This window comes from Kurthia sp. FSL E2-0154 (genome assembly GCF_038003625.1).
Lineage (GTDB): Bacteria > Bacillota > Bacilli > Bacillales_A > Planococcaceae > Kurthia > Kurthia gibsonii.
In genome coordinates, this window is sequence record NZ_JBBOPO010000001.1 from 115343 (window position 1) to 173013 (window position 57671).

54 protein-coding genes (2 of these 54 running past the window's edge) are annotated in these 57671 nt (G+C 34.7%); 49 read left to right on the top strand and 5 right to left on the bottom strand.

The genetic code is table 11. The features are described from left to right. The 27 genes from MHB75_RS00455 to pseC all read left to right on the top strand — a co-directional run. Positions 1 to 268, top strand: partial view of a response regulator gene (locus MHB75_RS00455; protein ID WP_068455618.1) — the 3' portion only. 407 nt of this gene lie to the left of the window's left edge; only the last 268 of its 675 coding nucleotides appear in the window; its start codon lies off the left edge, out of view; its stop codon occupies positions 266 to 268. Positions 269 to 436: 168 nt separating this feature from the next. Then, positions 437 to 1204, top strand: coding sequence for a nuclear transport factor 2 family protein (locus MHB75_RS00460; protein WP_340995162.1), 768 nt, complete (start codon positions 437 to 439; stop codon positions 1202 to 1204). 101 nt (positions 1205 to 1305) lie between these two features. Continuing rightward, positions 1306 to 2148: a DegV family protein gene (locus MHB75_RS00465; protein ID WP_141274759.1), complete on the top strand. Its 843-nt coding sequence runs from the start codon at positions 1306 to 1308 to the stop codon at positions 2146 to 2148. A gap of 202 nt (positions 2149 to 2350) precedes the next feature. Further along, positions 2351 to 3739, top strand: a complete 1389-nt coding sequence (locus MHB75_RS00470) for a DEAD/DEAH box helicase (RefSeq protein WP_340995163.1) — start codon at positions 2351 to 2353, stop codon at positions 3737 to 3739. A gap of 89 nt (positions 3740 to 3828) precedes the next feature. Then, on the top strand, positions 3829 to 4461 hold the full coding sequence (locus MHB75_RS00475; RefSeq protein ID WP_340995165.1) for an IS607 family transposase: 633 nt from the start codon (positions 3829 to 3831) through the stop codon (positions 4459 to 4461). Continuing rightward, complete coding sequence (locus MHB75_RS00480; protein WP_340995167.1) at positions 4433 to 5554, top strand: RNA-guided endonuclease InsQ/TnpB family protein; 1122 nt, start codon at positions 4433 to 4435, stop codon at positions 5552 to 5554. The genes MHB75_RS00475 and MHB75_RS00480 overlap by 29 nt, the downstream gene beginning before the upstream one ends. A 317-nt stretch (positions 5555 to 5871) precedes the next feature. Continuing rightward, the gene (locus MHB75_RS00485) at positions 5872 to 6303 is read left to right on the top strand and encodes a ComF family protein (protein WP_340995169.1); all 432 of its coding nucleotides are present in this window, start codon (positions 5872 to 5874) and stop codon (positions 6301 to 6303) included. Between the two features lie 69 nt (positions 6304 to 6372). Next, positions 6373 to 6783 carry a TIGR03826 family flagellar region protein gene (locus tag MHB75_RS00490; RefSeq protein WP_340995170.1) on the top strand — a complete coding sequence of 137 codons (411 nt, stop codon included), beginning with the start codon at positions 6373 to 6375 and terminating at the stop codon, positions 6781 to 6783. Positions 6784 to 6962: 179 nt separating this feature from the next. Next, positions 6963 to 7226, top strand: coding sequence for a flagellar biosynthesis anti-sigma factor FlgM (gene flgM / locus MHB75_RS00495; RefSeq protein WP_340995172.1), 264 nt, complete (start codon positions 6963 to 6965; stop codon positions 7224 to 7226). A 17-nt stretch (positions 7227 to 7243) separates the two neighbouring features. After that, the gene (locus MHB75_RS00500; protein ID WP_068455595.1) at positions 7244 to 7732 is read left to right on the top strand and encodes a flagellar protein FlgN; all 489 of its coding nucleotides are present in this window, start codon (positions 7244 to 7246) and stop codon (positions 7730 to 7732) included. 157 nt (positions 7733 to 7889) lie between these two features. Beyond that, positions 7890 to 9470: a flagellar hook-associated protein FlgK gene (flgK, locus tag MHB75_RS00505; protein WP_340995174.1), complete on the top strand. Its 1581-nt coding sequence runs from the start codon at positions 7890 to 7892 to the stop codon at positions 9468 to 9470. A gap of 17 nt (positions 9471 to 9487) precedes the next feature. Further along, on the top strand, positions 9488 to 10378 hold the full coding sequence (gene flgL / locus MHB75_RS00510) for a flagellar hook-associated protein FlgL (protein WP_340995176.1): 891 nt from the start codon (positions 9488 to 9490) through the stop codon (positions 10376 to 10378). Positions 10379 to 10441: 63 nt separating this feature from the next. Continuing rightward, positions 10442 to 11008: a DUF6470 family protein gene (locus MHB75_RS00515; RefSeq protein WP_340995178.1), complete on the top strand. Its 567-nt coding sequence runs from the start codon at positions 10442 to 10444 to the stop codon at positions 11006 to 11008. A 3-nt stretch (positions 11009 to 11011) separates the two neighbouring features. Then, the gene (gene fliW / locus MHB75_RS00520) at positions 11012 to 11467 is read left to right on the top strand and encodes a flagellar assembly protein FliW (RefSeq protein WP_340995180.1); all 456 of its coding nucleotides are present in this window, start codon (positions 11012 to 11014) and stop codon (positions 11465 to 11467) included. Further along, positions 11455 to 11673, top strand: a complete 219-nt coding sequence (gene csrA, locus MHB75_RS00525) for a carbon storage regulator CsrA (protein WP_340995181.1) — start codon at positions 11455 to 11457, stop codon at positions 11671 to 11673. The genes fliW and csrA overlap by 13 nt, the downstream gene beginning before the upstream one ends. Before the next feature lie 113 nt (positions 11674 to 11786). Beyond that, a complete protein-coding gene (gene hag / locus MHB75_RS00530) occupies positions 11787 to 12599 on the top strand; it encodes a flagellin Hag (protein WP_340995183.1) in 813 nt (270 codons plus the stop codon). A gap of 94 nt (positions 12600 to 12693) precedes the next feature. After that, positions 12694 to 14367 carry a motility associated factor glycosyltransferase family protein gene (locus MHB75_RS00535; protein WP_340995185.1) on the top strand — a complete coding sequence of 558 codons (1674 nt, stop codon included), beginning with the start codon at positions 12694 to 12696 and terminating at the stop codon, positions 14365 to 14367. Continuing rightward, positions 14364 to 14693, top strand: a complete 330-nt coding sequence (locus tag MHB75_RS00540) for a hypothetical protein (protein WP_340995187.1) — start codon at positions 14364 to 14366, stop codon at positions 14691 to 14693. The genes MHB75_RS00535 and MHB75_RS00540 overlap by 4 nt, the downstream gene beginning before the upstream one ends. 10 nt (positions 14694 to 14703) lie before the next feature. Continuing rightward, the gene (gene pseB / locus MHB75_RS00545; RefSeq protein WP_340995188.1) at positions 14704 to 15669 is read left to right on the top strand and encodes a UDP-N-acetylglucosamine 4,6-dehydratase (inverting); all 966 of its coding nucleotides are present in this window, start codon (positions 14704 to 14706) and stop codon (positions 15667 to 15669) included. A 108-nt stretch (positions 15670 to 15777) separates the two neighbouring features. After that, complete coding sequence (locus MHB75_RS00550) at positions 15778 to 16500, top strand: glycosyltransferase family protein (RefSeq protein ID WP_340995189.1); 723 nt, start codon at positions 15778 to 15780, stop codon at positions 16498 to 16500. Positions 16501 to 16515: 15 nt separating this feature from the next. After that, on the top strand, positions 16516 to 17580 hold the full coding sequence (gene pseG, locus MHB75_RS00555; RefSeq protein WP_340995191.1) for a UDP-2,4-diacetamido-2,4,6-trideoxy-beta-L-altropyranose hydrolase: 1065 nt from the start codon (positions 16516 to 16518) through the stop codon (positions 17578 to 17580). 1 nt (position 17581) lies between these two features. Beyond that, the gene (locus MHB75_RS00560; RefSeq protein WP_340995194.1) at positions 17582 to 18079 is read left to right on the top strand and encodes a GNAT family N-acetyltransferase; all 498 of its coding nucleotides are present in this window, start codon (positions 17582 to 17584) and stop codon (positions 18077 to 18079) included. A 17-nt stretch (positions 18080 to 18096) separates the two neighbouring features. Continuing rightward, on the top strand, positions 18097 to 18786 hold the full coding sequence (locus MHB75_RS00565) for a WbqC family protein (protein WP_340995195.1): 690 nt from the start codon (positions 18097 to 18099) through the stop codon (positions 18784 to 18786). A 2-nt stretch (positions 18787 to 18788) separates the two neighbouring features. Then, the gene (locus tag MHB75_RS00570) at positions 18789 to 20129 is read left to right on the top strand and encodes an MBL fold metallo-hydrolase (RefSeq protein ID WP_340995198.1); all 1341 of its coding nucleotides are present in this window, start codon (positions 18789 to 18791) and stop codon (positions 20127 to 20129) included. 14 nt (positions 20130 to 20143) lie between these two features. Then, complete coding sequence (locus MHB75_RS00575; protein WP_340995200.1) at positions 20144 to 21049, top strand: class I SAM-dependent methyltransferase; 906 nt, start codon at positions 20144 to 20146, stop codon at positions 21047 to 21049. Next, positions 21049 to 22095 carry a pseudaminic acid synthase gene (pseI, locus tag MHB75_RS00580; protein WP_340995202.1) on the top strand — a complete coding sequence of 349 codons (1047 nt, stop codon included), beginning with the start codon at positions 21049 to 21051 and terminating at the stop codon, positions 22093 to 22095. The genes MHB75_RS00575 and pseI overlap by 1 nt, the downstream gene beginning before the upstream one ends. 13 nt (positions 22096 to 22108) lie before the next feature. Next, on the top strand, positions 22109 to 23242 hold the full coding sequence (gene pseC, locus MHB75_RS00585) for a UDP-4-amino-4,6-dideoxy-N-acetyl-beta-L-altrosamine transaminase (RefSeq protein WP_340995204.1): 1134 nt from the start codon (positions 22109 to 22111) through the stop codon (positions 23240 to 23242). 65 nt (positions 23243 to 23307) lie between these two features. Here pseC and MHB75_RS00590 read toward each other — a convergent pair whose 3' ends face one another. Together MHB75_RS00590 and MHB75_RS00595 are read right to left on the bottom strand one after the other, a co-directional pair. Further along, complete coding sequence (locus tag MHB75_RS00590; RefSeq protein ID WP_340995206.1) at positions 23308 to 24636, bottom strand: IS3 family transposase; 1329 nt, start codon at positions 24634 to 24636, stop codon at positions 23308 to 23310. Between the two features lie 215 nt (positions 24637 to 24851). Further along, positions 24852 to 26075 (bottom strand): ISL3 family transposase, encoded by a 1224-nt coding sequence (locus MHB75_RS00595; RefSeq protein WP_340998506.1) that lies wholly within the window; start codon positions 26073 to 26075, stop codon positions 24852 to 24854. A 313-nt stretch (positions 26076 to 26388) separates the two neighbouring features. On the opposite strand from MHB75_RS00595, the gene MHB75_RS00600 reads away from it, so the two are divergent. Genes MHB75_RS00600 through MHB75_RS00620 form a run of 5 tightly spaced genes read left to right on the top strand, consistent with a single transcriptional unit; the run spans position 26389 to position 30325 of the window. Beyond that, entirely contained in the window at positions 26389 to 26754 is a 366-nt protein-coding gene (locus MHB75_RS00600; RefSeq protein ID WP_141274863.1) for a flagellar protein FlaG, read from the top strand. Between the two features lie 16 nt (positions 26755 to 26770). Continuing rightward, positions 26771 to 27970 (top strand): motility associated factor glycosyltransferase family protein, encoded by a 1200-nt coding sequence (locus tag MHB75_RS00605; protein WP_340995209.1) that lies wholly within the window; start codon positions 26771 to 26773, stop codon positions 27968 to 27970. Beyond that, complete coding sequence (fliD, locus tag MHB75_RS00610; RefSeq protein WP_340995211.1) at positions 27960 to 29519, top strand: flagellar filament capping protein FliD; 1560 nt, start codon at positions 27960 to 27962, stop codon at positions 29517 to 29519. Before MHB75_RS00605 ends, fliD begins: the two co-directional genes overlap by 11 nt. 39 nt (positions 29520 to 29558) lie before the next feature. Then, the gene (gene fliS, locus MHB75_RS00615) at positions 29559 to 29960 is read left to right on the top strand and encodes a flagellar export chaperone FliS (RefSeq protein ID WP_340995214.1); all 402 of its coding nucleotides are present in this window, start codon (positions 29559 to 29561) and stop codon (positions 29958 to 29960) included. Then, positions 29960 to 30325, top strand: a complete 366-nt coding sequence (locus MHB75_RS00620) for a flagellar protein FliT (RefSeq protein WP_340995216.1) — start codon at positions 29960 to 29962, stop codon at positions 30323 to 30325. Before fliS ends, MHB75_RS00620 begins: the two co-directional genes overlap by 1 nt. 132 nt (positions 30326 to 30457) lie before the next feature. On the opposite strand, the gene MHB75_RS00625 is transcribed toward MHB75_RS00620, so the two are convergent. Beyond that, complete coding sequence (locus tag MHB75_RS00625) at positions 30458 to 31681, bottom strand: ISL3 family transposase (RefSeq protein ID WP_340998508.1); 1224 nt, start codon at positions 31679 to 31681, stop codon at positions 30458 to 30460. A 235-nt stretch (positions 31682 to 31916) separates the two neighbouring features. Then, positions 31917 to 33101 carry a flagellin lysine-N-methylase gene (fliB, locus tag MHB75_RS00630; protein WP_340995218.1) on the bottom strand — a complete coding sequence of 395 codons (1185 nt, stop codon included), beginning with the start codon at positions 33099 to 33101 and terminating at the stop codon, positions 31917 to 31919. Between the two features lie 192 nt (positions 33102 to 33293). Here fliB and MHB75_RS00635 point away from each other — a divergent pair, with 192 nt between their 5' ends. From MHB75_RS00635 to prfB, 5 genes are all read left to right on the top strand, one after another. After that, positions 33294 to 38075 (top strand): hypothetical protein, encoded by a 4782-nt coding sequence (locus MHB75_RS00635; RefSeq protein ID WP_340995221.1) that lies wholly within the window; start codon positions 33294 to 33296, stop codon positions 38073 to 38075. A gap of 228 nt (positions 38076 to 38303) precedes the next feature. Next, positions 38304 to 38681: a PilZ domain-containing protein gene (locus MHB75_RS00640; RefSeq protein ID WP_340995222.1), complete on the top strand. Its 378-nt coding sequence runs from the start codon at positions 38304 to 38306 to the stop codon at positions 38679 to 38681. A gap of 100 nt (positions 38682 to 38781) precedes the next feature. Further along, positions 38782 to 39342, top strand: a complete 561-nt coding sequence (hpf, locus tag MHB75_RS00645; RefSeq protein WP_141274246.1) for a ribosome hibernation-promoting factor, HPF/YfiA family — start codon at positions 38782 to 38784, stop codon at positions 39340 to 39342. A gap of 273 nt (positions 39343 to 39615) precedes the next feature. Beyond that, on the top strand, positions 39616 to 42129 hold the full coding sequence (secA, locus tag MHB75_RS00650) for a preprotein translocase subunit SecA (RefSeq protein ID WP_340995226.1): 2514 nt from the start codon (positions 39616 to 39618) through the stop codon (positions 42127 to 42129). 83 nt (positions 42130 to 42212) lie between these two features. Continuing rightward, a protein-coding gene (gene prfB, locus MHB75_RS00655) for a peptide chain release factor 2 (RefSeq protein ID WP_340998512.1) occupies positions 42213 to 43311 on the top strand; the annotation gives its coding sequence in 2 pieces (ribosomal slippage) (positions 42213 to 42275 and positions 42277 to 43311; 1098 coding nt in all). A 48-nt stretch (positions 43312 to 43359) separates the two neighbouring features. Here the strand turns inward: prfB and MHB75_RS00660 are convergent. Continuing rightward, complete coding sequence (locus MHB75_RS00660; protein ID WP_340995228.1) at positions 43360 to 43929, bottom strand: competence protein ComK; 570 nt, start codon at positions 43927 to 43929, stop codon at positions 43360 to 43362. Positions 43930 to 44158: 229 nt separating this feature from the next. On the opposite strand from MHB75_RS00660, the gene MHB75_RS00665 reads away from it, so the two are divergent. The 12 genes from MHB75_RS00665 to addB all read left to right on the top strand — a co-directional run. Continuing rightward, a complete protein-coding gene (locus tag MHB75_RS00665) occupies positions 44159 to 44407 on the top strand; it encodes an IDEAL domain-containing protein (RefSeq protein WP_068455520.1) in 249 nt (82 codons plus the stop codon). Positions 44408 to 44539: 132 nt separating this feature from the next. Continuing rightward, entirely contained in the window at positions 44540 to 46522 is a 1983-nt protein-coding gene (gene uvrB / locus MHB75_RS00670) for an excinuclease ABC subunit UvrB (RefSeq protein ID WP_338838627.1), read from the top strand. A 7-nt stretch (positions 46523 to 46529) separates the two neighbouring features. After that, positions 46530 to 49397: an excinuclease ABC subunit UvrA gene (gene uvrA, locus MHB75_RS00675; protein ID WP_340995230.1), complete on the top strand. Its 2868-nt coding sequence runs from the start codon at positions 46530 to 46532 to the stop codon at positions 49395 to 49397. 58 nt (positions 49398 to 49455) lie between these two features. After that, entirely contained in the window at positions 49456 to 50619 is a 1164-nt protein-coding gene (locus MHB75_RS00680; RefSeq protein ID WP_068455512.1) for a DUF4097 family beta strand repeat-containing protein, read from the top strand. A gap of 514 nt (positions 50620 to 51133) precedes the next feature. After that, positions 51134 to 51820, top strand: coding sequence for a cell division ATP-binding protein FtsE (ftsE, locus tag MHB75_RS00685; protein WP_068455508.1), 687 nt, complete (start codon positions 51134 to 51136; stop codon positions 51818 to 51820). Continuing rightward, positions 51810 to 52694, top strand: a complete 885-nt coding sequence (gene ftsX / locus MHB75_RS00690; RefSeq protein WP_141274242.1) for a permease-like cell division protein FtsX — start codon at positions 51810 to 51812, stop codon at positions 52692 to 52694. Before ftsE ends, ftsX begins: the two co-directional genes overlap by 11 nt. A 12-nt stretch (positions 52695 to 52706) precedes the next feature. Next, entirely contained in the window at positions 52707 to 54020 is a 1314-nt protein-coding gene (locus tag MHB75_RS00695; RefSeq protein ID WP_087682330.1) for a murein hydrolase activator EnvC family protein, read from the top strand. A 127-nt stretch (positions 54021 to 54147) separates the two neighbouring features. Next, positions 54148 to 54777 carry a hypothetical protein gene (locus tag MHB75_RS00700; protein ID WP_141274240.1) on the top strand — a complete coding sequence of 210 codons (630 nt, stop codon included), beginning with the start codon at positions 54148 to 54150 and terminating at the stop codon, positions 54775 to 54777. Beyond that, positions 54774 to 55343 carry a peroxiredoxin family protein gene (locus MHB75_RS00705; RefSeq protein ID WP_141274239.1) on the top strand — a complete coding sequence of 190 codons (570 nt, stop codon included), beginning with the start codon at positions 54774 to 54776 and terminating at the stop codon, positions 55341 to 55343. Before MHB75_RS00700 ends, MHB75_RS00705 begins: the two co-directional genes overlap by 4 nt. Before the next feature lie 207 nt (positions 55344 to 55550). After that, positions 55551 to 56720 carry a PDZ domain-containing protein gene (locus MHB75_RS00710; RefSeq protein ID WP_255314762.1) on the top strand — a complete coding sequence of 390 codons (1170 nt, stop codon included), beginning with the start codon at positions 55551 to 55553 and terminating at the stop codon, positions 56718 to 56720. Between the two features lie 128 nt (positions 56721 to 56848). Then, positions 56849 to 57475 carry a TVP38/TMEM64 family protein gene (locus MHB75_RS00715; protein ID WP_068455492.1) on the top strand — a complete coding sequence of 209 codons (627 nt, stop codon included), beginning with the start codon at positions 56849 to 56851 and terminating at the stop codon, positions 57473 to 57475. Positions 57476 to 57598: 123 nt separating this feature from the next. Next, positions 57599 to 57671, top strand: the 5' portion of a protein-coding gene (gene addB, locus MHB75_RS00720; RefSeq protein ID WP_340995239.1) for a helicase-exonuclease AddAB subunit AddB. 3443 nt of this gene lie beyond the right edge of the window; the window shows 73 of its 3516 coding nt (coding positions 1-73); it begins with the start codon at positions 57599 to 57601; the stop codon falls past the right edge of the window.

Below are 57671 nucleotides of genomic sequence, written 5' to 3' on the forward strand. Positions count from 1 at the left end.
ATACCGTCGTTTAAGTGAACGTGAAAATAAAGGTAACTTCCATCAAACAGAAATTCGTCGTCCATTCCACTTACTAACAAAACGTGAGTGTGAAGTACTACAATTATTAACAGATGGTCAAAGTAACCGTGCAATCGGAGAATCATTATACATCTCTGAAAAAACAGTTAAAAACCACGTATCAAGTATCTTACAAAAAATGAACGTTAATGACCGTACACAAGCTGTTGTAACAGCAATCAAAAATGGTTGGGTAGAAGTCCGTTAATTATTAGATGAAAACTCGAAGCAGTGATTTGCTGTTTCGAGTTTTTTTATTTGCAGTTTAAAGGGCAACTTTTTTGACAAGAAATCGTTCTATGAAGTACATTAATCGGAGTGAAAAATATAAGATTGTGTATAAGTTCCATGCTACAATAACCTGGGGGGTTAGGAAATGTCATTTAAGCATATTACATTAGCGATATTTTGTGTCTTATTGCTTTCTGCATGCAGTAGCGAATCTTCAAAGCAGACAGAGTCGTCTTCAACAGCAGTAGATACAACACAAGAAAATCGTAATGAAGATATGACAGTTTCACAAAATGATCCAATGTCTGAAGAACAACAATCATCTGTTGTTTCACATAAAGAACAAGCTAGTCAAAAACAAGAGTCCGTAAAAGAAAAAACAGAAACACCTGAAAATACATCACCAACACAAGAAGAAGTAAAGCAACCTGTTCAGCAAAAAGAACCTTCTAAAAAAGATGGTATTGAAGGGAATAATGAAAATGTTGAGCCTGTAGGATATTCGGTTGTAGAAGGTGATGTAGACGAAGCAGAAGATATTCCGAAGCAAGATCAGATGAATATCTTAGCAGCCTTTAATGAATATATTGATGCATTTAACAATCAAGATTTAAGTCGTTATGAACGGGTGTTAGCACGAAATCCTGAAGGCTTTGATCTTCAAGAAGACTTAATGAATACAAAAAATATTTTCGAAAACTTTGATATGAAGCGTACAGCATCAAATATTACAATCACCGATTACACTGGGAATCGTGCAAATGTGTATGCAGATATTTTAGTCGAAGTCACACAAAATGATAGTGAAGTAAGCGATGAAGGTAAGCAACTAACGCAATTTGTAAAAGAGAGTTCAGGTTGGAAAATCACTTCATTACAAGCAATTGGAAGTGCAGCAAACCAAGGGCAATAATGGACTTTGGGACCATTTATTTGAAGGATGGTCTCTTTTTTTTATTTCCATTTACGTCATAAATCTTATAAAATAGATTGAGTAGGAGAGTGAACGGAACTATGACAACAGCAATCGTAACAGATAGCACGGCCTATCTAACGAAGGAAGAACGAGAAGCATACAACATCCATATGGTGCCACTGAGTGTCATCATTGATGATAAAAGTTATGAAGAAGAAGTAACGATTACGATGAGCGAGTTTTATGATCGTGTACGTAATGAAAAAAAATTACCAAAAACAACGCAACCACCAATCGGTAAATTTGTTGCGAAATTTGAGGAACTTGCAAAAGAATATGATGAAGTCGTAACAATCCATCTATCAAGTGGGATTAGTGGTACATATCAAGGCGCATTACAAGCAGGTGAAATGGTTGAAGGAATCGATGTTTATGGTTTTGATAGCGAAATCGCTTGTGCTGTGCAAGGATTCTTTGTTATTCATGCAGCAAAATTAGCGGCAGAAGGTAAAAATGCGAAAGAAATTATTGCTGAATTAGAGAAAATGCGTACTTCTATGCAAGCATACTTCATTGTAGATGATTTAGCGCATTTGCAGCGCGGTGGCCGTTTATCAGCAGGAGCTGCTTTAATCGGCGGTTTACTACAAATTAAACCCGTATTACATTTTGAAAATAAAGTCATTGTGCCATTTGAAAAAATTCGTACGCGTAAAAAAGCAATCAAACGTACAGAAACGATGCTAGATGAAGCCATTCAAAAACATGGAGCTTTAGATGTAGCGATTATTCATGGGAATTGTGAAGAAGAGGCAACAGCGTGGCTGCATGATTTAGCTGCACGTTATCCAGATTCTTCATTCAAGATGAGCTATTTCGGTCCTGTAATTGGGACCCATTTAGGTGAAGGGTCGATTGGTATCGGTTGGTTCAAAAAATAATGAATGGGTAAAAAATCACTTTGTTTTTCCAAAATAATGGGTAAAGAAGGGCATAAATACGGCTTTCTAAATATATTTGTCGAATGATACTATAGTATTCTACAATCATCCATGTTAAGATTAACTTACTAAACAATATTCTACATGAAGCACCTAGACAACTCGTTCTAGGTGCTTTTTTAGTGCCATAAGGAGGCTAGCCATGCGTAAATTACGTCGCTGCCTACATACAAAAACCCCCCTTAAAACCCCTCTTTACGATTTGAAAATACAACAATTTTTACAAGGAAGAATTTGGATTGAAGAAGAGTTACCTTTTTTACAAGATACAATTCGCTATCATAATACGCAACGATGGCTCATCAAAACCCCTGGAATTCAACAAAAACAGTGTATGCGTTGTCATAGTAAAAGACTCCATGAATTCTTATGTAAACAGTGTGAAGGGCATTGTAAGTATTGTTTAAACTGCTTAAAAATGGGCAGAGTAAGTAATTGCACAAATTTAATAAGCTGGTGTGGTCCAACGTATAAAAATTATATAGCTGAACTATGCATGACGTGGACTGGAACGCTAACAGATTCGCAACAGCGAGTTGTGAAAGAATGTACAGCACATGAAAAAGACCATTTAATTCATGCTGTCACAGGTGCGGGCAAAACAGAGATGCTTTTTCCGATTATAGAAGATGCATTAAAGAAGGGGAAGCGAGTTTGCATCGCGACACCTAGAACGGATGTCGTATTGGAACTTATGCCGCGAATACAACAAGCTTTTTCGACTATTCCTGTACAGGCTTTCTACGGCGGAAGTGGCTTTTCACTCATGTATAGTCCGTTAATCATCGCAACAACACATCAACTTTTACGCTTTCAACAAGCTTTTGATTTAATTTTAGTCGATGAAGCAGATGCGTTCCCTTACACCTATGATGAAGCGTTACAATTCGCTGTCAAAAAAGCACTAAAGGATACGGGAAGAACGATTTTAGTAACGGCGACACCTACTAAAAATGAACGACAAAAATATGAAAAACAGCAAACCTATTCTTTTTTATCGCGACGTTTTCATGGTTTTGATTTACCTGTACCACGTTTTGTTGCTCTATTCTCGTATAAAAAATCTTTTCGTAAGAACCACATTCCAAAACGATTGAGCGATTGGGTGGAGTCGTGTATTACTAAACAGCAACCATTCCTACTATTTTTTCCTACAATCGAATTAATGGAGAGAGCAGCACCACTCTTTCAACAACTACATGAGAATCTGCATGCTGTTCATGCGAGCGATGATTATCGAAAAGAACGCGTACAAGCTTTAAGAAAAGGAGATGTGCCAGGACTTTTAACGACGACGATTTTAGAAAGAGGTATTACGATTGCGAATTTACAAGTAGCAGTGCTAGGAGCAGATGAGACTATTTTTAATGCAAGTGCGCTCATTCAAATTAGCGGTCGTGCAGGGCGGTCGAAAGAGTATCCTACAGGAGACGTCTGTTTTTTTCACGCAGGTATCACGCGACAGATGGATTTAGCTCGAAACGAAATCATCCGTTTGAATCGTGAGGAGGTAATTAAACAGTTAGAATAAATCTATAAATATCTATAAAAAACTATTTATTTTTCATACATTTCATGGTGTAATAGAATTATCCACTAATTCAAAGGAGAATGAAATGTATGAAAAAATACAGTATTGGTCAATTCGCAAAAGAAATCGGAGTAACAGTTCAGACTTTAAGAAATTGGGATAAGACAAATAAATTAAATCCTCAATATACTGCACCTTCTGGACACCGTTATTACTCTCAACAACAACTTGAATATTTTCTTGGTTTACATTCTCCTGAATCAGAATCGAGAATAACTATCGGCTACTGTCGAGTATCTTCTCATAAGCAAAAGGATGATTTGCAGAGGCAAGTGGAAAACATGGAATCATACTTACTGTCTCAAGGTAATCCATTTAAGATTGTGAAAGATATAGGTAGTGGTATAAACTACAACAAAAAAGGGTTAAATGATGTTATTGATTTAGTCCTAAATTACAAAGTAGATAGGGTTGTAGTTTTATACAAAGATAGGTTATTACGATTCGGATTTGAACTCTTGGAAAATTTATTTGCTAAATACGGAACAAAGATTGAGGTTATCGACAATACTCCAATGACAGATAATCAAGAGTTGGTCGAAGATTTAATTCAAATTGTTACTGTATTTAGTTGCAAATTACAAGGGAGACGGGCGAATAAGGTTAAGAAATTAATTAAGGAGTTGAAAGAGAATGATACTAGCAAAGAAGATACGAATTAAACCAACTAAAGAACAAGAAATTCAACTATGGAAATCTACTGGTGTGGCAAGATGGGTATACAATTGGACATTAGCTAGACAACAAGAAAATTATCAACGAGGGTTGAAATTCTTATCTGACAATGTTTTGAGAAAAGAAATCACACAAATTAAAAAACAAGAGGACTTCCAATGGTTGAGTGAAGTATCAAATAATGTAGCTAAGCAAGCTGTTAAAGATGCTTGTAATGCGTATAAGAGATTCTTTAAAGGTTTGGCGAAACGTCCAAGATTCAAGTCTAAGAAGAAATCTAAATCTTCTTTCTATAATGACAATGTGAAACTTAAAGTAAAAAAGAACACGGTGTTAATTGAGAAAGTAGGATGGGTTGCAACTTCTGAACAAGTCCCAATGGGGGTGAAATATACTAATCCTAGAGTATCTTTTGACGGAAAGTATTGGTATATCTCTGTTGGAGTAGAGCAAGAACAAGTAAAACAAGAATTAACGAATGAAGTAATTGGAGTAGATTTAGGAGTTAAAGAATTAGCAATTTGCTCGAACGAAATGGTGTTCAAAAACATTAACAAAACAAAAGAAGTGAGAAATATTGAGAAACGTTTACGTAGGTTACAGCGAAGCGTTTCCCGAAAATATGAGATGAATAAGGAGGGAGACCGATTTGTCAAAACATGTAACATTATAAAAATCGAAAAGCAAATACGAAATCTACACAGACGGTTAGCTAACATTAGAAACAACCACATTCATCAAGCAACAAATACAATAGTGAAAACCAAACCTTGTAAAGTTGTGATGGAAGATTTGAATGTAGTTGGAATGATGAAAAACCGTCATTTAGCTAAAGCAGTAGCCAAACAAAAGATGTATGAATTTCTCCGTCAATTGAAATACAAATGTGAAAAATACGGAATTGAATTTATACAAGTTGGACGTTTCTTCCCATCTTCTAAAACATGTTCGTGCTGTGGACAAATTAAATCAGATTTAAAATTATCTGATAGAGTTTACAAGTGTGACTGTGGATTAGAGATAGACAGAGATATGAATGCTGCGTTAAATTTAGCTAAATTTGGAGAATTAGTAGCTTAGTCACTTACAAGACACTACTAATGTGTAGGGTTCGTTGTACCCGAATTAACGCCTGTGGAGTATCATATCAAATGTGAGTAGCTTCGGCAAAAGCAGATACAAAGAAACAGGAAATAAACATTGCTTATAGATTTTTATAGGTTTTTGGCAACGGGGCGTGTATAATGCATTGTTTATTTTGTGATCAAATCATCCAGCAACCAAGTTCTTTCACGCAATTTTTGTTTGGAATACCTTCTGTGTACTGTTGCAAAACGTGTGAAGAACAAATTGAATATACATCCGAGTCTCATGCTATCTATTTCTATAATTCATTTATGCAAGATGTTCTGCACCAATTTAAATTTTTAAAAGATATTCGTGTAGCGGACTTTTTTGCTAAGGCTTTAAAAAATAAAGTAAGGGGTATGGAATATGACTTAATTATTCCGATTCCGATGCATGTTGAGATGGAAAAAAAGCGAACCTTTTCACCCGTAGAAGTCGTCTTACAACAAGCGAAATTACCTTTTCAATCGGTTTTAGAAAAAACGACGATGTCACAACAGAGTAAAAAAACATATGAACAGCGTATTAATAGCTCCTCTTTTTTCAAAAGTTTACCTCAAGTAGATGTATCACAGCAAAAAATCCTATTAATTGACGATTTAATCACAACTGGAACGACGATTAAGCATGCTAAAACGATTTTACTCGAATTAGGTGCAAAATCAGTTGAAGAAGCCATTTTCATCTCAGGAAAGAAGTGAATTATGATAAACTACATGAAGAAATGGTCGACATTAATAGTAGATTGAAAAATGTGGAGGTAATGAAACATGGGTGAAATCAGAAATTGTCCAAGATGTGGAGAATTTTTTAATTATAATGGTGTACGCGATATTTGCGGAAAGTGTGCAATGGCTGAAGAAGAACAATATGAAAACGTATATCGTTTTTTAAGAAGACGTGAAAATCGCGCAGCAACAGTAGAACGCATTGTGGAAGCAACAGGTGTAGAAGAAGACTTGCTACACAAATGGGTACGTAAAGGACGTTTACAGCCAGCATTGTTTCCGAATTTAGGTTATCCGTGTGACCAATGTGGACATTTAATGACGACTGGAAAGTTATGTAATTCATGCCAAGATGAATTAAAAGGTGAGTTACGTAAGTTTGAAGCAGGGCAAGAATTTAGAGAAGCTGTGAAGAAAGCAGAAAAAGGAACGTATTTATCTGATAAAAGATAAAAGAAATCGTAAAAAAATAGTTTAAGAGATGTTTAGAAAACGATGTAAGGGTATATTGAACTAATGAGTTATTTCTTGAATAGTCATAGTTACTCTATTATGCATTTATTACTAAAACAATGATGTTTACTGCCGAAATAAGGAGTACATCAACAATAAATGAAGGAGGTCGAATGAAAATGAAGATAAATAATTACGGCGTGAATCCAATCAATCCATACAAAAATCAGCAGTTGAAAACAGAAGCAACAAAAAACGCAGGTATGAAATTTGCGGATCAAATCGAAATTTCTTCTCAAGCAAAGGACCTTCAGGGGATAAAAGATTATTCAACTGAACGAGCTGATAAAGTTCAACGAATCAAACAGCAAATTGAAGCTGGCACGTATCAAGTAGATGCGAATCGATTAGCGAATGATATAGCGACATTCTATCGCCTATAAGAAGGAGTTTTAGAACGATGTCAACTGAGCAAATTATTTCGATTATGGATAAATTGAACATGATGCATCGTAGTTTATTAAAATTGGCGTATCATAAGACCGAAATTTTAAAAACATCGAATGTAGAAGAACTAAGCGAAACGATGAAAAATGAGCAGTCACATATCGCAGCAATTAGTCAATTAGAGGAACAACGTCAAAAATTAGTTGTACAATTCTTTCAAGCGAATCAAATTGACTACAAAGAACCGACAATTAATGAGTTATTAAAATATGTAACAGGTGAAGAAGCAGCACAATTAGATACGAAGCGAAAAGAATTGCTTTTAACAATTGATACATTGCAAAAGCAAAATGACTTAAATCAAAAAATGTTGTTTCAGTCACTTCAATTTGTGAATCTCACATTAGACTTACTTCGTCCACAACCAGATCAGATTAATTATCAATCGAAAGCTGGTGGACGTTCTGCTATAAAAACAGGACAATTCGATTCACAAGCATAAAGAAATCATACAATGATGTGTGGTTTCTTTTTTATTTTTAAAAATATAAGATTCTCGAAAAGCATGTATTTTATATGAAATACTTAAAAAAATTCGATTCATGTCGATGAAAAGAACAGAATGAATATGCGTGATTTTTATTAAAAGGAGCGATTCGATGGGTTCAACATTTATGGGACTTGAGACGAGTAAACGTGGTTTAAGTGCTCAACAGTCCGGTTTATATACAACGGGTCATAATATTTCAAATGCCAACACAATCGGTTATTCACGTCAAACAGTGAATTTAAAGCCAACGAACGGATTCCCAGGATCAGGAATGAATGCGCCGCAAATTCCAGGGTATTTAGGAACAGGTGCGACTCCAGGTTCCATTCAGCGTGTACGCGATCAATTTATAGATAATCAATTCCGTCAAGAGACGACGAAATTAGGTTATTGGGGTTCTCGTACAGAGGCGATTGGTCAATTAGAAGGTATTTTAAATGAACCGTCAACATATGGTATTGATACAGCATTTAATGATTTTTTCAAAGCGTTACAGGATTTAAGCGCTTCGCCTGAAAACAGTGCGGCACGTCAAGTAGCGATTGAAAAAGCGAAAACACTTGCTGAAAGCTTTAACTATACGAATAAACAATTAACAGAAGTACAAGAGAATTTAAAAAATCAAATTAATGTTGAAACGAAAAACGTCAATTCGATTTTAAAACAGATTGCACAACTGAATGATCAAATTGCGAATTCAGAGCCAAATGGTTATTTACCAAATGATTTATATGATGAGCGCGATATTTTAGTTGACCAATTATCACAATATTTACCGATTACGATTAAAAAAGAAGGTAATGGTGGTAACTCAAAAGAAGCTGCTGAAGGAACATATAATATTTTCTTGAAATTAGCAGATGGTTCAGAAGTTCAACTAGTAAATAAACGAGAAGCGGCAACATTAACACCACAAACGACAGGTGGAAATTTTGACGATTCGAAAACATTTACTGCTTTCTCACAATTTAATATTGTAATGGGTTCTGGTGGCGGTGCTGGTGCCACTGTGAATATGGGGCAATTAAATAAAGGATCTGGTATTTTACAAGGAATCGTAGAAAGTTATGGTTATGTAAATAAAGATACAGCGGGAACAGCGATTCCTGCAGTAGATGGTGTCTTTTCAGACAAATTAGCTGACTTGGATAAACTAGCAAATGAATTTGCGAAAGCGTTTAATGATATTCATAAAAAAGGTTACACTTTAGAGAAAAAAGATGCGGATGGTACACTTATAGATGCTTCTGTAGCAGACGTAGAATTTTTCGTAGTAAATGGCGCAGGTGGTATTAAAGTATCGGATGTCATTTTGGGCGACTTTAATAAATTTGCTGTGTCCAGTGTTGCTAACGAAGTCGGAAACGGTAAAATCGCTATTGCACTCTCTAATTTAAAAACAAAAGCCCTAGCTGGTTTAAATAACGCATCAGCTCAAACTTTCTTCCAAAGTATGATTGGAGATGTGGGTGTAATGGGTGAGCAAGCAACGCGCATGTTTAAAAATTCATCTTCTCTGCAATTAAGTATTTCGAATAACCGTGCATCTGTTAGTTCGGTATCTTTAGACGAAGAAATGACCAATATGATTATGTATCAACAAGCATATAATGCGTCAGCACGTATGTTAACAGTTATGGATGAAACATTAGAAAAGATTATTAACGGCATGGGGCGCGTAGGTCTATAAATAAGGAGGGCGTATAAATGCGTATTACACAAACAATGCTTTCAAATAATATGTTACGTAATTTAAATAGCAGTTATTTGAAAATGGGTAAACTACAAGAACAACTATCGTCAGGTTCGAAATTAACAAAACCTTCGGATGATCCAGTCGCATCTGTTAAAGGTATGGGATATCGTACAACATTAGCGAAAAACGAACAGTACACTCGTAATATGAATGAAGTGAATAGCTGGTTGGATACAACAGATTCAACACTTTCAGAAGTAAATAAAGCACTTCAACGCGTGAAAGATATTGTTACGCAAGCAGCGAACGATACGAATACACCAGAAGACCGCGAAGCCATGCAAAAGGAAGTCGACCAATTACGCATGCAAATTCGTGATTTAGCGAATACACAACAAGGTAATAAATATTTATTTGCGGGTACTGCAACAGACCAACCGCTCTTTAAAGATTCTTCTTTAGGAGCAACAGCAAATGATGCACCACCTGTTTTAGGCGGTAATGATAACACAGTGGATATTGAAATTTATGAAGGTATTACATTCAAAATTAATGAAAATGGTAGACAATTATTTAAAGATATTGATGGTATGATGCAACAAGTTCAACAACGTCTGAAAGGGACAGGTGCGGATTTAAGTAATCTCGTTGGAACTGTTTCAGCTCAAAATGACAAAGTACTTGAAATGCAAGCAGGTGTCGGTGCAAAACAAAATCGTATTGATGTCATGACAGACCGTTTAAGTTCTCAAAAAATTAATGTTACAAAACAAATCTCAAATAACGAAGATGTGGAATATGAAGATGCGATTACACAGTTGATTACAGAAGAATCAATTCATCGCGCAGCGTTATCAGTTGGCGCGAAAATTATTCAACCAACATTAGTTGATTTCTTATAAAAATATGAAAAGCGTTCAGCGAATTGCATCGTTTGAGCGCTTTTTTCATAGGGAGGCGTTTTTATGAAACTCGATCAAATTCAATTGAATATACAAGATGCCAAAGTGGATTTAAATATTACAGAGCCCAAGCAGTACATCGAACAACCACGAGCACAACAACATATCGAACAACCAGCAGCAACATTAGAAATACATCATACAGATGCCAAGTTACTTATCGATTCTTCACAAGCTTACCGCGATTTAGGGTTGTTTTCTACTGCAGAATCTATCCAAAACTTTGCGGCAAAAGGTCAGTCTGCTGTTATGGAAGGAATTGCAAGGCGTGCTTCAGAAGGGGATGCCATGATGGAGATTCGAAAAGATAATGGACGAGCCACCTTATCGAATATTGCGAAGCAACATGATACTTTTGAACAACAGCGACTAGGAATTGCATGGAAACCGTCTATTGGTTCTGTGAAAATTAAATATCAAGCAGGTAGTTTAGATATTCGTATTCAAGCACAAAAACCGAAAATTGATGTACAATTAGGAAAAGTCGTTCATGACTATACACCAGGTAATGTAACAGGGACACTTGTTCAACGTGAAAAAGTCGAAACTACAGTAATTAAAGGAGAATAGTCTGTGAAAATTCAAACAAAATTTTTAGGTGAAGTTCAAATCGAATCAGCTTCAATTATTCAATTTCCACAAGGTATTCCAGCTTTTGAAGAAGAAAAAGAGTTTGTTGTTGTTCCGTTAGGTGCTCAGTCACCTTTTGTAACGTTACAATCAGTCAAAACACCATCTGTTGGCTTTATGGCAGCGTATCCATATCATTTTAAGCAAGACTATGCATTTGATTTAGAGGAAGATGATTTACAACAATTACAAGTGGAGCAGCCAGAAGATATTTTAGTTTATGGGATTCTAACATTGAAAGATACGTTAGAGAATTCCACGATGAATTTATTAGCACCTATCGCAATTAATGCGAAGAAGCAATTAGGAAAACAAGTTGTTTTACACGAAAATGCGGCACATCCACTTCGTTATCCATTGAAGCCGAAGAAAGGAAGTGGACAGTCATGCTCGTACTGACACGTAAAGTCGGCGAATCGATTATGATTGGAGATGGTATTGAGGTAAAGGTCATTAGCATTGACGGTGATCAAGTGAAACTAGGAATTGAAGCACCTCGTCATATTAAAGTACATCGTCAAGAAGTGTTTGAGGCGATTCAATCTGAAAATAAGGCGGCGCTTGAAGTGACAGAACAGTTAATCAATCAATTAAAAAATTTTTAAAAGAAATGCTAAACATTTTAAAACCTATTTCGATATATATAGTGTAAGGTAGAAATACCGAGCAACTCCACAGGGACGTGGACATTAAAACAAATTCAAGGAGGAATCTCACAATGAGAATTCAACACAATATCGCAGCTTTAAACACACACCGTAACTTAGGTGCTAACCAAGCTTCAGCAGCGAAAAACTTAGAAAAATTATCTTCAGGTTTCAAAATCAACCGTGCTGGTGATGACGCAGCAGGTTTAGCAATTTCAGAAAAAATGCGCGGCCAAATCTCTGGTCTAAACATGGCTTCTAAAAACGCACAAGACGGTATCTCTTTAATCCAAACAGCTGAGGGTGCTCTTAACGAAACACACTCAATCTTACAACGTATGCGTGAATTAGCAGTACAATCTGCGAACGATACAAACGTATCAGCTGACCGTACAGCTCTTCAAGAAGAAGTAAAAGCATTAACTTCTGAAATTACACGTATTGCTAAGAATACTGAATTCAATACACAAAAATTATTGAATAGTGGTTTTAAAGATAAAGTGTTCCAAATTGGTGCAAACGAAGGACAATCTATTAAATTATCAATTTCTTCTATGGGTGCCAAAGGTTTAGGAATTAGTGGTGTTAATGTTTCTACGCAAACAGGTGCTGATAAAGCAATTTCAACAGTTAATAAAGCAATCTCTGCTGTATCAACACAACGTTCTAAATTAGGTGCTGTTCAAAACCGTTTAGAGCACACAATCAACAACTTAGGTGCTACATCAGAAAACTTAACAGCTGCAGAATCACGTATCCGTGATACAGATATGGCTGCTGAGATGATGGCATTCACTAAGAACAACATCTTATCACAAGCTGCTCAATCTATGCTTGCGCAAGCGAACCAACAACCACAAGGTGTTCTTCAATTATTACAATAATTTCTACACAAAAAAACTTCTCAAATTACATTTGGGAAGTTTTTTTATTTAGAAATTTAAATAGATGACGATAAGTATAGTAGAGGTGTATAAAATGAATCCAACATATGATGTAAGTTTCGAAAAGACTAGAGATAATCTAACTACAGTAAAAGTAAATGGTTATTATTTGCATAGTAAATTTAAGCCTTCATTAGAAGGAGCAAAGTTAGCAGAAGAGGCATATCAGCCACATCATTTGCACATTATTTTCGGTTATGGAATGGGCTATTTAGTTGATTCTTTATTAGATAAGAGAATTTATAATGAGCCTATTATTGTTATTGACCCATTAATAGATAATGGTACTTTAAAAATAAAAGATTATACAAATCAAAATGTATATGTGTTTAAGACAAAAGAAATAGAAGAAATAAGAAATAACATTGGATTACTAGCTGGCATGACAAATAAAATGACTTTTATTGTCTCACCCAATTATAAAAAAATATTTTTAACAGAAGTTCATGAAATAGCAAATTTAGTGAAAGAAGCACAAGAAAGAGAATTAGTTAATATTCATACTATGAATCACTTTGCAGTAGATTGGCAAATAAATTATGCAATGAATTTAAAAAAAATGGTACAAGATCATTCTTTAAATGAATTAGCTCAAAAATACAATTGTCCTATTGTAGTAGCTTCTAGTGGACCATCTCTTACAAAGCAGCTACCACTTTTAAAAATGTATAGAAATCGATTTATTTTAATTTGTGCTGGTTCGACCATTAATTCATTACTAGATGCCGATATTATTCCAAATTACGTAGTGAGTATTGATGGTGGAATTAATAATTTTAGACATTTTGAAAATTTATCGCTGAAAAATATTGAATTAATTTATTCACCTATTCTACACTACAAAGTACGAGAATCTTTTAAAGAAAATGCCTTTTTATTTATTCCGCATTCACGGCCTCAATTTGAAAAAAATTTGAATGATAAAGTGAATCGGAATTTTCCAATTATGTCTGGTGGTGGATCTGTTGCACATTTTGCACTATCTATTGCAAAATTCATTACAACGGGGCCAATTTGTTTAATTGGACAAGATTTAGCTTATACAAATAATCAAACACATTCCGCAGGGAATAAGAATAATGAAGTAGCTAGTGAAGTTTCAAAAGTTATGGTTGAAGGTTATTATGGAGAAAAGGTTTGTTCAAGTAAAATATTTAAAGGTATGATTAATACATTCGAAGATTTAAACATGGCTCAACCACACAGTAATAAAGTTTTTAATTGTACAGAGGGTGGGGCTAAGGTTAATGGATATTCTCAAATTTCATTTAAACAATTTCTAGAGAGTTATGCAACTTCAGAAGTGGAAAGAATTTCTTTAGATAAATTAGAAAAATATAAGACAGAAACAATCTTAGAAAATGAGTTTAAATTGTACGATGAAATTTTAAAGTTATTAAATAAAGGTTTACGTGTTATAAAAAATGAAAATGGTGTATTATTTTCGAAAAAAGGTATTGCAAAAATAGGTGAAATTGAAAGTAATTTAAACAAACTATATGAAAAATCTTGTATGGATATACTATTAGAACCTATTATTACTTCAGCAGAGCATAGATTTCTGCCTTCACCAAATGAGAGTAAATATGATGAATTTAAACGTGTCAAAGAATATATAACCGTTTTATATACAGAAAGTATTGAAATGATAGAAAAATATATAGAACGATTAAATGAAATTCTAAAAGAAGAGAGCGAAGAAAAATGAATGATGAGTTGAAAGATTTAAAAAATTCATATGATGAATACATTAAAAAAGTACCAGCAGGATGTATTAAAATTGCAGAAGAATTACGAAAAGAGAACATGGATATTTTAAAGAATATCATTGATTTTTCAGAAGGCATGGAGTGGTTAATTGCTGTAAATAATCATTTTACTGAACAAGGAATTCAGATGGAATTAAACCAATCTTTGCTAATTGATTATTTAAATAATATTAATGAGGCATTAATGCAAGAAGACTTTTATTTAGTAGCCGATTTATTTGAATATGAAATTGCAGATTACTTTGAAAAATTACGTGTAGATTAGAGGGAAATATATGTTGAAAAATAAAACAGTACTTGTAACAGGTGGTACGGGTTCATTCGGCAAAAAGTTTATTACTAAGGCTTTAACGTTAGGTGTTAAAAAAATTATTGTGTTTTCACGCGATGAGTTGAAGCAATATGAAATGAAGCAACAATTTACGGATGAACGTGTTCGTTTCTTTATTGGGGACGTTCGTGATAAAGAACGTTTATATCGTGCATTTGATGGTGTTGATATTGTGATTCACGCAGCAGCGATGAAGCATGTAGAGGCTTGCGAATATAATCCTTTTGAAGCAGTTAAAACCAATATTCATGGTGCGCAAAATATTATCGACGCAGCGATTGATCAAGGTGTAGAAAAAGTAATCGCATTATCAACAGATAAAGCATGTAGTCCAATTAATTTATATGGTGCGACAAAGTTAGCTTCAGATAAATTATTTATTGCGGCAAACGCATATGTAGGTGATAAACATACAAAATTTGCAGTAGTTCGTTATGGAAATGTTGTAGGTAGCCGTGGTAGCGTAGTACCTTTCTTCCAAAAGATGCGCGAAACAGGTACATTGCCAGTTACAGATGAGCGTATGACACGCTTTTGGATTACATTAGAACATGGTGTTCAGTTTGTAATTGATAGTTTGGGACGCATGCATGGTGGTGAATTATTCGTTCCGAAAATTCCAAGTATGAATGTGATCGATTTGGCAAAAGCAATTGGTCCAGAGTGTAAAATTGAAATTGTAGGAATTCGTCCTGGTGAAAAACTACATGAAGCAATGATTACAGAAGATGATGCCCGTCATACAATTGAATTTGATGATTACTATGTCATTCAACCTGAATTCAATTGGTGGTCAGCTGATTATGCAAAAGGCGGAAAGACGCTACCAGATGATTTCAACTATATTAGTAACCATAATGAACATTGGTTAACAGTCGAAGAATTAAGAGAATTAGTGGAAAAAATGTAGTCAATTTGACTGCATTTTTTTATTTGAGATAAATAGATAATTTTTATTAAAAATAACCGATATTAATGTAGTAGAAAGAAAACATATATAAATAAGGGAGGAAACATAATGAAAGTTGTAGTCGTTATACAAGCGCGAATGGGTTCTTCTCGTTTACCTGGAAAAATACTTATGCCACTGGGAGAGCAAACGACTTTACACTATGTGACAGAAAGATGCAAACAGATTAAAGGAGTAGCAGATGTAATCGTTGCAACTTCTACTTTGGAAAAAGATAATCAAGTAGAACAATGGTGTTTAGAAAATCAAATACATTGTTTTAGAGGGTCTGAAACAAATGTTTTACAACGTTATATGGAGGCAGTTCAAGATATAAAGCCAGATTATATATTGCGTGTAACAGCAGATTGTCCATTTGTGGATTATGAACTGGCTTCGGAATTAGTAGAAAAGCTCAATAATACAAGTTTAGATATTATAGATTTACAAGGTGAGTTACCACGTGGTTTAGCAGTAGAAGCTATTTCTTATCGTGCCTTACAATATATTACAGAACACGCACATGCAGAACGACATTATGAACATGTAACCTACTATGCGTATGAATATAAAAATGAATTTAAAAGAGCGGTATACGAAGTCTCTAAAGCTAATCAACAGCCGCAATTGCGAATTACGTTGGATACAAAAGAAGATTATGAAGTACTATCAAAGATTGCTAGTCATTTTAAGAATCCACTTGTATCGAGTTCAAATGTTATCGATTTTTTATTAAAAAACCCTCAAATTGCACAAATTAATCGTGATATTGTGCAAAAAAAAGTTTTATAGTCAGGTTGTGAAGTAATGAATATTGCAATAAGGGTAGATTCTTCACAGGATTTAGGAACAGGACATTTTATGCGATGTTTAACATTGGCACAAAATTTTTCACAAGGTGAAGATAGTGTCATCTTTATTTGTAGATCAATTAATGATGAACAGAAGAAAATAATAGAATCAAAGAAGTATAAGTTAATTAAATTATTAGAAATAAATGAGCCTAATTTAGAATGGATGAAATCAAATTTATTAGAAGATGCACATGAGGTAATTGAATATTTGAATTTAGTAAGTATAGACTTACTAATCATAGATCATTATGGGATTGATTATAAATGGGAAAAAGCTGTAGAACCGTACGTGTCAAAAATTCTTGTAATTGATGATGAAGAAGAAAAAAATCATAAATGTGATTTTTTTTTGAATCCATCTTATGGAGCGGAGAAACTTAAAGCTAAGTTTTCTAGTAATCATAAAGAAAATACAAGATTTTTACTAGGGACAAAATATATGATTTTAAGAAAAGAATTCTTAAAATATACGAAGTCAAATCGAAAGTTAGATTTCAATATAAAAAAAATTCATATATTTTTTGGAGGAGTAGATGTGCATAATTATACCTTGAAATATGCGGAATTATTATTAGAAAACTTTAAAAACATACAGCTATTTATTGTTGTAGGAAGTAACTATCGTTATTATAATCAATTGATTTTTTTGGAAAAAAAATATATTGGTAAAGTAAAATTATATAGAAATATCCCTAACATGGAAGATGTTTTGAGTCAATGTAATATGGCTATTGGGGCTCCAGGCATTACAACTTGGGAGAGAGCGGCATTAGGTATCCCTACGTTATACCTGACAACAGCAACTAATCAAGTTCCTATATTGGAAAAGTTGCATAACGCACAAATTTGTTGTTATTTGGGTGAGGCTAGTAAAATTAAAAACGAAGAATTTATTCATAGCGTAAATAATTTTATAAATAATAACAAAAAGTTAGAGATATATTCTAAAAATAGTCATCAAATCATAGATCCGGAAAGTACCAATAGAATTATAAAAATAATTAGAGGAGATGCTTAATTTGAATGATATAGTATTAAAAGATTATGGTATGCATCATATTGAAAAAACAGTTATGTGGTTGAATGATGAGTTAATTAAGGAGAATTTCGGCATACAAAATAGTGTAACGATTGAAAATCATAAAAAATGGTTTTTAAGTGCTGAAAACCTTATTATTAAAGCAATTTATGCAGAAAAAAAATATATAGGAAATATTCTACTTCATTTGAATTTAAAGCATGATAGTGGTTTTTTTCAAATATATATAGGTGAAACCGATATAAGGGGAAGAGGATATGCTGAAAAAGCTATTAGAAAGTCTGTAAGCATATTTTTTGATGAATTAAAATTGCATAGAATTTGGTTGAAAGTATTTCCAAGTAATAATATAGCTATCCATTTATATGAAAAAGTTGGCTTTGTAAGAGAAGGAATAGAAAGAGATTCATTTTTTGATGGTGAAAATTATAAAAATCAATTAGTTTATTCTTTATTAAGAACAGAATGGAATGATTAGTAATGAAATGTGCTATTATGCAGCCAACATATTTGCCTTGGGCAGGCTATTTTTCGATGATTGATTATGTAGATGTATTCGTTTTTTTAGAAGATGTTCAATTTTCAAGAAGGTCTTGGCAACAAAGAAATAGAATTAATTTTAAGGGACAAGAGAAGTGGTTAACGGTGCCGGTAAAAAAAACAGGTTTAAGAAATCAAATAATCAAAGATGTTGAAATAGTAAATCATGAATGGAAAATAAAGCATTTCAATCTTATAAAAGAAGCTTATACAGGTGCACCCTATTTTAAAGATATAATTTATATCTTTGAAAAGTCCATCCTTAATAATACTTCGCTTCTTTTAAGAGATATAAATATTCAGTTTATACAAGAAGTAATGAAATATTTGGATATTAATACAAAAATTATTTTTAGTTCAACTTTAAAATTAGAAGGGAAAAAATCGGAATACTTACTAAAAATTTGTGAAGAATTGAGTGCTGAAGAGTATATAAGCGCTCCAGGATCTATAGAGTATATAGAAGAAGAAGGTTTATTCAGAAAGTCCAATATTAAAATCCAAATATTTAACACACAAGTAGTTGAATACGATAATTTTAAAATAGACGATTTTATACCGTATATGTCTATATTAGATGTAATTGCATATAATGGTCCCGATTTAACTAAAAAATATTTAAAGTGTATAAGAGGAGAGAAATAAAAATGAAAGTATATTATCTTACAGATGCATGTGTTTTGATAGAATATGAAGGGAAAAAGCTTATCTGTGATCCATGGTTGAGTGAAAGTATATGTTATGGTGGATTATATCATTATCCACCAATCAATTTAAATATAAATGATTATTTAAACGTAGATGCAATTTATATATCCCACATTCATGAAGATCATTTAGATTCACAAACATTGAAATATTATAACAAAGAGATACCAGTTTTAATTCATTGTTATGAGGAGAAGCATGTTTATAATAAATTGAAGGGGTTAGGATTTAATAATATCATTGAGTTAGGACATAAAGAAAGTTATCAAATAATTGAAGATTTTACCATTGAAATATTAGCAGCAGATGATTGTAATCCATTAATATGTAATAAATTCTTTGGGTGTCAAGTATCCCAAAGCTATGAAAAATCTTTACAAATAGATTCGCTTGCTGTTTTTCAAGCTGGAGATAAGGTTGTTGTTAACACAAATGATTGTCCTTACGAACTATCATTTCCAATGAATACATATATAAAAAATAAATATAAGAAAATAGATTATCTTTTAACTAGTTACAATGGTGCTAGTCCGTATCCACAATGCTTCGATAACTTTTCTCATGATGAAAAATTAGTGGAAAAAGAAAAAATTAAATTAAAATGTTTAAATCGACTGGTAAATTATTGTAAAGATTTAAAACCTAAATATGTGATGCCCTTTGCAGCGCAAAGGGTATTAGGTGGAGAGAAATGGTTTTTGAACCAATATGTAGCTGCTACACCTTTTGAAGAAGTTGAACGAACTGTTACGGATTTATTAAATACGAATAAGATAGCTACAAAAGTAATTATGGTGAACTCTGGCGATTATTTTGATTTGAATACCGAGGAAAAATCGAATGAATTTTCTCCTCCAACAAAAGAATATCGTGAAAATTATATAGAGAATGTATTAGGAAAAAAAGAGTATACTTTTTCTTTTGAAGATATTGAAGAAGTGAATTTATTAGAGGATTTTAAAATTGCACATCAAAGAATGATAAAAAAAATGAAAGAAGTTTATCATGATATGCAAATTAACACTACTTTGTATATTGATGCGAAACAGGGATACTTATATAAAATTCCAATGTGTGAAGAACCTTGTACAGTTGTAACAGAAAGTCAATTCTCGAAGCCGTTTTTGAAAATAACATTAGATTATAAGTTATTGTATTTAATTTTAAATCGTAAAGCACATTGGAATAATGCGGAATTTGCTAGTTTACTTAATTTCCAAAGAGAACCTAATGAGTTTGAACGCTCAGTACATCATATTATTTCATATTTACATAAATAGAGAGGAAGAGAATAATGCATAAACATCAAGGTGATATAGTAACCCAAAAGAACGGTTTTGAAATTATTAATTGTACTACATGTGGATTTACACATGTATATCCTTTCCCAACACAAGAAAATAATGAATTATTATATTCAGATGAATATTATCAAAAGAATCGTATGAATTATATTAAAAACTTAGAAGAAGATCGGGAATGGTGGAGTGAAGTTTATAGTGAAAGAGTAAGTAAAATTTCCTCCTATCTAATTACTAAGAAACAGATTAACGTATTAGATATTGGAACAGGTGCAGGGTACTTTTTAAATGAAACTAAAAAATTAGGATGGAAAGAGACGGGGATTGAACCATCGCACATGGCTAGTTCTTATGGGATAGAGCAAGGTTTAAATATAGTTAGAGATTTTTATACAAATAAAGTTAGTGAAGGTTTAGGTGAGTTTCAAGTAATTCATATGAATCATGTTTTAGAACATATGATTCACGTGAAAGACACTTTAAAATTAATTTATAATAATTTAGCTAGTGAAGGGATATTCTGTGTTGCTGTACCTAATGATTTTAATGAATTGCAGTTAATTGCTTCTGAAATAAATAATAAAAGCGATTGGTGGATTACACCTCTAGAACATATTAACTATTTCAATTTTGAAAGTTTAAGTCAGTTATTAGAAGAATCAGGTTTTGAAATATTAGATACTACTACTAGTTTTCCAATGGAACTTTTTATTTTAATGGGTGAAAATTATATAGGGAAAAGTGAATTAGGTAGAAGTTGTCATAAAAAAAGAAAAGAGTTTGAAAAGAATTTATTTAAGTATAATGTAGATGTGAAAAATAAGTTATACCGCACGTTAGCAAAAGAAGGTTTAGGCCGAGATGTTATTATATTTGCAAAAAAGAAAGAGGAGATATAATGATTAAAATAAATCAATATCAAATAGGAGCTACCGCTAGACCATTTATTATTGCAGAAATGTCTGGTAATCATAATCAGTCTTTAGAAAGAGCTTTAGAAATTGTAGAAGCGGCTGCAGAGTCAGGTGCACATGCGTTGAAAATCCAAACATATACGGCGGATACATTGACATTAGATGTTCGAGGAAAAGGTTTTTTGATTGAAGATGAAGGGAACCTTTGGAAAGGTAGAAATTTATACGATTTATACAATGAAGCCTATACACCGTGGGAATGGCATGAACCTATTTTTAACCGTGCAAAAGAGTTGGGCATGGTAGCATTTAGTACACCTTTTGATGATTCAGCTGTCGACTTTTTAGAAACTTTAGATGTACCACTTTATAAAATTGCATCATTTGAAAATACAGATTTACCTCTAATTAAGAAAGTTGCAGCTACAGGAAAGCCGATGATTGTTTCAACGGGTATGGCGAACGCAGCAGAATTAGATGAGTTAGTTAGAACAGCAAAAGAGAATGGCTGTAAAGATTTAATTCTATTAAAATGTACAAGCACATATCCTGCTACTCCAGAAAATACAAATATTGCAACGATTCCACATATGCGCGAATTATTCGATGTGCAAGTGGGATTATCTGATCATACGATGGGAACTGGCGTGGCAGTTGCTGCAGTTACGTTGGGTGCAACAGTTATTGAAAAGCATTTTACGTTAAGTCGCGCGGATGGTGGCGTGGATGCAGCATTTTCAATGGAACCTGCTGAAATGAAAGCACTAGTAGAAGAAACGGAACGTGCATGGCAAGCAATTGGTAAAGTAACGTATGGTCCAACAGAGAAAGAGAAGGCGTCATTAAAATTTAGACGTTCTATTTATGTTGCGAAGGATATTCAAGCAGGTGAATCTTTCACAGAAGAAAATATTCGAATTGTACGTCCTGGATATGGATTAGAGCCAAAATATTATCCTAATCTTATCGGAAAAGTAGCTAAAAAAAGTTATACAATGGGAACACCTATTACATTTGACGACTTAATTTAACGGAGTGATTTGAATGAAAAAAAGAACTGATTTTTTACCTTACAGTACACAACAGATTTCAGATGAAGACATCAAAACTGTAATCGAAACACTCAAGTCACCCTATTTAACAACGGGACCAAAAGTTAGTGAATTTGAAAAAGTAGTGGCAGATTATGTAGGTGCGACTTATGCTGTTGCTTTTTCAAATGGCACAGCGGCGCTTCATGCAGCTTGTTATGCAGCGGGTATTACACAAGGTGATGAAGTGATTACAACGCCTATTACGTTTGCTGCGAGTGCTAATTGTGTGCGCTATATGGGGGGCGAAGTTATATTTGCGGATATTGATGAAGAGACTTACAATTTAGATCCAAAAGAAGTAGAAAAAAAGATTACTTCAAAAACAAAAGCCATTATTCCAGTTGATTTTACAGGGCAACCAGTTGATATCGATGCTTTTATGGAAATCGGTAAGAAACATAATATAGTGATTATTGAAGATGGCGCTCATTCTCTTGGTGCTAGTTATAAAAAACGTAAAGTCGGTGCCACTGCAGATATGACGATGTTTAGTTTTCACCCTGTCAAACCAATTACCACAGGTGAAGGCGGTATGATTGTTACAAATAATCGTACATATTATGAAAAACTCCGTTTATTTAGAGGGCATGGTATTACACAAACAGCCTATGCAAAAGAGCAAGGTGATTGGTATTATGAAATGACAGATTTGGGATATAATTATCGCATGACTGATATTCAAGCAGCTTTAGGTATTTCACAGATGAATCGTCTAGATGAGTTTATTGAAAAAAGACAAGAACTAGCGAATTTATATACCGAAAAAATTAATCAGTTACCGACATTAAAAGCACCAAAACAGTTAGCAAATACACAATCAGGTTGGCATTTATACTCTGCTCAACTAGATGAAACCGTTCTAGGTAAAACACGTAAAGAAGTATTTGAAGATTTAAGAAATGCTAATATAGGCGTCCATGTACATTATATTCCAGTATATTGGCACCCATATTATCAAGAATTGGGCTATAAAAAAGGGATATGTCCAAAGGCAGAACAATGGTATGAACGTGCATTAACATTACCATTACACCCACAGATGAATGAAGCAGATGTAGATTTTGTTTTGTCATATTTTAAATAATAAAGAAAAAAGGGGATGTTATATATAAACTGGCACCTATGTCAAGGACACAATAAAAAAAGAGATTAAGCAACTTGAAGGTGATTCCTATATTGAATAGGAGTCATCTTTTTTAAGTTCCACTGATAACGATAGTTGTTGTAATAAACCATGTAATGATTTATTTTTGTCTTTAATTCTTGTAATGTTTTACTCGATTGATAATCTACTTCGTCCTTTAAATGTCCAAAGAACGATTCTTGAGGCGCATTATCCCAACAGTTACCTCTTCTAGACATCGATTGACCTAAACCATATTGCTTTAATAACTTTTGATATCGAGGACTTGTATAATGGCTTCCTTGATCTGAGTGGATGAAGGCATCTTTATGGAGAGTGACTTTCTTGTTGTTGACTAACTTATGGATGGTTTGCGTTGCGATGTCTAAAGTGATTCGATCTGAAACATGATAGGCTAGAATTTCATTGGTAGAGGCATCTTTTACGGTCGACAAATACGCCATACAATTACCGTTATATGGCAAGTAAGTAATGTCGGTTAATAATACTTTTCCCGGAACACCTTGCTTAAATTTTCGGTTTAATTGGTTTGAAACCACTTGATGTTCCTGTGTAGCTTTCGCCATTTTTTTATAAGGATTCGGCTTTCGATGAGGGCAAATGATGCCGTATTTCTTCATAATTCTTTGGATTTTTTTACGACTAAAGATAAGATGAAAGTCATTCTCCAGAATCATTTTAATGGAACGAGACCCTTTCTTATAACCACGTCGCTCAAAGGCTTTTAATATGATTTCTTTCGCTTCTACGTCGCGTTGCTCTCTGGCTTGACGGCTAGAACGGGCTTTTAGGTAACTGTAATATCCAGAGCGTGAGACGTCTAAAAGGGCACAGAAATAAGCCGTCATTCGCTTCAATTGATTCTGTTCCACCGTTTCATAAATCAATAGATAGATACTACTTGGATTTAGGCTTTCTCTGGCGTTTAGCAGCCTCCTTTCGGTCACTTCGAGCTTTTTTAATAACGCTACTTGACCTTCTAATAGTTTAATTCGAGCCTCTTGTCTTTCAATGATTTCAGTTGATGTCAGTTCACGGATTAAAGGTCGACCCGAATTACTTTTCCTTGAATCTGTAAGTCCGATTGACCCATCCTTTTCATAAGCTTTCTTCCATCTATAAGCAGATTGTTCAATACGCTTCATTCCGATTACCTCTACATCGAAGCCGTTTTCTTCAAAGATATGACGTGGCAGTTTCCCCGCTAAATAAGCATCTAAAAATTTATGTTTAAAAGCATCTGTATAAGTGATAGCACGCTCACTAACACGTGCTACATTCGTATTATTTTGAAGTGTTTCGATCTCTTGCTTTGTAAATATGATTTTACTCATGACGTCGCCTTCTTCCTATAGCTTGAATGTAAAGTATATAAAAAAATACCTGTGATTAAAACACTCTTTTTATCGAGTGTCCTAACTACAGGTACCATACTATATAAAACATCTCTTTTTTTATGAAGATTTTTTTGGGCTCTTTGTCAAATGACGTTGGTGAGATTATTTAATAGAATAAATGAGTCGGTTTTTTCGAGCGAGTTGTGTTTCATTTATGAAACGCAACTCGCTCTTTTCAATTTGAAATGAATGAAGATTCGCTGACGATAGTTCGTGAAATTACGATACCCATAGGCAACGCGATTTAAGACTTTGATTTTATTGTGGATGCCTTCAATTCTTCCGTTATTGAATGGATACATAAAACTATTTTCAATGGAACTTAAGTGATGCTTTAATGTGCGCATACTTCTTCTAAAATCGAGTGAAATTTCTTCGTGTAAAGGCTGTTTTAAGAGCGTTTGCAAGGCGTTTATATCTTTGTCTTTCATGGCGTTTAATAGGGATTGATACAGTGTATAGTTGACTTGTAAACGTTCATCATAACTCAATAATGTATCGACAACGGTCCTGTCCGTCGTTTGCCCAAATAACCCAAACGGTTTATAAACGGCGTAGGTTAGGTCTTTTTCGTTTTTTAAAAGTAGTTTCCAATATCTTTTCAGTCGACGATATTTCTTCTGATCTTCGTTGTGCCCGCGTCTAAAACCATTCATGACTTGGATTCGCAGTTGATTCATCGAACGACTGATCAATTGAACGAGATGGAATCGGTCGATGATGATCTTCGCTTTTGGAAACAGTTCTTGTATGAGCTTTTCATATCCGGCATTCATATCGATCGTAATGGTTTTCACCGAACAGCGTTCACGATAGCTGTAACGCGTGTAGAAATGGTTCTTAATATGACAACTGAAACGACTCGGTAAAATATCCAAAATCGTGCCGGTTTGGGCATCAATATATTGAAAAGCCATGCGCCCTCTGGCGTATTTAAATTCATCGAACGACAGGTTTTCCGGGAGTCGATTCGTTGGTTTCAAGCATTCGTTCGCATACGCTTGAATAAAGCGTTGTACAGAAGACACCGAAATCATCGCATCTTGGGCAATCAACGTGATGGATTGCGCTTCGGTCGCTTTCATCGTAACGCGTGCTTTCGTTTGATTGGAAATAAAACAATGGCGATCGACAATAGACGAACGCGCCACGAAAGTACAGGAACAGCTTTTACAAAAGAAGCGCTGTTTTTTGAGTAAAAGGAAGGTACGATGCACCCCCGTGAGTGGCAGCGTGATGCGAGAGGTTTGCGTCCCGTTTTTAATCACGGAAAAGTGTTCATTTTTCATACCACAAACCGCGCAATGGATCGGTATATAGGTAAGTGTAGCGGAAATAAATTTACATACCTTTCCTCTATCTTGCTTTATTTCCACGCATGCATCGGAAAAAGTGATGTTTGGGTCTTGTATATCTAGTAAATTTTTAATATCATGAGTAGTATGCAAGTGAGTCTCTCCTTTAGTATGGGTTTTAGTCGACTTTTATTCTATCGGGAAACTCACTTGTTTTCTATGGTTTGACATAAAAAATAACGCTAGTGAAGTTCCAGCACCGATCTCATGTGAGTTCGGTGCTTTTTTCTTCACCAACGTTATTTATTGTAGAGCCTTTTTTTGCGAGACTGAATGTTTTTTTTTTGTGGTCGATAATAAGACTAATAAGTTTTTTACAAAGGAGAAGCGGAGTATGAAAATTTCATCTGATAAAATAGTAGAAAGCACTTTGTATACACAAAAGAATCAAGAAAATCCTGTTTCAAACGTTACGTCAAGTAATGTAGTGTCAAATCCAGTTATTTCTGAAATGACAGATGAACAAGGACAACCAACAAAAGAGGCTTTTCAAATTGCTGTAAATAAGTTGAATGAATTTATGGAACACGCACAGAAAAACTCAAAATTTATTTTTCATGAAGGTTTAGGTAAATATTACGTCGAAGTGGTCGATGCTAAGACAGAAGAAGTAATTAAAGAGATTCCACCTAAAGAGCTATTGAATGCGTATTATGAGATGCAAAAAATGTTGGGTAATATTGTCGACCGCTCAATATAAGGAAAAGGAATAAATAATGATGAAATGGTCTGTTGAAGAAGCAAGAAATGGGCAAAAGATTTTAAAATTAAATGATACGCATATTTATAGCCAATATAATCCATTACGTGCCGTTGAAACATACATGGAAACAGAAATTCAAGTTGAGACAAAGGAATATATTTTGATTGGAGTTGGACTGGGGTATCATCTAGATTATTTAGTTGAAAGAGTACCAAATAGTGTCGTTCGATATGTATTTTTAGATGCGGAAGAAGAACGATTGTATAATAAATATAATGCGAAACAATACATTCGACTTCCCAATGTGCAACCCTTGAAGAATCAATCAATGTCAAGTGTAGCACATATCGTTGTTCCACAATCTTATGTCCGTGCAGTAGAAAATGGCGATAATCAGGTGTTACATCAATTTTTACAAGACATTAAGATTAGACAGGCATCTTATAAAAAAAGCGAAAGTCAGCTAAAAGAAAATTTTCAATATAATATTGCGAACTTTACACCAATAAATAAGCGGTCTGATAATCGTAAAATTGCAGCACTAGTTTCAGCTGGTCCTTCATTAGATGATACAGTTTTATTTTTGAAATCAAAAGTACGAGAACTAGATATTTATTGTGTGGGTTCTGCTCTAAGGGTTTTACTAAAACATGATATAGTTCCAAAAGCAGTTGTTATAACGGATCCATTAGATGAGATTTCGAAACAAATACCAGTAGATTTTACCGGAGATCTATATTTTTTAAGTACGGCAAATTACCGAGCTGTTCAGCAACATCAGGGGAAAAAGCAAATCTTATTTCAAGAAGGATTTGAATTGGCTGAGAAGTTTGCGGAAAAACATGAACAACCGCTTTTTTCAACAGGTGGTTCTGTAGCAACGACTACTTTTTCGCTCATTGAATGGCTAGGTTATGAAGAAGTATATTTATTTGGTCAAGATTTAGGCTTTTCAGCTAAACAAACACATGCTGAAAATTCTACCTCAAATAGAGAGGTAGGAAAATATCAAAAGTTAATTGAAATTATAGCGAATGATGGCAGTACTATTCATACAACACCTAATTTACTAACTTATAAAAGGTGGTTCAATCGAGCATTTCAAAATTCGAATATGCGTATCTATAATACAGCTGCAAAATGTGCTAAATTAGAAAATACACTATTCATTCCATTAAATAATAAGGAGAGTGACGAGTTTTATGGTGAATAATATTAATAATTCGAATACAGCAAAATCATCTTACTCATATTTACAGTATAAAAATAAAGTAACGGGTCTTGCGTCTGGAATGGATATTGATTCGATTATGGAGAAATTAATGAAAGCTGAAAGTGCTCAAATGGAGAAACTTCAGCAACAAAAACAAAAATATGAGTGGAAACGCGATGCGTATCGTGAAGTAAATACGGCACTATCATCATTTGAAACAGGAATTTTTGCTGACTATGGTTTATCAAAAAGTTGGAATGCTAAAAATGTTACGAGTACTTCATCTGCAATTTCTGCTACAGCGAATAGCACAGCTTCAGGAAATTTAACAATTACAGAAGCAACAGTCGCCACAGCGGGACAAAAAGTATCATCAGGTGCTACAGTTGAAGACCTTGGATTGACAGGTAACGAAGTACAAGTTGCCAAACCAGTTTTTACAGATGCAACAACGATGAAGGAGCTTGGTCTAAATGGTGACGGAGAGTTCACTATTAAAGCTATTAACGATCAAGGCACATACACAGAAAAAACGATTAAATATGGTGAAAATGATAAATTAAGCGATGTATTACAACGAATTAATTCTTCGGGTGTTGGTGCAACTGCGTTGATGTCTAATGGTAAGATTTCTTTATCTGCCAACTCAACCGGTACTGGTGCAGAAGGTTCGATTAAAATTAGTGCAGACGGAAACCAATTATTCCAAAAACTTGGTTTAGCAGATGCGACAGGTAAAGTTGCAGAAGGCACAAATGGTTCGATGGTTGTGAACGGTGTCAAAATGGAAAGTACATCGAATAAATACAATGTATCGGGCTATGTAATCAATGTAACGAATAACATAGCGGCAACCGATGCACCTGCGAAAGTATCTTCTACAACGGAAACAAAAACCATTGTTGATAAAGTAAAAGAATTTGTTAATACTTACAATGGTTTAATCGAAGATTTAAATAAACGTGTATCAGAAAAGAAAAATCTTTCATATCAACCTTTAACGGATGCGCAAAAAGCAGAGTTAAAAGATGATGAAATTAAAAAATGGGAAGAAAAAGCAAAAGCTGGTTTATTAAAAAGTGATTCAAATATTAATAAAGCTCTTTCAGATATGCGTAGTGTACTCGTTAATTATGGTAGCGGTACAGAAGATATGTTATCGAAATTAGGTATTACTACGTCAGAAGTATGGTCTGATAACGGAAAATTAGTAGTTGATGAAGATAAATTAACAAAAGCTTTAGAAGCAGACCCAAACGCTGTATCACGCGTTTTTGTAGGCGACCCAGACAAAGGTACAAAAGGATTTATTTCAGAATTGCGTACAACTGCACAAAATACAGTGAAAAATATTGAAAAAACAGCTGGTAGAGCTTCTTCAAATGAAGATGCGTACACGCTAGGTAGAAATTTAAAAGACGTTAATACAAAAATTGATGATTGGAAAGACCGTTTAAAATCAATTGAAGAACGTTATTGGAAACAATTCGCAGCGATGGAGTCAGCAATTCAAAAAGCGAATTCTCAATCGTCGATGTTCTTACAGTAATTTAGAGCAAAAGGTTTAAATAAAAAGGAGTTGTTCGATTTGTCAGTACAAAATGCTTACAATGCTTATAAACAAAACAGTTTTACAACCGCGTCCCCGGGTGAACTGACATTAATGCTTTACAATGGATGTTTAAAATTCTTAACGCAAAGTAAAAAAGCCATTGAAGTGAAAAATTATGAGCAAAAAAATATGTACATTCAAAAATCACAGGCAATTATTGCAGAGTTAATGACAACATTAAATATGGATTTAGATGTGTCAAAAAATATGATGGCTTTATATGAATATATGTATGCCCGTCTATCAGAAGCCAATATGAAGATGGATGTAGCGATTGTTGAAGAAGTAGAAGGTCTTGTAACAGAGTTCCGTGATACGTGGAAACAAGTAATTCAAATTAATCGTAAACAACAGTTTTCTACTGGAGATTCTATATAATGGACTTAGTTCAACAACTTCTTCTTTTATCTGAAAAGTTGTATCAAACGCTTGAATTCGTTGAAGAAGATAAAGATGAGAAGCGTGATGAACAAATTGCGTTAATTAATAAATTACTAGATGCCCGTGGACAAACCATCGAAAAATTACAAGCAGTAAGTGAACATCCGCTGCGTGGACATGAGCAAGAAGTATATTTACGTGATTTGAATCATGGCATTATCGAACGTCTTCATAACTATAAAGGACGTATTCGCGAAGACATGCAACAACTTCAAGTATCTATGAAGTCAGAAACACGCTATGTTAATCCATATAGTCATCTTCAAAATTTAGATGGAACGTATTTTGATAAAAGAGAATAAATAATAAAAAGAGTTCAGTTTATAAACTGAACTCTTTTTATTATGATTAAATTTGGTTCTTTGTCAAATGACGTTGGTGAGATTATTTAATAGAATAAAAGAGTCGGTTTTTTCGAGCGAGTTGTGTTTCATTTATGAAACGCAACTCGCTCTTTTCAATTTGAAATGAATGAAGATCCGCTGACGGTAGTTCGTGAAATTACGATACCCATAGGCAACACGATTTAAGACTTTGATTTTATTGTGGATGCCTTCAATTCTTCCGTTATTGAATGGATACATAAAACTATTTTCAATGGAACTTAAGTGATGCTTTAATGTGCGTATACTTCTTCTAAAATCGAGTGAAATTTCTTCGTGTAAAGGCTGTTTTAAGAGCGTTTGTAAGACGTTTATATCTTTGTCTTTCATGGCGTTTAATAGGGATTGATACAGTGTATAGTTGACTTGTAAACGTTCATCATAGCTCAATAGTGTATCGACAACGGTCCTATCCGTCGTTTGCCCAAATAACCCAAACGGTTTATAAAGGGTGTAGGTCAGGTCTTTTTCGTTTTTTAAAAGTAGTTTCCAATATCTTTTCAGTCGACGATATTTCTTCTGATCTTCGTTGTGCCCACGTCTAAAACCATTCATGACTTGGATTCGCAGTTGATTCATCGAACGACTGATCAATTGAACGAGATGGAATCGGTCGATGATGATCTTCGCTTTTGGAAACAGTTCTTGTATGAGCTTTTCATATCCGGCATTCATATCGATCGTAATGGTTTTCACCGAACAGCGTTCACGATAGCTGTAACGCGTGTAGAAATGGTTCTTAATATGACAACTGAAACGACTCGGTAAAATATCCAAAATCGTGCCGGTTTGGGCATCAATATATTGAAAAGCCATGCGCCCTCTGGCGTATTTAAATTCATCGAACGACAGGTTTTCCGGGAGTCGATTCGTTGGTTTCAAGCATTCGTTCGCATACGCTTGAATAAAGCGTTGTACAGAAGACACCGAAATCATCGCATCTTGGGCAATCAACGTGATGGATTGCGCTTCGGTCGCTTTCATCGTAACGCGTGCTTTCGTTTGATTGGAAATAAAACAATGGCGATCGACAATAGACGAACGCGCCACGAAAGTACAGGAACAGCTTTTACAAAAGAAGCGCTGTTTTTTGAGTAAAAGGAAGGTACGATGCACCCCCGTGAGTGGCAGCGTGATGCGAGAGGTTTGCGTCCCGTTTTTAATCACGGAAAAGTGTTCATTTTTCATACCACAAACCGCGCAATGGATCGGTATATAGGTAAGTGTAGCGGAAATAAATTTACATACCTTTCCTCTATCTTGCTTTATTTCCACGCATGCATCGGAAAAAGTGATGTTTGGGTCTTGTATATCTAGTAAATTTTTAATATCATGAGTAGTGTGCAAGTGAGTCTCTCCTTTAGTATGGGTTTTAGTCGACTTTTATTCTATCGGGAAACTCACTTGTTTTCTATGGTTTGACATAAAAAATAACGCTAGTGAAGTTCCAGCACCGATCTCATGTGAGTTCGGTGCTTTTTTCTTCACCAACGTTATTTATTGTAGAGCCTTAAATTTTTAATAAATTCATTGCCTGACTTGTTAGTGAATATTCAGGTGAAGAAATAATTCGAGTTGCTTCTGTAAAGTAATTTGAATTATGTGTGCAAGCTTTACTGAAAGCCTGAATGATTCGTACCATGTTTGCATCATTTAATTCGAGTACGTCCATATTGCCAATAATTAATAGACGTAAGAGTACGAAGTGAATCATCAAGTATGAAAAAAATTGAATATTTGTTTGTTCGTTTGTTTCGAAATATTTTACAAATACGAGGTTAACAAGATAATTCTCTAAAATAATTTTTGTGTTTTCATCATTTGTATAAGTTGGCGCATGCTTTTTTATAAACGCTTTAAACGTACCATCCTCGACTGAAAAATCAATGTCTTTGAATGCTTGGTCTGCAAGTTCGTTAAATCGCATGGAATTTGTATGGAATTCTTTTAAAAAAAAGTCTGCTAGAGGTTGTTGTAAAACATAATTTGCCTCTAAAGATGTTAATAATTCATCTGTCTCTAAAGCATCTAATAAACTGATATAATATGCACTTAATTTTTCAGCTTGTTGCATGCGCTCTTTTAGAGATAAACTTTCCATCTTTTTGATATAAAGACCGATTAAGAATAAACGCATTTCAATCGAATGCTTTCTATGTTGTAAAACACTAATAAAGAAAATACGGTTACACCAAAAATATGCGTATTCATTATCTTTCTTCTCTACATGCTCAATCCAATAGTTCGGTTGGATTGCTTCATCTTCAATAAAGTTGATTCCGTCTTTATTTAATAAGATGAGTCGCGCTGCTTCTGGACAAGATGTGTCTAAACTTTTTTCGATTGCTTGGTTTAGTTGTATATTTTGTCGTGGATAAACCATACAAGTTCTACATAAGGCTTTTTCCCCTAATGTTTTTTGAATTGTACATAAATTTTCTTCATCAAGCATCGTGCATTTTCCATCAGCATCTAATTTAAATTTTCCATATTGTAAGTCATTTTGGCTCTGACGATTCCGTTGAGTATTCTTTTTTAATTCCTCTCTTATAGTAGGATTTTTTTCATTTTTATATTTTTGATACGACTTTTTATCAATATCAATTTTCCATCCAGCACAACATGTATCCTCACATTTACTACCAATACATGCGAATTGATCATAGTAGCTTGGTTTTAATTCAGTTTTTTGCATAGTTAAAACGCCTCCTCATTCTCTTATAATATCGGTATGACTTTTAAAATGTTGCTTTCATTACAAAAGTTACAAAAATCTTTTTTCCTCAATAATGTATTCCTACGGACGATATAAAAATTATAGATTGATTCAATAATTATATAGTATGAACAACTTAGTTTAACAAAATTATTATAGGGAGGGTCCTTCATGAAAAAGCAATTAATCGCATTTGGTTTAGCTTCCATGCTGACAGTACCGACATGGCTTGCAGCAGCACAACCAATGGATGTAAGTGCCAAGAAAAAAGTGACCGTATCGAAAAAAACAAAAGCTGTCATCTCAAAAATTAAAGCACTCAACTCAAAAAAATCAAATTATGTTAAAAACACATTAGCTGCTCAAACAGCTTATAAAAAGTTATCTAAAACAGAGCGCAAAAAAGTTTCCAACTATAAAACACTTCAAAAGCATATAAAAGCTGTTCAACCAATGGTGAATCAAGTGAATTCGCTAAAAAAACAAACAGCTAAACTATCTTCTAAAAACTATAAAATACAAGCCGCAAAAGTTTCTGTCCAATACAATAAATTAAAAAAAGCAGCGAAGGAATATGTACCTGCTTCCGTTAAGAAGAAGATTACATATTACAATAATTTAAATTCTGCTAACGTGAGTATGCGTAAGCTGAATAAATTAGCGCTTGGCGATGATTTTTCAAAAATTGATGCGTCTAAAACGCAAGATGTTTTAGCTTTCTTAAAAGCCTATAATCAATTGTCTGCGAATCAGAAATTAATTTTAGGCGGTTCACAGTCGATGATTGATTATCTTTTAAGTATTCAATCGATTGTACAACAGGCTTCTAATTATGATGCTGCATATGCAAAATTAGATCCAACGAATAAATCTTATTTAAAACAAGCATACGATTTGCATGAGAAGTATAAAACAGAACAAAATAACTCAGTGACGGGTGTCATGAAGAAAGTTTCAGATTTCACAAAGCAACATGACAAACTGAATAAATTAGATGAAGAGATTAAAATAGAAGTAAAGTTAAAACAGGATTTTGAAGACGCAGTTAATAACTTACCAGGTAAAACACCTTCAGTTGGGACCGAACGTCTTGAATTAGTTGAAAAAGCTGTCGGTTTTTATAAAAATATAACATCAACAACTCATGATGGTAAGAAGCTAAAAGGTAAGCCAATTGATATCGTTGATAAAAAAGTACTTGCTGAATATAAAAAGTATGAAACAATTCCTTCTGTTGTAAAAGATTTGAGAGAGGCAGAATCTTATAATTCAACAAATAGTTTTGCGATTACGAATCAAGCACGCTTAATTACAGCAGGATTCGATCCACAATCAATTACTAATATTAGTAATCAAGGTCGTATTCCTTATGAAAAAAATATTACAACATTAGATACAACCATTAAAAATTATGCGAAATTAGGCACAGACCAAAAATCGATTGTGGATGAGGCTTTGGATAAGGTTGTGGGTGACAAAAAAAATTATGCGAATGATGGCGCGGCACTAAAAAAAGGTCAGGCGATGACAAAAGGTTTTAATGATGGTATTGCGAAAAATGATCTGGCTGCTATTATGAAACAATTTGATGTATATAAAAAAGCAGCACAAGAAAATGACCGTAGTATTCGATATGTTTCTGCTTCGGATTTATTAAGTGTTGCACCAATTACGTATAAGACACAGTTAGATCATGTGGAAAAATTTGAAACAGATGCTGGACAATACACGACAAAAGCAGATATTCAAAATTTAGTAAAGTTATATCAAACAGTTGAAAAAGATAAGCCTTCAGGTCTGAAAATGATTGATGCAAAAGTAGCGAAAGATTATACGTTGGCAAAATCAGTTTTAGAGATTGATACACTAATGGCAAAATCAAAGCCGAGCTACACAACAGCGAAATTAAATAATATTTTAGCTGCTACAAAACTATATAGTAAATTGGATGCACCGAAAAAATTAATTGTGGACGGTCTAGGACACAATGTAGAGGGTTTTGTAGAGGATGAAGCAGCAATTAAACAAGCAATGGCTGTTGATAAAAAGTATCTGGCATTAAAGAAATCGAGTAAGACCTATACAAAGGATGCGCGTAGTGTCTATAACAGCTATGATGATTTGCATGATACAGCTAAACAATATGTAATAAATGCGACGAAAATTAATGCACTAAAAGCAGTTTTCCAAACATCGCAGGATTATGTGAATGACTTTGAGAAAGACGTGTATGAAGTATACAAGGAAGTCTATACAGATGAGCTTGTAAACAAAACGACAATTGCTGGGATTATCGATATTATAAATACGTATGAAAACCAAATTAAACCTTATCCAAAATATAATAATTTGGTTGATCCAGAAGCAATTAAACGCTATAAAAAATTAACGCCAATTGTCGATGTCTACAATCAAATTTTTAATTTAAAAGCAACACCTACAACAGAATTACAACGTGAAAATATTTTAACAGCTAAAAAAGCTTTTAATAAGTTAGATACTTTTGGTAAGAAAGTTATTCAAATTGAAGATAAAGTACAGTCTAAACTACGTTTATTAGATGACGAAAAACAAATTATCGAAGCGAAAAAAATTGATGGTATGTATAAATTATTAAATGTGAATGACACAAAATATGAAAGTAAATTATATAATGTGTACAAAGAATATATAAAAGCAACAGATGATGTGAAAAATTATGTTATTAACAAAGGGATTATTACTGCGGTTCCTGCAAAATACGATAAAGCCATCAAAGCAGCCATTGTATTTGAAGAAAGTGTACAATCAATTAATCGTACAAGTAAAATTATTAATGTACACCAGTTAAAGGCGATTTATGATCAGAATAAAAAAGTAGCGCCAGAATTTGTTCAATTTGTTGATCCAGCAATTATGAAAAAATATGATGAATATATTCAATTATTATTCATTCAAGACGTTGCTCAAAATCTATATGAATATCAGCGTATTAACGGTAACTGGGTAAAATATGATGCATGGTTCTATGCATTTAGTCAATCAACAGATAACTTAAAAGATGTTCTCAATATGCGTAAAGCCTTACTTTATTTTAAAGAATTTAACCCGATTCAAATGTCGATTTTAAATAACTCACCAAACTACACAAGTTATGAAGGATTGAAAGAAGATGCGAATGGTAATAATATTCCAATTTATGATGTGAATACGGGAGAAATTATTGGTTATAAACCAGAACTTGATTATAAAGATAAGTTTGCACCTGATGAGGTAATCTATAATCCGATTGATTGGTTGAACTATACGCAAGTTCAAAATTTATTAGATGCGATGAAGTATGAAGAGCGCTATAAAGCATTAAATAATAGCGGTAAAAACAATGCACGCGATGCGATAAAATTAGTACGTGATTTTGAAAAAGAATCTTTAGGCGTACGTGGTTATTTCTTGTATCGCCCAGAATTAGAACAATTAAAATTAACTTTTGAAGTTCCTGTAGCAAATGCAGATGCATTCGAAGCAGCAGTAAAAGCATATGATCCAAATACAGGCAATGTAACGGGCTTAGAACCGATGCGCTTAGCATATAATAAACTGGATTCAACTGCTTTAAGTATCGTGAGTGCATCATTATTAAAACAATACAAAGATTACATGTTGTCGAAAGACTTATATAGTCAGTATCAGCAAATTAATCCAACAGCTCCAACAGCTAAAACAATGAGTAATATTGAAAATATGGACTTGTTTTTAACAGCCTATACAAAATTACCAGCAGGTTCTAAAAAAATTGTACGCAATTCGATTGCAGACCCGACTTTCTTCAATCGTCTATTGACGGATGAAAAAGATATTCGCGCTGCACATGCGGTTGATAAAAAGTATGAAAAATTAGATACACAAGGCGACTCATATGAAGTAGAAGCTCTAAAATTATACAAAGAGTATGCAAAGTTAACAACGAATGCTCAAAATAATTACTCAGTATATGGTCAAATACTAGTTGATTTACATGCGAAATATGGTGATTCATTGAGCTTTAGAAAGAAAGAAGATAATGCAAAAGCGACAGCAGATGAATTCACACGTTTAGTAACAGCTTTAAATGCAGATTCGACATATGCAGATGTAGTTAAAGCAGCTGAATTTTATGATTTTTTATCTGTACCACAGCAATATACAGATAGCAGTAAAAAAGTTATTGGATTGACATTTGTTGATAAACCAATTGTGACCAAATATAAATTGTATGAAGGACTTATCACAATTAAAAAACAACTTGATAAAGTAACCTATCCAAAAGCAGCTCTAGCAAAATATACAGTAACGGAAAAAGAAGCAATTAAAACAGCGATTGCAGCGTATAAAAAGTTAGCAAAAGATCCGAAAAATATTTTAGAGCAAGATGATTCAGCATTTGGACCAGCAGCACAACCAGAAAATGAAAAACGTTATCTATTATTAATTGAAGAAGATATTAAAGCCGCTGAAGCAGCAGATGCGAACTTCTTAAAGGTGAAGAAAGGCGATAAAACATTTGTTAAAAACATTATTGTAGCGATGAAATCGTATAATGTATTAACAGATTTACAAAAACAGTTCTTTACACAAACGAAATTGTATACAACATATAAAAAATACGATATGGCAACATCAATTGATGGCAAAGTCGATACAATTCCAGAAGCGATTAAAGTGATTGTAGATTTTGAAAAAACGATTCAAGAAACACAAGAACTACATGATGACATTAATCAAACACGAGATACTATAGATTCGGAAAAGTACACAGATATTCGAAAGAAAATGGTTAAAGCGAATGAGGCATATAACTTCATTAACCGAGATTTCAATATTGAAGGACAGGTCATTCGCCCACTGTCATTAGCAGATAAAGTAGCTTTACAACGCTATAAATACTTTATGGCTGTTTATAAAGTACAAGAATATTTGGATAATCTAAAAAAATAAGTGTAATTTTTAAAACACACCTCATAGGATGAAAAAACATCTGAGGTGTGTTTTTTATAATGACTTGCTGTGTTTCATTTATTAAAAAAACAGGAATTATTCAAAAAATCGACAAAAACATCGTTTATCCTATAACAATGGTCGTATTATATATAATCTATGTGGTATAAAAGTATTTTATATTTGGTATAATTAAAATAATATTAAAAAGATAGGAAGGTAGTAAAAATGGAATATAAGCGTTCTGAATCTTTCAGGCATATTTTAATTAAGCCTGTCGATGTTCAATATAGTTGTAATGTGGACCAGCAAGTAGCCTTAACACGTACGGGTAAAATATTAGATATTAGTCCGAGTGGTATGAACTTGTTAGTGACAAAACAGCTAACAGATGAAGAGAAAGAATATCCACTCTTGCTATCTTTTTGTTTATATAAACAAACGATTGAATCGCAAGGGGTGATTCGCTGGGAGAGATTTCATCCAGAAGGTTATCAATATGGCATTGAGATGGTGGAAAGTACACAGTTAGAGAATATAATTGTTTCTGAGTTGAAACAACGTCGTCGACAAGAAGTATTAGATGCTAAAAAAGGCACTTTCTAAAATTTCTTTTATATTTCTATAATTTTTTCGTCGTTTAAAGAAGGAGTTACAGGGTAAATGTAGAATATAGTAGATATAGGTTCATGAAGGAGGAGTTAATATGCTAACATTTAACATTCGTGGTGAAAACATTGAAGTTACTCCAGCAATTCGAGAGTATGCTGAAAATAAGGTCCGAAAACTTGAAAAATACTTCAATGAGGAAATTGATGCTACAGCTCACATCAACCTAAAAGTTTATCAAGATCGTAGCTCTAAAGTGGAAGTTACAATTCCAATGAAGAAATTAATGCTTCGTGCTGAAGATCGAAATGATGATATGTATGTAGCGATTGACCAAGTAGTTGCAAAACTAGAGCGTCAAATTCGTAAGCATAAAACAAAAGTGAATCGTAAATTCCGTGAGCGTGAAGGCGTAGGCACTTATTTTGCACAAATTCAGCTTGAGCCAGAGAGAGTAGCGGATGATGCAGAAGAAAGTTTAGAAATCGTACGTACAAAACAATTCGATTTAAAACCAATGGATCATGAAGAAGCTATTCTTCAAATGAATTTGTTAGGTCATGACTTCTATATCTTCACAGATGCAGAAACAAACGAAACAAACATTGTTTATAAACGTAAAGACGGCAAGTACGGTTTAATTGAAACAAACCAATAATTTATTTTAGAATAGAAGGAGAACTAGTTCAGCTAGTTCTCCTTTTTGATGTAAAAAATATGAAGAATGCTATCATATCGCACCTTTTTAATGATATAATCAAAAAGTCGTGTGAAAGTAAAAATTTAGGCTATTTCTAAGTCGAATGAAATAATTGACTCAAAAAAATAAACCAAGTAACTCGTACGAGAGAAATAAATATATCGTTCGTTTGCACTAAGAACTTTAAAAATGATAAAATGAAATATAAGACTATATAGGATGTGAAATGAAATGCTTGGCATATTTAATAAAGTTTTTGATCCGAATAAACGTGAACTGAAAAAAATCGAGAAGATTGCAGACGCGGTTGATTCGTATTCAAAAGAGATGGAAGCATTAACGGATGAACAATTACAACAAAAGACAACGGAATTTCGTGAGCGCTTAAATAATGGTGAAACACTTGATCAAATTCAACCAGAAGCTTTTGCGGTTGTACGTGAAGCTGCGAAGCGTGTACTTGGAATGTTCCCTTACCGCGTACAAGTAATGGGTGGTGCTGCATTACATGGTGGTAACATTGCGGAAATGAAAACAGGTGAAGGTAAAACTTTAACAGGTACATTACCTGTTTATTTGAATGCCCTAACTGGTAAAGGTGTACACGTCGTAACAGTCAACGAATATTTATCAAGTCGTGACGCTGAGATTAACCGTCCTCTTTATGAATTTTTAGGTTTAACGGTAGGTTTAAACTTAAACAGTTTATCAAAAGAAGAAAAACGTGCTGCTTATGCATGTGACATCACATATAGTACAAATAACGAACTTGGATTTGACTACTTACGTGATAATATGGTGCTTTATAAAGAAGAACGCGTACAACGTCCATTACACTTTGCTGTAATTGATGAGGTCGATTCCATCTTAATTGATGAAGCGAGAACACCATTAATTATCTCAGGTCAAGCAAACCAATCAGCTGCACTATACAAACAATCAAATGCGTTTGTACGTATGCTGAAAAAAGATGAAGATTATAACTATGATATTGAATCAAAAGGTGTAACGCTAACAGAACAAGGGATTGAAAAAGCTGAGCGTGCTTTCAATATTGAGAACCTATTTGATTTAACACATGTTGGTTTAAACCATGCGATTAACCAATCGTTACGTGCACATGTTGCGATGCACTTAGATGTTGACTATGTAGTACAAGACGGCGAAGTGATGATTGTTGATAGCTTTACAGGTCGTATTATGAATGGTCGTCGTTATTCAGAAGGGCTTCACCAAGCAATTGAAGCAAAAGAGGGCGTTGAGATTCAAAATGAATCGATGACGATGGCGACAATTACATTCCAAAACTACTTCCGTATGTATCAAAAGTTATCAGGTATGACAGGTACAGCGAAAACAGAGGAAGAGGAATTCCGTAACATTTATAATATGGATGTAATCGTGATTCCAACGAACCGTCCAATTGTACGTGAAGACCACGCAGATTTAATCTATGCAACAATGCAAGGGAAGTTTAATGCAGTTGCACAAGATATCGCAGAACGTCATAAAAAAGGTCAACCTGTATTGGTTGGTACAGTAGCGATCGAAACATCTGAATTATTATCACAACTTTTAACAAAATTAAAAATCCCACATAAGATTTTAAATGCGAAAAACCATGAATTTGAAGCAGAGATTATTGCAGAAGCAGGTCATAAAGGTTCTGTAACAATCGCGACAAACATGGCTGGTCGTGGTACGGATATTAAATTAGGTGAGGGCGTTCTTGAATTAGGCGGTCTTGCTGTAATCGGTACAGAACGTCATGAATCACGTCGTATTGATAACCAGTTACGTGGTCGTGCTGGTCGTCAAGGTGACCCGGGTGTGACACAATTCTATCTATCATTAGAAGATGAATTGATGAAGCGTTTTGGTTCAGACAGTATGAAAGCGATGATGACACGTTTAGGTATGGATGATACGCAACCAATCCAATCAAAAATGGTGTCGCGAGCTGTAGAATCAGCACAAAAACGTGTAGAAGGTAATAACTTTGATGCACGTAAACGTCTTCTACAATATGATGATGTATTACGTAAACAACGTGAAATCATCTACAAAGAGCGTTATGAAGTGCTAGAAACAGATAATATGCGTGAATTAGTTGAATCAATGATTGATGAAGAACTAACAACTGCTGTAGCAACATATACACAAGGTGATACACCTTCTGAATGGAACTTACAAGGTTTAGAAGCATATGTGGGTAGTACACTATTACCAGAAGGTGAAGTGCGTGTTGCAGACTTCGAGCATAAAGAGCCTGAAGCAATCATTGAGATGCTACGCGAAAAAATTAAAGCTGCATACGATGAAAAAGAAGCTGAGCTATCTGAAGAACGTATGCGTGAGTTCGAAAAAGTTATCTTACTTCGTGCAATCGATTCAAAATGGATTGACCATATTGATGCAATGGATCAATTACGTCAAGGGATTCATCTACGTGCCTATGCACAAATCGATCCATTACGTGAGTACGAGCAAGAAGGTTTCCGTATGTTTGAAGAAATGGTTGCAGCAATTCGTTCTGAAGTTGCCCGTTTCGCAATGAAAGCGGAAATTCGTTCGAACTTAGAGCGTGAAGAAGTAGCAAAAGGACAAGCGGTGAATCCGAAAGAAGAAGGTTCAAAACCGAAGAAAAAACGTCCAATCCGTAAAGAAAAAGAAATCGGTCGTAATGACTTATGTCCTTGCGGCAGCGGTAAAAAATATAAAAACTGCCACGGTGCGACTGAATAAATCAGAAAAAGAGAGGTTGGCCTATTCTGTGGCTAACCTCTTTTCTGTTATAAATATCAAAATTACTTGGAGGAATATGTATGATTGAATTATCAGAAGTACGAAATGCACTAGATGACACAGCGAAGAAAATAAATGATTTTAGGGGGTCTCTTTGACTTAGAGAACAAAGAGGCACGTATTCAAGAGACAGATGAAATGATGCTTGACCCGGATTTTTGGAATGACCAAAATGCAGCGCAAGAAATCATTGCGGAATCTAAGGGGTTAAAAGAAATCGTCAATGAATTTCATCGGCTTGTAGAGGAACAAGAAAATCTTGAAATGACGTTAGAGCTTTTAAAAGAAGAGCCAGACGATGATTTGCATGAAGGTTTGGAAGAAGAACTCGCAACATTTAAAAAGAGCGTAGCCGATTATGAACTGCAATTATTATTAAGTGGTCCATATGATGCGAATAATGCCATTTTAGAATTACATCCAGGTGCTGGCGGTACGGAATCACAAGATTGGGGCGAAATGCTGCTACGTATGTATACACGTTGGGCAGAAAAACATGGCTTCAAAGTGAAAACACTTGATTATCTACCGGGCGATGAAGCAGGGATTAAATCCGTTACATTATCGATCCAAGGACATAATGCATATGGTTATTTAAAAGCCGAAAAAGGTGTGCATCGTTTAGTGCGAATCTCACCATTCGACTCAGCTGGTCGTCGTCATACTTCTTTCGTATCATGTGACGTGATTCCAGAATTCAATAATGAAATTGCGGTTGAAGTACGTCAAGAAGACTTAAAAGTAGACACATACCGCGCAACAGGTGCTGGTGGTCAGCATATTAACACGACAGACTCAGCAATTCGTATTACGCATTTACCGACTGGAATTGTTGTAACATGTCAGGCTGAACGTTCACAGATTAAAAACCGTGAAAAAGCGATGAACATGCTTCAAGCGAAATTATATCAATTAAAAGTAGAAGAACAACAGGCAGAAGTAGATGAAATTCGTGGTGAGCAAAAGGAAATTGGTTGGAGTAGCCAAATTCGTTCGTATGTATTCCACCCGTATTCAATGGTAAAAGATCACCGTACAAATGCTGAGACAGGGAATGTACAAGCAGTAATGGACGGCGATTTAGATTTATTCATCAATGCATATTTACGTTCGTTAATTTAATAAATGAGAGATAAAGAATCCTGATGTCTATCGGCGATTCTTTATTTTTTAATCTAATCGTTTTAAGTTATTGGAATCGATGAATACCACATGATTTTCAGAAATCGGTTCAGGCATTAAATCTTTTAATAAACGATAATTTCTTTTTAAAAACATCGCACGTGTAAGTTGTGTTTGTAATGTAGCGGTTGAGACATTTGTTTTAAAGAATGGACGGATTTGATTATCTAAATGAACAACGCAGTCCACTTTAGAATTTACATCGCAATTTAAAATGGCATGATGTGCGAGCCACATGGTGTAGGGACGATCAGGAGAAAGGGTAGGAATTAAAATATAAGGTTGTTCAGTTGTTCCAAGTACGATAGGAAGTTTATTTGTAGCTTTAGTAATCGTGCGTGAAAAACGCAATGCTTCATCTAATGATGTCCCAAAAAGAAAGCAACATTTTCGAATGACGCGTTTAATAGAAGATTGAATGAGATATTCACGTTGTTTTTCAAGTACATATGTAAATCGTTGTTGATTGTTTTTAGAAATGACTGGTTCAAGAACTTGGATTGTATCATTAAATCGAAAATCTTCTAAAAGAATAACAGGTAGACGATCTTTTATCATATTTGACACTCCTTTTTCTTTTGTTTAACAAAAACCAATTAATGGAATTTGTTAAATTGATTATATTTGATTTAGTAGGTATAAGCAACGACATTTAGACAAAAGTGGCGTTTTTAGAAAACGGGCTATTTCTATAAAGTCAGATAATTTTGAAATAAATAGTTTCTTTTAGTTGATTTTTTGAATCTTTTTCGCATATAATAGCAAAAAGGTATTCGAGGTGATGAAGATGGAATATCGTTACTCACAGCAGAACTCTCCAAACAATGAACAGCCACTTAGTCAAGGGTTACAAGGTCAAGACTTATTGAACGATTTGTACATGGATATGTTTTTACAACATCTTCTAGCAGACCAACAAATTCGCTTACTTCGTGAAGCAATTGATGTCGCGTTAGACGAAAGAGATAAAGAAGCCTTTAAACGATTTACAAAAGAATTAATTCAATTACAAGACACTTTGATTGATGAAGAATAAATGATGACATAGGATTTCTATTAGGGGTAACTTAATAGAAATCTTATTTTTGTTCCAATTAAGAAACGTATGTTCGTAAAAGGGTTTGAGATATGTTAAAATAGAAGAATGAGAAAATGAGGAGGCAGCCGCATGTCACATGATTTTGATTTACAAGCGCCCTATCAACCAGGTGGTGACCAGCCACAAGCGATTGCAGAATTAGTGGAGGGTGTTAAAGCAGGGAAAAAACATCAAACATTACTTGGTGCAACAGGTACAGGTAAAACGTTTACGATTTCAAATGTGATTCAAGAAGTGAAAAAACCAACACTTGTTATTGCACATAATAAAACATTAGCAGGACAATTATATAGTGAGTTTAAAGAGTTCTTCCCGAATAATGCGGTTGAATATTTCGTTAGTTATTATGACTATTATCAACCAGAAGCCTATGTACCACAGACGGATACATTCATTGAAAAAGATGCGAGTATTAATGATGAAATTGATAAATTACGTCACTCTGCTACTTCGGCTCTTTTTGAAAGACAAGATGTAATTATCATCGCTTCTGTATCATGTATTTATGGTTTAGGTAATCCGGAAGAATACGAAGAGATGGTCGTATCGCTTCGTACAGGCATGGAGATTGAGCGCAATCAATTACTGCGTAAATTAGTAGATATTCAATATGATCGCAATGATTTAAACTTCATTCGCGGTACTTTTCGTGTGCGCGGCGATGTAGTCGAAATTTTCCCAGCATCGCGTGATGAGCATTGTCTTCGTGTTGAATTTTTCGGTGACGAAATTGACCGTATTCGAGAGGTGGATGCATTAACAGGTGAAGTATTAGGTGACCGTGAACATGTTGCGATCTTCCCAGCATCCCACTTCGTTACACGAGAAGAAAAAATGAAAGTAGCGATTGAAAATATCGAAGCAGAATTAAAAGAACGCTTAGAAGTGCTTCGTGAAGAAGGAAAGTTACTTGAAGCACAGCGCTTAGAACAGCGTACTAATTATGATTTAGAGATGATGCGTGAGATGGGCTTTACATCAGGAATCGAAAACTATTCACGCCATTTAACGCTTCGTGAAGCAGGTGCAACACCTTATACGCTGCTCGACTATTTACCAGAAGATTTCTTACTTGTAGTAGATGAAAGTCACGTAACATTGCCGCAAATTCGCGGAATGTACAATGGTGACCAAGCACGTAAAGGTGTGTTAGTAGATCACGGTTTCCGTTTACCCTCAGCACTTGATAACCGTCCATTAACATTTGAGGAGTTTGAAAAACACATTCATAATGCGATTTTCGTTTCAGCAACGCCAGGACCATATGAATTAGAACATACACCTGAAATGGTAGAACAAATTATTCGTCCAACAGGATTGGTTGACCCTGTCATTGAAGTGCGTCCAATTGAAGGGCAAATTGATGACTTAATTGACGAGATTCAAGCGCGTATCGCAAAAAATGAGCGTGTGTTAATTACGACACTTACGAAGAAAATGTCCGAAGATTTAACAGATTATTTAAAAGAGATGGGCATTAAAGTAAACTATCTACACTCTGAAATTAAGACGTTGGAGCGAATCGAGATTATTCGTGAATTACGTATGGGCGTATTTGATGTTCTTGTCGGAATTAACTTATTACGAGAAGGTTTGGATATTCCAGAAGTCTCGCTTGTTGCGATTTTAGATGCTGATAAAGAAGGATTCTTACGTTCAGAACGTTCACTTGTTCAAACAATTGGACGTGCGGCGCGTAACGCGAATGGGCATGTCATTATGTATGCAGATCGTATGACCGATTCAATGCAAAAAGCCATTGATGAAACGGAACGTCGTCGTACCATTCAGCTTGCCTATAACGAAAAACATGGTATTGTACCACAAACGATTCGTAAAGAAATTCGCGATGTGATTCGTGCAACAACAGCGGCGGAAGAGCCAGAAGCATATATTTCAAAAGTGACAGAAGGTAAGAAATTAACGAAGAACGAACGTATATCACTCATTGAATTACTAGAAGTCGAAATGAAAGAAGCAGCGAAAGCACTCGACTTTGAACGTGCAGCAGAACTACGTGATACGATTTTAGAACTGAAAGCAGAAGGGTGAGACCATTTTGAAGAATACAGAAATTATTGTACAGGGCGCACGCGCAAATAATTTAAAAAATATCGATGTGGCAATTCCGCGCGATCAACTCGTTGTTATGACAGGGTTATCAGGTTCAGGTAAATCTTCACTCGCATTCGATACAATCTATGCAGAAGGACAACGACGTTATGTCGAGTCTCTTTCTGCTTATGCACGTCAATTTTTAGGACAAATGGATAAACCTGATGTAGATTTAATCGAAGGTTTGTCACCCGCAATCTCCATCGACCAAAAAACAACAAGTAAAAATCCACGTTCCACTGTCGCGACGGTGACAGAGATTTACGACTACATGCGTCTTTTATATGCACGCGTGGGTAAGCCAATCTGTCCAAATCATGGCATTGAGATTGCATCGCAAACTATTGAGCAAATGGTCGATCGTTTAAAGCAATACCCTGAACGTACAAAGATGCAAATTCTATCTCCAATCGTTTCAGGGCGAAAAGGTACGCACGTTAAATTACTAGAAGACTTGAAAAAACAAGGTTATGTACGTGTACGTATTGATGGTGAAATTCGTGATTTAGATGATGATTTAACATTAGAAAAGAATAAAAAGCATTCAATCGAGGCAGTGATTGACCGCGTCGTATTAAAAGAAGGCGTGGAAGCACGTCTAAGTGATTCTCTCGAAACAGCATTACGCCTTGCTGAAGGTCGTGCAATGGTCGATGTAATGGAATATGAAGAGCTTTTATTCAGTGAACATTTCGCATGTCCAATCTGTGGCTTCTCAGTTGACGAATTAGAACCACGTATGTTCTCATTTAACAACCCGTTTGGTGCTTGTCCAACATGTGATGGTCTAGGAACAAAGTTAGAAGTCGATGTAGAGGCAGTTATTCCAAATTGTGATTTAACATTGAATGAAGGCGCAATTGAGCCGTGGATTCCAACAAGTTCACAGTATTATCCAACACTATTAAAAACAGTTTGTGATCATTTCAATATTGATATGGATACACCAATGAAAGACTTACCAAAAGAGCAATTAGATATTATTTTAAAAGGTTCAGGGGACGAAAAAATCTTCTTTAGTTATACAAATGAATTTGGAAAAACACGTGAGCAGGAGATTGAATTTGAAGGTGTATTACGCAATGTAGAACGCCGTTTTAAAGATACTTCGTCAGACTATGTACGCGATCAAATGGAAAAATACATGGCACAGTCGAACTGTCCATCATGTAAAGGCTATCGTTTAAAACCCGAATCACTTGCAGTAAAAGTCGATCATAAACATATTGGTGAGATTACGACATTTTCAATAAAAGAAGCACTTGCCTTCTTTCAAGAAATACAATTGAGTGAAAAAGATATGAAAATTGCGAAGCTCGTTCTTCGAGAAATTTCAGAACGTCTCTCTTTCTTAGATAATGTAGGGTTGGATTACTTAACGCTAAATCGTGCTTCTGGTTCACTTTCAGGCGGTGAAGCACAGCGAATTCGTCTAGCAACGCAAATTGGTTCGCGATTAACAGGGGTTCTTTACATTTTAGATGAGCCATCTATTGGCTTACACCAGCGTGACAATGACCGTTTAATTGAAACATTGCAAAGCATGCGTGATTTAGGAAATACATTAATCGTTGTAGAGCATGATGAAGATACAATGCTTGCAGCAGATTATTTAATTGATGTTGGTCCGGGAGCAGGTGTTCATGGTGGCGAAATTATCGCTGCTGGTACGCCAAAAGAAGTCATGGCACATGAACAATCATTAACGGGTCAATATTTAAGCGGCAAAAAATATATCCCTGTACCTGTAGAACGTCGTCAAAACGATGGACGCATGATTACGATTCAAAAAGCTTCGGAAAATAATTTAAAAAATGTTTCAGTTGATATTCCACTTGGCGTCTTCACAGCGGTTACAGGCGTATCGGGTTCGGGTAAAAGTACATTGATTAATGAAATTTTGTATAAAGCATTAGCGCAAAAAATTAATCGAGCAAAAGCAAAACCAGGTGCTGTGAAAGCAGTCGAAGGAATGGAACAAATCGAGAAAATTATCGACATCGACCAATCACCAATTGGACGAACACCTCGTTCAAACCCAGCAACGTATACGGGCGTATTTGATGATATTCGTGATGTTTATGCAGCGACGAATGAAGCGAAAGTACGCGGATATAAAAAAGGGCGCTTCAGTTTTAACGTAAAAGGCGGACGCTGTGAAGCTTGTCGTGGTGATGGGATTATTAAAATCGAGATGCACTTCTTACCAGACGTATATGTACCATGCGAAGTATGTCATGGTAAACGTTATAACCGTGAAACGTTAGAAGTGAAGTATAAAGACCGCTCGATTTCAGACGTGTTGGAGATGACGGTTGAAGATGGTCTGGAATTCTTCCAAAACATTCCGAAAATCGCACGTAAACTTCAAACACTTGTCGATGTAGGTCTAGGCTATGTGAAGATGGGGCAACCTGCAACAACTCTTTCTGGCGGTGAAGCGCAGCGTGTGAAGTTGGCTTCAGAGCTACACAAGCGCTCAACAGGTAAATCAATTTATATTTTAGATGAACCAACAACTGGACTGCATGTCGATGATATCGCACGCCTTTTAAAAGTTTTACAGCGTTTAGTAGACGGTGGTAATACAGTACTCGTTATTGAACATAATTTAGATGTTATCAAGACGGTGGATCATATTATTGATTTAGGTCCAGAAGGTGGCGACCGAGGTGGTCAAATTATTGCGACAGGTACACCGGAAGAAGTAGCGAGGGTGAAGGGTTCCTATACAGGGAAGTACCTACTGCCTATCTTAGAGCGTGACCGTAAACGCTTGGAAAAAGATTTACAAGAAGCAACCGGAAAATGAAACCTTCTGTCTGATTCAAACGTATTAGTAAGTATTAAAGCACAAGGAGGCCACAACAATGCAAGATGAACGTAAGCGAATTTTACAGTTAGTTGAGAACGGCACCATTAGCGCACAAGAGGCAATTACATTACTAGAGAAGTTGGATCAAAAAGGTGTAAAGTCTGAAGACGCACCAAAAAAAGAAGAAGTTAAACAATCCACACATCAACAAGAGCAACTAAAAGAAGAACAAACCTATAAACATACACAGGAAGATGAAAAATCGAAAAAAGAAGATGAGTTTATTAATGATATAAAGCGTGATTTTAATGAATTCGGTACAAAATTCATGGACTTTATTGGTGCAGCAGTCAATAAAGTACGCGATATTGACTTCTCTTCGATGACATCAGGAAACAACAAATTTAGTTGGATTGAACCGATTGAAAATACATTGTTTGATAATATTAGCGTAGATATGCCAAACGGACAGTTAACTATTCGTGACTCTGTAGATGGTTCGGCTTATTTAGAAGTATCGGCTACACCATTATTCCGAGTGGGTGCTCAAAAAGATTTATCAAATGAAGAAATTAAAAAGCAGTTTAACTGTGGAAACGATGCAGGAACATTACGCATTCATAACACAGCGAAAATGTTGAAAACAGATGTCATCATGTATGTACCAAAAGGCGATTATCGTCGTATTCGTGCCAACCTATTCAACGGTGGCTTTACATTACACAGCATTAATGCGGATCAAGTCAATGTAGAAACGAAAAATGGTTCGATTCATATTTCGGATGTCACATTCGATTCAGTAGATGTTGAATCAGCGAATGGAAGCATTGATATTCGCGATGTTGCAGGACGTGAAGTTGAAGCAGAGACGATGAATGGACGTGTATATATTGACGGTTCATTACGTTCGATTGAAGCGAAATCACTAAACGGACACGTTGTGGTTACATCGAAATCACAACAAACAGAACGCATTAAAGCCAATACAGCAGCAGGGACAATCGAGCTATATGTTCCTGAAAGCGTATCTTTAATCGGTGAATTATCTTCTACATTTGGTAAGATGGATGTTGTTTTGGGAGATGTTGAATTCTTACGTGAAGATAATCAAATGTTCAATAAGTCTGTTCGTTTCCGTAAAGTTGTACCTGACGCACATCAATTAACAATTGATGGCGAAACACAAACAGGCTCTGTCATTGTTCGTTATACTGTATAAATAGATGATGCTGAAACAAAGTGTTGTTTCGGATATACGAAAAAGCTAGGACATAACTGTAAAACATTTTCTCATATGAGCATAAAAACTGGAATCGCGCTGTGGTGCGGTTCCAGTTTTTCATTGTGAACGCTAAAAAATAGAAGAGAAGTGTTTTGTGCTAACCTATTATATATATTGAATCGATTTATGATAAAAAAATAAAAAGTGTCTGTTCTTTGAAAAAAAGAGTGCAAAAAACGTATAAAATCTATTTTTTTGTAACTTATTCCCTGTTATTTTAGTAAAATAGATACTATTAGTTATGTGAAAAAAAGCCTGCTTTTCTGTAGAATGGATGAAATTCGACGAAGTGTTACAAGCGAGGAGCAAATTGAAATGGAACTGTAATGGAGAAATGATTTTTAGATGATATACTATTGAAGTGCAGTTGAGTTCTTAGATACCTATGTGCTCAAATTCAGTAGTCACAAAGAGAAACGAACTACAATTTATAATAATAGGTGGTACGAACATGATCGAAATGAAAAATGTTGTAAAGAAGTACCCGAATAGTGTAGTAGCTGTTAAGGGACTGAACATACAAATTAAGCAAGGTGAGTTTGTTTATATTGTTGGACCGAGTGGTGCTGGTAAGTCGACATTCATCAAAATGATGTATAGAGAAGAAAAAGCAACTTCAGGTGAAATCAAAGTAAACGGAACAGACCTTACAACTTTAAAAGATAGAGAAATTCCGTTTTTGCGTCGTAATATGGGTGTTGTTTTCCAAGATTTTAAATTATTACCTCGTAAAAATGTATATGAAAATATTGCATTTGCTTTAGAAGTAATTGAAAAAGATCCAGAAGAAATAAAAAAACGTGTAATGGATGTTTTAAAATTAGTTGGTTTAACGAAAAAAGTAAAAATGTTCCCGGATGAATTATCAGGTGGTGAACAACAACGTGTGGCAATAGCACGTTCTATCGTTAATTCACCTAAAGTCGTGATTGCAGATGAGCCGACAGGTAACTTAGATCCTGAAACATCATGGGAAATTATGCGTTTATTTGATGAGATTAATGCTAGAGGAACAACGATTATTATGGCTACACATAACAAAGATATTGTAAATACAATGCGTAAACGAGTAATCGCCATTGAAAACGGACAAATTGTTCGAGATGAACGTGGGGGTGACTACGGTTATGAATTTTAATACAATGAAGCGTCATTTTAAAGAGAGTTTCATCTCGATGGCACGAAATCGTTGGATGAGTTTTGCATCGATTAGTGCTGTAACAGTAACACTACTATTAGTTGGTGTATTTTTAACAATCATGATGAACTTGAATAAGATGTCTACAGATATTAAGAATGATGTTGAAATTAAAGTATTAATTGATTTAAGTGCAAACGAAACATCAGAAGCAGAATTACAGCAACAGGTAGAAAAAATGCCAGGTGTAGAATCTGTAAAGTATTCGTCGAAGAAACAAGAGCTTGATAAATTAGTCAAAGATTTTGGTAATGATGTTTCACTATTTAAACAAGAAAATCCACTTCATAATGTACTGTATGTGAAGGCAGATGATCCTGAACAAACAGAAAAAGTCGCAAAAGAGATTGAGAAAAATCCAGCTGTCGACACAGTGAAGTATGGTAAAGATAAAATTGAAAAATTATTTAATGTATTAAATATTAGTCAAAAAGTAGGCATTGTATTAATTATTGCGTTGTTATTAACAGCGACATTCTTAATTTCTAATACAATTAAAATTACGATTACAGCACGTCGTCGCGAAATCGAAATTATGAAATTGGTTGGAGCAACGAATTCATTTGTTCGTGTGCCATTTATTTTAGAAGGTATGTGGTTAGGGGCAATCGGTTCAATTCTGCCAATTATCGGTGTCACAACGCTTTATAGCATTGTGCATAGTTCGCTTGCGCCAAAACTTGAAAGCAGTGTTGTTCAAATTTTAGATGTCATGCCGTTCATTTTGGAAGTTGATATCATTCTACTTGTCATGGGTGTATTAATCGGTGTAGTCGGCAGTTTTATGTCTGTTCGAAAGTTTTTAAAAGTATAGGAGGATTTTGTTGTGTTACAAAAAAATAAAGTAATCGCAGCAGCACTTGCAACGACGCTCTTAGTACCTACTATGAGCGCGAGTGCTGAATCTGTTAGTGATTTGAAAAAAGAGAAAAATGCGTTGGATCAAAAGAAAAGTAAAATCAGCAAAGAACTTCAAGCTAAAAAAGAAAAAATTGCAAAAGCCCAAGCTGAAATTGAGAAGTCTGCAAAAGAAGTTTCGAAAATCACAGTGAAAATTCAAGAGACAGATAACAAAATCGAAGGTGTAGAGCAAAAGATTGCACAGACAAAGTACGAGATTGAAAAATTACAAAAATCAATTGAAGCACTTCAAAAGAAAATTGATGAGCGTAATGAAATCTTAAAAGAACGTGCACGCGCAATGCAAGAAACAGGTGGACAGGTTGGCTATATCGATGTTCTTTTAGGTTCTAATAGTTTTTCTGATTTTATCGACCGCGTCTCAGCAGTAAATGAAATTGTCAATGCGGATGAACGTATTGTAGAAGAACAAAAAGCTGACCAGGCAAAAGTAGAAGAACAACAAAATCAAGTAAAAGAAAAACTTGCTGAACAAGAAGATCGTAAAAAAGAGTTAGAAGAATTAAAAGCAAACTTGAAAAAACAACAAGATAAGAAAAAATCAGCTTTAGCACAGATGGAACGTAAACAAGCAAAACTGAATAAAGAGCGTAAAGGATTAGAAAATCATTATTCAGAAGTTGCAAGTGTCAGCTCGAAAGTACAAAAGAAAATCGAAGCAGAGCAGCGTAAAGCAGCTGAAAAAGCACGTAAAATGGCTGAGGCAGCAGCAGCGAAAAAAGCTAGTGCAGCGATTTCAACAACATCCAATTCAAGTTCAAGTAACTCTTCATCAAGTGCAAGCGTAGGATCTGTACCAACAGCTTCATCGGGTACTTGGATGAAACCAGCACAAGGTCGATTCACTTCAGGTTTTGCAGGACGTGACATTGGTGCAGGAGCAGAATATCACTATGGTATTGATATTGCGAATAGTGAAGGAACACCAATTGTAGCAGCAGCAGACGGTGTTGTATTCCGAGCAAGTCCACTATCTACATATGGTAATGTCGTGATGATTACACATAATATTAATGGTCAAACATACACATCACTTTATGCACATATGAGTCGTTTTGGTACATCAGTTGGTAAAACAGTTAAAAAAGGTGAAGTCATTGGTTACATTGGTTCAACAGGACGTTCAACAGGACCTCATGTTCACTTTGAAATTCATATTGGTTCTTGGGTGAATCAAGCAACGGGTGCTGTAAACCCACTGCAATATATTTCACTATAATTCAATTCAAGAGGAGAGAATTGAATTGAAGCCGAGTTTGAAGAGAGAGAAAATCACTTCAGACTCGGCTTTTTTAGTTGTATTTCATATAAGAATATTATACCGTAATGGGTATAGGAGGATGTCCATGCAAAATAATATGTGGTACACCATATTCAATCTATCATTACCTGCAACATCGCTCGCCGTTTTAGGCGCAATGAGTATAACGATTCTTTTTCTCTTTATTTTAAAACGTAGAAAATGGATTGATTCATTTTTAAATTATTTTGTTCTTTTTATATTAGTTTGGAAATTTAGTTATGTTTTAACGAATTGGCAAGAAGTTATGAATTACCCACTTTCGATTATTTATTTTGATGGTGGAACATTTGGTATTGCGTTGGCAGCGATCATTTTGTTCATCTATAGTGTCTTACGGGTGAAAAGCGAAAAAGATACGATTCAACAACAGAGTTTCTATTGGCTTAGTATGTATAGTAACTCGCAGTTTTTATACGCACTTTTAAATGATGGTGTGTTGTGGTTAACAATTTTAATGATTGTTTTTAATTTAGCTATTTTTATTTTAATATTATGGGGGCATACATTCGAATACATAGATCGTTTTGCGTTACGTATGACACTTATTTATTTATTGTTTACACTATTAGTTGAACCACTCGGTTTTCAACAACCTAAACTATGGATGATCCTAACATTTATTGTCTATACAGTATGGTATCAGTTTAAAATGAAAAGGAGCGAACTTTCGTGAAGTGGCAAAGAATTGCAAGTTTTGTTTTAGTAATTGCGCTAATTGGCATTGCGGTTACAACAATTATTCAAAAAAATACAGAACCAAAAGAACAAAAAACAACAGTCGTTGACGGGAAAAAACCAGAAGATATTCCTGGTATTGCAATCGGGCAAAAAGCACCTGATTTTACGCTTCGAACATTAGAAGGTGAAGAAGTTTCGTTATCGGATTTTAAAGGGAAGAAAGTTATGATTAATTTCTGGGCGACATGGTGTCCACCTTGTAAAGCTGAAACGCCGCACATGGTTACATACTATAATGAACATGCGAAAGATGAGAATTTTGTCATTTTATCTGTCAATGCGATGAGTACTGAACGTAAGAGTACAGATGTCGAGAAGTTTATTGACAAATATAATATGACGTATCCTGTTGTGATTGACCCACGTGGTGAAATTATTAAAAAATACGATGTGCTAAACTTCCCTACATCATTCTTTGTGAATACAAAGGGAGTTATTCAACAAAAATTAAATTTAGTGAATGAACAGCAGCTTGCTGATGTTGTAAAGTCATTAGATTAATTCAATACCTTTTAAGACTTTAGCAAACGCTTGCTGAAGTCTTATTTTATGTTAGCTCTTGTTTTTACTTTGTATGAAAAGGGTAAAAATAGTCGATATGTAATAGAATATGCTACTCATTAAAACAGCCTTTTGGTACAATTATGATAAGCTACCATTTCTTAATATAATGGGGTATAAATAAATCTTTTAGAGGTGGGAACAACTGTGTTTTGGGACATTATTGTCGAATTATTAAAAGGCGTTTTACGTCTATTTATGAACCCCTTACTTTATATAACAATTATCTTCACTGTTTTATTAGGTTATCGTCGTGTCATTCGTGAACGTCAATCTTTTAAAATTAGAATTCATTGGGGACTATCTGAAACGATTCGTTTATTACGTGAAGGCTGGCTTGCGGCTTTCTGTGTATCCCTACTTAGTTTACTAATTGGGATTGTCTTACCGATGGAATATATCATGCTAGTAACCGTGTTATCGATTCTTTTCGTCGTGAGCTTTTATTATCAACTAGCATCTGTCGTATATCCATTCGGAATGGCATTCTTAGTTCTATGGGTAACATTTACACAAAACTGGGGCTTCACATTATTTGGTTTTACAATCAATGCAAGTGATTTAAAGTTAAGTATGCTCTCAAGTATCCCTTTATTAATAGGGATTCTACTAATTGCTGAAGGTATGCTTGTGCAAAAGTACGGGGCAGACTTGGCTTCACCACGATTACAACGAACTGCTCGCGGCTTAAAGGCCGTTACATTCCTTTCAAAAAGATTGTGGATTCTTCCAGTTTTCCTTGTCATTCCAGGAGATACAATCACAAGCTTTGTGTCCTACTGGCCTGTCTTTTCATTAGGCGGTGAAACATATGGGTTTATTCTATTTCCCATCGTCATCGGTTTTCAACAGCGTGCACGTAAGATGTTACCGATGTACTTCTATCCACAAATGGGGCGTACAATCGTTTTACTAGGAGCTTTAGTGTTCGTTGAAGGGGTTATCTCCTATTTCTATCCAATTTTAGGATTAGCAAGTGTTCTTGTAGCAATCATTGGGCGTATCCTCATTTCAGTTATTTACGGGTTAAGTGAACGAAAAGGTAAGTTTGCAGTGACACCACAAAATGAAGGAGTTGTCATTGCTGCTATTTTACCGAATTCACCTGCTGAGGCGATGGGGTTACAAATTGGCGAAACGATTCGTAAAGTGAACGGGGAGTCTGTGCATTCAGAAGAAGAGTTATATCGTGCACTTCAACAAAATGCAGCGCAATGTAAAATTGAAGTATTAGATACAGACGGAGAAGTTCGACTACGTCAACATATCGTGTTCCATCATGATCATTTCCGTATTGGTTTACTACTCGTACAGTAAACGTATGAGGTGAAGCGCTAATTTATGCGTTTCACCTTATTTTATTAACAATAACTTGTCAGAAACTTTCTACTTAGTTACATCGTATACTAAGTAATGAGTTGTATGTTTTAGAGGGGGTAACAACTGTGCCAGATTGGTTGAGCATTGATCAATTTCAGCAATTAGCTGAACAACATCGCGTTATTGGAACATTCGGTGCAATTTTATTACCATTTATAGAAGCGTTCTTACCATTCTTGCCATTAGCTGCATTCGTTGTTGCAAATGCTACTGCTTATGGTTTGTGGTTAGGCTTTTTATTTTCATGGGGAGGAGCTGTACTGGGCTCTTACTGCGTCTTTTTATTAATTCGTAAATTTGGTCACAGTCAATATTTTCGTTTTGTTACGGACCGAACAGGTGTGAAAAAATTAATTCAGTGGGTAGAAATTCAAGGGTTCATGCCACTATTCATTTTACTTTGTTTTCCATTTACACCTTCTGCCATCGTCAATGTGGTAGCAGGACTTTCGAATTTAAAGAAAAAAAGTTATCTTATTACGATTATGTGTGCAAAATTCATTATGATTTTAGTTATTAGTTGGATTGGAGCTGACTTACAATCCCTAATTACAAAACCTTGGAAATCAGTCGTCGTTGTTCTCATCATTGTCCTAATGTGGGTTGGTGGAAAGTATGTGGAGAAACGAAATAATCGTAAAATGGAAGAGCATTTACGTTCACTTCAAAAAGATGATCATGAAAAATTATAAATGTTATGAGGGCGGAGCGATAAAGTTCGTCCTCATTTTTTATTTCAAAATAAAAAGGCGAATCTATGTTTTCATTGTTGATTTTTTGTACAATAAAGGAAGAAGAAAAAAGGAGGGGACGAAATGGCTTTAACAATTGTACATGGTCGTACAGGAAGTGGTAAAACAACGTATCTTCAACAAGAGATTATTCGAC

Bases quoted from the DNA above. Each gene is read 5' to 3' on its own strand.
- ftsE (WP_068455508.1), top strand. From the start codon at position 51,134: ATGATCGAAATGAAAAATGTTGTAAAGAAGTACCCGAATAGTGTAGTA.
- MHB75_RS00600 (WP_141274863.1), top strand. From the start codon at position 26,389: ATGAAAATTTCATCTGATAAAATAGTAGAAAGCACTTTGTATACACAA.
- MHB75_RS00680 (WP_068455512.1), top strand. From the start codon at position 49,456: ATGCAAGATGAACGTAAGCGAATTTTACAGTTAGTTGAGAACGGCACC.
- MHB75_RS00475 (WP_340995165.1), top strand. From the start codon at position 3,829: ATGAAAAAATACAGTATTGGTCAATTCGCAAAAGAAATCGGAGTAACA.
- pseG (WP_340995191.1), top strand. From the start codon at position 16,516: ATGAATATTGCAATAAGGGTAGATTCTTCACAGGATTTAGGAACAGGA.
- pseC (WP_340995204.1), top strand. From the start codon at position 22,109: ATGAAAAAAAGAACTGATTTTTTACCTTACAGTACACAACAGATTTCA.
- MHB75_RS00470 (WP_340995163.1), top strand. From the start codon at position 2,351: ATGCGTAAATTACGTCGCTGCCTACATACAAAAACCCCCCTTAAAACC.
- MHB75_RS00535 (WP_340995185.1), top strand. From the start codon at position 12,694: ATGAATCCAACATATGATGTAAGTTTCGAAAAGACTAGAGATAATCTA.
- MHB75_RS00660 (WP_340995228.1), bottom strand. From the start codon at position 43,929: ATGATAAAAGATCGTCTACCTGTTATTCTTTTAGAAGATTTTCGATTT.
- MHB75_RS00485 (WP_340995169.1), top strand. From the start codon at position 5,872: ATGCAAGATGTTCTGCACCAATTTAAATTTTTAAAAGATATTCGTGTA.
- MHB75_RS00565 (WP_340995195.1), top strand. From the start codon at position 18,097: ATGCAGCCAACATATTTGCCTTGGGCAGGCTATTTTTCGATGATTGAT.
- MHB75_RS00700 (WP_141274240.1), top strand. From the start codon at position 54,148: ATGCAAAATAATATGTGGTACACCATATTCAATCTATCATTACCTGCA.
- hpf (WP_141274246.1), top strand. From the start codon at position 38,782: ATGCTAACATTTAACATTCGTGGTGAAAACATTGAAGTTACTCCAGCA.
- flgL (WP_340995176.1), top strand. From the start codon at position 9,488: ATGCGTATTACACAAACAATGCTTTCAAATAATATGTTACGTAATTTA.
- MHB75_RS00590 (WP_340995206.1), bottom strand. From the start codon at position 24,636: ATGAGTAAAATCATATTTACAAAGCAAGAGATCGAAACACTTCAAAAT.
- MHB75_RS00550 (WP_340995189.1), top strand. From the start codon at position 15,778: ATGAAAGTTGTAGTCGTTATACAAGCGCGAATGGGTTCTTCTCGTTTA.
- MHB75_RS00620 (WP_340995216.1), top strand. From the start codon at position 29,960: ATGGACTTAGTTCAACAACTTCTTCTTTTATCTGAAAAGTTGTATCAA.
- MHB75_RS00490 (WP_340995170.1), top strand. From the start codon at position 6,373: ATGGGTGAAATCAGAAATTGTCCAAGATGTGGAGAATTTTTTAATTAT.
- MHB75_RS00465 (WP_141274759.1), top strand. From the start codon at position 1,306: ATGACAACAGCAATCGTAACAGATAGCACGGCCTATCTAACGAAGGAA.
- MHB75_RS00515 (WP_340995178.1), top strand. From the start codon at position 10,442: ATGAAACTCGATCAAATTCAATTGAATATACAAGATGCCAAAGTGGAT.
- secA (WP_340995226.1), top strand. From the start codon at position 39,616: ATGCTTGGCATATTTAATAAAGTTTTTGATCCGAATAAACGTGAACTG.
- MHB75_RS00635 (WP_340995221.1), top strand. From the start codon at position 33,294: ATGAAAAAGCAATTAATCGCATTTGGTTTAGCTTCCATGCTGACAGTA.
- MHB75_RS00605 (WP_340995209.1), top strand. From the start codon at position 26,771: ATGATGAAATGGTCTGTTGAAGAAGCAAGAAATGGGCAAAAGATTTTA.
- MHB75_RS00480 (WP_340995167.1), top strand. From the start codon at position 4,433: ATGATACTAGCAAAGAAGATACGAATTAAACCAACTAAAGAACAAGAA.
- csrA (WP_340995181.1), top strand. From the start codon at position 11,455: ATGCTCGTACTGACACGTAAAGTCGGCGAATCGATTATGATTGGAGAT.
- MHB75_RS00540 (WP_340995187.1), top strand. From the start codon at position 14,364: ATGAATGATGAGTTGAAAGATTTAAAAAATTCATATGATGAATACATT.
- pseB (WP_340995188.1), top strand. From the start codon at position 14,704: ATGTTGAAAAATAAAACAGTACTTGTAACAGGTGGTACGGGTTCATTC.
- MHB75_RS00665 (WP_068455520.1), top strand. From the start codon at position 44,159: ATGGAATATCGTTACTCACAGCAGAACTCTCCAAACAATGAACAGCCA.
- flgM (WP_340995172.1), top strand. From the start codon at position 6,963: ATGAAGATAAATAATTACGGCGTGAATCCAATCAATCCATACAAAAAT.
- MHB75_RS00640 (WP_340995222.1), top strand. From the start codon at position 38,304: ATGGAATATAAGCGTTCTGAATCTTTCAGGCATATTTTAATTAAGCCT.
- pseI (WP_340995202.1), top strand. From the start codon at position 21,049: ATGATTAAAATAAATCAATATCAAATAGGAGCTACCGCTAGACCATTT.
- uvrB (WP_338838627.1), top strand. From the start codon at position 44,540: ATGTCACATGATTTTGATTTACAAGCGCCCTATCAACCAGGTGGTGAC.
- fliB (WP_340995218.1), bottom strand. From the start codon at position 33,101: ATGCAAAAAACTGAATTAAAACCAAGCTACTATGATCAATTCGCATGT.
- MHB75_RS00570 (WP_340995198.1), top strand. From the start codon at position 18,789: ATGAAAGTATATTATCTTACAGATGCATGTGTTTTGATAGAATATGAA.
- MHB75_RS00460 (WP_340995162.1), top strand. From the start codon at position 437: ATGTCATTTAAGCATATTACATTAGCGATATTTTGTGTCTTATTGCTT.
- flgK (WP_340995174.1), top strand. From the start codon at position 7,890: ATGGGTTCAACATTTATGGGACTTGAGACGAGTAAACGTGGTTTAAGT.
- fliD (WP_340995211.1), top strand. From the start codon at position 27,960: ATGGTGAATAATATTAATAATTCGAATACAGCAAAATCATCTTACTCA.
- MHB75_RS00575 (WP_340995200.1), top strand. From the start codon at position 20,144: ATGCATAAACATCAAGGTGATATAGTAACCCAAAAGAACGGTTTTGAA.
- hag (WP_340995183.1), top strand. From the start codon at position 11,787: ATGAGAATTCAACACAATATCGCAGCTTTAAACACACACCGTAACTTA.
- MHB75_RS00500 (WP_068455595.1), top strand. From the start codon at position 7,244: ATGTCAACTGAGCAAATTATTTCGATTATGGATAAATTGAACATGATG.
- ftsX (WP_141274242.1), top strand. From the start codon at position 51,810: ATGAATTTTAATACAATGAAGCGTCATTTTAAAGAGAGTTTCATCTCG.